The following is a 57671-nucleotide window of genomic DNA, read 5'->3' on the forward strand; positions in this document are numbered from 1 at the left end:
GGCTAAACCCGGAGTGGAAATTCTGGATAGAGCAGATGCCCCACAGTCTACCATCATCATGGGGCTGCCGGTAGTAGATCCTTCTCATCCGGATTTTATTCCACTTTCCGTGACCAATTATTTATTAGGCGGATCGTTCGCTTCCAGGATCACTTCGAATATCAGGGAAGACAAAGGCTATACCTATTCACCAAGAAGTACAGTTGACACCAGGTATGGCTCGGCCACCTGGTATGAAATGGCCGATGTGACCACTGATGTTACCGGGCCTTCTCTCAAGGAGATTTCGTACGAGATCAACAAACTGAGAAACGAGGTTCCTGAAGCTGAGGAGTTGGATGGGATCAAGAATTATAGAGCAGGGATATTTGTGCTGCAAAACTCGTCACCAGGCGGGATCATAGGTCAGCTTTCATTTCTTGACCTGTATGGACTGGATGACTCATACCTCACAGAATATGTGAAGAACGTTTATGCCGTCACTCCTGAGCAGGTGACCGAGATGACACGTAAATATCTTGACTATGAGAAAATGACTATTGTGGTGGTAGGGGACAAAAAGGTGATAGAGAAACAAATTGAAGACTATCAAAACGCTTTGGATAATTTCTGAAAGCGATTCCCTGAGAATAAGTTTTAACTCTTTGGTGTTAAAAAGGCCCTCAATCGCAGATTGAGGGCCTTTTTTTGTCAGACCTTTTCTGTTGTCACTTTTTCAAATCGTTTCAGGGCCAGGGCCGCCACATGCTCGCCTATGGCCAGTGAGGAGGTGGCTGCCGGAGAGGGTGCATTGCCCACATTGATCACTTTGTCGCTTTCCAGGATCAGAAAGTCATCGATAAGGCCGCCTTCCCGGTCGCATGCCTGGGCTCTCACACCTGATCCGCCCGGTTCCAGGTCAGATTTTTGAATTTCTGGCAGGAGCTCTTGCAGGGCTTTGGTGAAAGCTGATTTGGAATACGATCTGTAAAACTCACCCAATCCTGTTTTCCAGTATTTTGCGGCCACTTTTCTAAATCCTTTCCACCCCAGCGTGCCGGCCAACTCGCCCAGGTTGATGTCGGATTTGGTATAACCTTCTCTTCTGTAGGCCAGTACGGCATTGGGCCCCGCTTCAATTCCGCCACCGATCATGCGGGTGAAATGCACGCCTAGAAATGGAAAATTGGGATCCGGTACAGGGTAGATCAGGTTTTTCACCAGATGTTCTTTTTCCTTTTTGAGTTTGAAATACTCACCCCGGAATGGGATGATCCGATAGTTTACCGGTACACCAGTGAGCTTAGCCACTTTATCTGAAAACAGTCCTGAGCAGTTAATGACCAGTCGGGCCGTCAGGGTTTGGTGCTGAGTGATCACCTGAATGAACCCTTTATTTTCCTCAATGTCCAGCACCTTATTGTCCGGAAAGATGTCGCCACCAAAGTGCCGGATTTTTTCAGCATACTTGGCTGCTACAGCTTTATAGTCGATTATTCCTGTCTGAGGAACATGAATGCCCTGGATGCCATTGACATGTGGTTCATAGTTATTCAATTCCTCTTTGTTGAGCTTTTTCATCCCGGTGAGTCCATTTTGGATCCCACGCTCATAGAGCATATTCAGCGTGTCGATTTGCTCTTCGTTGGTGGCCACCACGATCTTACCACAGAGCTCGTATGGGATTTCTTCTTCGTCGCAAAACCTTAAGAGTTTGTGGTATCCATCCACACAGTTTTTGGCCTTCAGGCTGCCGGGCTTATAATACAGTCCTGAGTGAATCACCCCACTATTGTGTCCAGTTTGGTGGGTAGCCAGTCCTTTTTCCTTTTCCACTACGGCCACCCGCAGTTTGGGATTACTTTCTTTGATTTTGAGGGCAGACGCCAGGCCAACGATGCCTCCCCCAATTACGACTACATTATACATGCCTTTTCATACAGTTTGAACAGGCAAATATGTCGATTTTGATTTATTATGGAACTTGGGTGGGCCGATTTTATTCTACCCAATTACTACCTCATTCCATGCAAAGGATAGGGATGTGATTATTCCTCTGCTTTGAAGTTTAGCGAGATGCTATTCATACAATAGCGCTCTCCTGTGGGCTGTGGCCCATCATGAAAGACATGGCCCAGGTGTCCGCCGCATCGGGCGCATTCTACCTCAGTACGCACCATCCCAAAGGATTTGTCCATTTTGAGTACTACAGAGCCTTTGGAGTAGGGTTCGAAAAAACTGGGCCATCCTGAGCCCGAATCGAACTTGGTGTCTGATTTGAACAACGGGTTGCCACAGGCTGCACATTCATAAATTCCATCAGCTTTATTATTGAGTAGCGCACCTGTAAAGGCACGCTCTGTGCCCTTTTCTCTGAGCACATGATACTGTTCGGGTGTGAGTTTCTCACTCCAGTCCGCATCGGTTAAATCTATTTTCTCTGTTTTGCTCATTATTCAATTAGTTTTGCCTCTTATTATACTCAATAACAGTTCAAAGTGTTTTTTTTTCCGCTCATCAAGTAAGCTTATTTTTTTGCAACAAAAGGCGATGAAATCCTTTTAACACTTTTGACTTATCACAATCTATTAAAAACTAACATGAAAAAAAGACAATGGATGATCCTCGGGATCACATTGGGAGTTTTGGTATTGGCTTTTGGAATGAGCTTTTTCTTTGCCGGACAGAAGGAGGCCCCGGAAATCAAGAAACCACCTGTAGTAAAGAAATATGTCAAAACAGTCCCCGTTTCTTATGAGGACATTCAGACGCATGTAATGGCTTTTGGCAGGGTGCAAACAGCCCAATCTCTTGATTTGCTTTCAGAAGTTTCCGGAAGGATGTTTGAAGGTCAGGTAAGGCTCAAGGAGGGACAGAATTTCCGAAAAGGCTCTCTGCTTTTTTACATTGACGATAAAGAAGCCACGCTTACCCTTAAGTCTCAAAAAAGCAATTTTCTGAGGGACATTGCAGCCATATTGCCAGACATGAAGATTGACCATTCTGGTAATTTTGAGGCCTGGGAAGCTTATTTTGCTTCTATTGATATCAACAAAGACTTGCCGGAGCTACCGGAAGCCAAATCTGAAAAGGAAAAGACTTTCATGGCTACCAAAGGGATATATTCCACCTTTTATACCATCAAAAGTGCTGAGGAGCGCCTGAAGAAGTATCGCTATTATGCGCCCTTCGACGGGAGTATTTCTGAGGTGAATATGGAATCCGGTGCTTTTATTAATCCGGGAACCAAGATTGGAACCATCATCAGAACAGGCCTCCACGAGCTCAAAGTATCGGTGGAGACAAAGGACATTCCCTGGGTACAGCTCGGGACTCCTGTAGAGATTTATTCTGAAGAAACTCAGCAGAGTTGGGAAGGAGAGGTGATTCGGATGAGTGATTTTGTGAACCAAAACACCCAGTCCGTAGATGTTTTTATTTCTATAGAGCCTGGGAAACAGAAGATTTACGATGGACAGTTCATTCAATCCGCCATTCCGGCCCGGAAGGTGGAAAATGGGATGATTATCCCGCGAAGTGCCCTTTACAACTCCAATGAGGTTTTCGTGGTGGAGGATACACTGCTGAAAGTGAAGCAGGTGTTTGTGCATCGTACGATGGATGAGGATGTAATTATCAGTGGACTCGAGGTAGGTGAGGACCTGGTGGTGGAGCCACTTGTGAGTGCTCATAACAATATGGTCGTGTTTAAACTGGAACAAAAAGACATAGACCGTGAAACCGGAGCGCCTGATTCTGCCAACCCACCTGTCGGTGGAAACCTCGGATCTAACTAAAAATTGAGACTATGAGTACTATAAAAGGTCTAGTAGCCTATTTTGTTAAGTATCCTATAATGGCCAACATCCTGATTGCGCTGACCCTATTTGGTGGCGTGGTGAGCTTCCTGAATACGAAGAAATCTTTCTTTCCGACGGCCAAGGACAGGGTGATCAATATCTCCGTGACCTATCCCGGAGCTTCTCCTGAGGAGATGGAAGAGGGGGTGACCACCAAAATAGAAGAGGCGCTCAAATCTACTGCGGGGATTGATGAGATCACTTCCACTTCTTCGGAAAACAGTGCGAGCATCTCCATCCTTACTTTTGATAATTACGATATAGACGAGGTATACACAGAAGTAAAAAATGCAGTAGATGGCATTTCTTCATTTCCTGTGGGGGCCGAAAAGCCCATTGTTTACAAACAGCGCCAGCGCTCTACAGCTCAGTGGCTGGGTTTGACAGGGGATGTAAGCCTGAAAACGCTGAAGGAATATGCCGAGGGCATTGAGGATGACCTGTTGGCCACTGGCAGTATCAGTCAGATTAATGTGTCTGGTTTTCCGCCCCTCGAGATTTCTATTGAGGTGAGTGAAGAAACCCTGAGAAGGTATAACCTCACTTTTGATCAGGTAGCGAGTGCGGTCAGGCTGAACAATAGGGACATTTCGGCAGGATCTATTAAGTCGGCCAGCGAGGAGATTCTTATCCGATCCAAGGCTAAGGAAACCGAAGCTGATCAGATATCCGAGATTGTGGTGCGAAGTAATACCGATGGAAGCAAACTGCTTCTGAGGGACATAGCAACCATTAAAGAACAGTTCGCCGACCAGCCCAGCAAAGCTTTGCTCAATGGGAAACAGGCTGTTTTTCTGGAAGTAAGAAAGCTTGAAGCTGAAGACCTGACCGAAATATCGGAAGCTGTCGATGCTTATGTGAAAGAGTTTAATAAAAATAATGACGCGGTACAGTTGACTACCACGTGGGATTTCAATAACATGCTGACCCAGCGCCTGGACCTGCTAACCTCCAATGGTTTGGTAGGACTCCTCCTGGTTTTGCTTTCGCTTGGACTGTTTTTGAGTATCAGACTGTCATTCTGGGTGGCTTGGGGTATACCCTCGTCTTTCCTTGGGATGTTTATTCTCGGGTCATTTGTGGGGCTTACCGTGAATATGATTTCGCTTTTCGGAATGATCCTGGTGATCGGTATTTTGGTGGACGATGGGATTGTGATCGCTGAAAATATCTATGCCCATTTTGAGAAATCGAAGAATCCCATACAGGCAGCCGTAAGAGGAACCCTGGAGGTACTCCCTGCGGTGCTTACATCGGTGGTTACCACCATCGTGGCGTTCCTTCCCTTGCTATTCCTTACAGGAGGATTCGAATTTTTGAAGGACATGGCCTATGTGGTGATTTTCAGTTTGAGTTTCTCCCTGTTGGAGGCATTTTTTATCCTGCCAGCGCACCTTGCCAGTAAGAAGGTACTGAGTGTGAAGAAAGAAGACACCCGAAGCTATAAGATCAGAAAAGTGCTGAACAATGGCATTGACTTTATGCGATATAAGGTGTATGGAAGGATGCTGAGCTACTCCATGAAATACAGAATGGTGTCAATGGCTGTGTTGCTCGGCTTTTTGGTCGTAGTGATTGGTTTATTGGCAGGAGGCCAGATCAAGGCCACATTTTTTCCTCAGATCCCATTCAATAGCTTCAATGTGAACATCTCCTTCAAGCCAGGTGAGCGTGAGCAGAAAGTGGAGTCTTACCTGACCAGGTTCAATGAAGCCGTCTGGAAGGTCAATGACGACCTGAAAGAGGAATTTGAAACCGAGAAGGACATTATTACTTACACGTTCACTAATGTGGGCTTTTCCGGTGATGGTGAGAGCGGATCTCATGCGGGTAATGTGAACGTGATGTATGAGGAGTTGGACGAGTACGGAATTAACCAATTTGACCTGATCAATAAAATCAGGAAGGAAATTGGTCCTGTGCCCGAAGCAGAAAAATTTAGCATAGGTGGAGGTAACCGCTGGGGTAAGCCAGTTTCCATTATGCTTTTGGGTAAAAATTATACAGAACTCAAGGAGGCTAAGGACTTTTTGAAAAGTGAACTGGGCAATATATCCGACCTCAAGGAGATTCAGGATAATGTGCCTGTGGGGAGAAGAGAGATGTTGTTTGATTTGCGTCCCGAAGCTTATTTCCTGGGGTTGACGCATGATGACATCACTCGCCAAATGCGCCAGGGCTTTTTTGGTGAGGAAGTTCAGCGCTTTATGAAGGGCAATGACGAACTGCGTGTATGGGTGCGCTATCCCAATAGCGGCCGTGAAAGTATCAGCCAGCTGGAAGATCTTAAGATCAAGACAGCATCTGGCCAGGAATTTCCACTGACCCAGGTCGCCGACTATCGCATTGAGCGCGGCGTATCCGGGATCAAGCACTTTAATTCATCAAGGGCGGTGACAGTGGAGGCTGATTTGCAGGATCCTTTTGCAGAAGTACCCCCAATTATCAAGAGAATAGAGGAGACCATTGTGCCTCAGCTTAAGGCTAAGTTCCCTTCTGTGGCGATTGATTATGGCGGACAGTCCAAGGAAAGTGAACGTGCCAGAGCTGAAATAGGCTTGTTTTTCGGAGGAGCATTCTTGTTGATCTTTTTTATTCTGATGATCACTTTCAGGTCATTTTATCAAGCCCTGCTCATCGTGGTTATGATACCCTTGGGTTGGTTTGGTGCCATGTTTGGGCACGGGGTAGAGTCCTGGATCAGTGGCCGTGAGTTGCCGGTTTCGCTGCTGAGCGTGTGGGGCATGGTGGCCCTTTCCGGGGTGATTATCAATGATGCTGTGGTGTTCTTGTCAAAGTTTAACTCCCTGGTGAAAGATGATGGTTTAACGGTGTATCAGGCAGCATATGAGGCTGGTATTGCCAGGTTCAGGGCGATTATGCTGACATCCCTGACTACAGTGCTGGGTCTGTATCCATTGATCAAGGAAACCAGCTTTCAGGCTCAGTTTCTGATCCCTATGGCCATATCCGTGGCGTATGGAGTACTCATTGGCACATTCATCATTTTGTTGTTTTTCCCGGTTCTGATCCTCATTTTCAATGACGTCAGGAGAGCTCTACGCTGGTTTTGGACTGGTGAGAAACCTTCCAGGGAAGATGTGGAGCGTGTGCTATTGGACGAAAAGCGTCTGGAGGAATACAAGGAATCGGCTTAAACCTTACAATTTTTAACAAGACAATTTTGAAGTAAATGAAGTATTATACTTTACTCATTCTTTTTATAGCCGGTGGTTGGTTGGCCGAGGCCCAGGAGTCACTTTCGCTCAGTGATGCGATTGCTATCGCTCTGGAAAGGAACTATGACATCCGCATAGAGCGGAAAAATGTGATAGTGGCCGATAACAACAATAGCTGGGGAGAAGCTGGGATATTACCTTCTGTGAGTTTGGATGTCCAGAGCCAAAATAGCACACGTAATGAAAATAGGGGAGATCAGTTTTTTGGAGGTCAGACCTTCCCAGGCTTTAGGCTGAACGATCAGCGGAGCTTTTCAATGTCTCCTGCCCTCAATGTCAATTGGACTATTTTCCAGGGAAATAAAGCCATCATATCAAAAAGGCGTCTTGAACAGTTGCATTCAGAATCGATGCAAAATGCCGATGTAGTAGTATCCAATACGCTCCAAGCCATTATTCTGGCATATTACAATGCGGTATTGGAGAAGGATCGGTTGGCAGCATTTCAGACCCAGTTGGATTTGAGTAGGGACCGATATGAGTACACCAATACGAAGTACGAACTGGGAAGTGCAGTGACTTCAGATATACTACTGGAAGAAAATAACTACCTGACAGACTCTAGCAACTACATCAACCAACTACTGACCTACCACAATGCATTAAGGAGTCTGAATGTGCTGATGGTCAATGATGATATCAACGAAGAATACATACTCACCGACAGTTTGATCTTTGAAACTGAAACCTATGCGCTGGAAAGCCTGGAAGAGCAGATGTATTCTGAAAATGTTGATCTACAAAAAATTTACATCTCTCAGTCGATTTTGGAAACACAGGTAAAACAAAACCGTGCAGACCTGTATCCTACACTACGATTAAACGCGGGCTATCAATGGAATAGAAACGTAAATGACTTGACCAGTGCAGAATCCCCCGATGGCAACTATAACAATCCTGCAGAGCCATATGTGTCCAAGACCGGCACTTATTTTGCCAATTTCACATTGAGTTTCAATCTGTTTAATGGTGGCAAGGTGAACCGCGCTATCCGTAATAGTGTGGTGCAGGAGGATATCGGCAACCTTCGTGTTGATCAGTTGAAAACGGCATTGAGTCAGGACTTAAATGAGGCTTACGAACGCTACCTTATCAGAAGACAACTTTACGGTATCAGTGCAAGAAGTGCCGATGCAGCACAAACCAACCTTGATATCTCGCAGCAGAAGTTTAAAAGTGGCACCATCAATTCTTTTGATTTCCGAGTATTGCAAAATAATTATCTGACAGCTGTCACCCAAAAACTACAGGCACTTTACAACTTGATGGATTCCAAAGTAGAGTTGATGAGGCTGACCGGAGGATTGATCTCCGAGCATGCCGAGCCGACACCTGAGACTGCTCCATCAGATCAATAGGCATCGCGGATTGCTTCCAGCACCGTCTGCATCTCTGCCTTTACTGCACTTACAGGAGTGAGGTAGTTGTTGTTCATAAATGAAAAAATGAGTTTTCTGCCTGAGTTGGTGACAATGAACCCACTCAGGCAATGATTGTTGCTGAGCGTTCCGGTTTTGGCAAAAACATAAGGTGGATTTCCGGGGTACCAGTTTTTCAAAGTGCCGGAGGCTCCACCTGTGGGGAATATCATTTCTATTTCATTCCAGGACAGCTGCCCATATATCTGCGACAGGACCTCTACGAGGGATTTGGGAGTAAACAGATTGTATCTGGAAAGGCCCGAGCCGTCAACCCACTGAATGGGGGATGAGAGGTGCCATTCAGAAAGAAGGTGATTTCTGAAGGCATCCAGGTTGTTATACCCACTATACCTGGCGGCTGTAATGAGGAGTTGTTCGGCCAGGAAATTATCACTGCGCTGCATCATAAGCGTGAGTGCTGGAATCAGTGCTTCATTATACAGCGTGTTGTAACTACTCAGGGGAGTCTTGCTGAACGAGACTCCAGCGTTGGTAGTGTCTGAGAGAAGTCTTGCCAGGAGTTCATGACTATAGTCGAAAGGGATTTTCCTCTCGAATGAAGAGGTGTCATGCTCCATCCATATATTGAAGAGGTTAAATTTACGTTCACGATAGACAAGGCTTCCGGGCTTTTCACCCACAAAGAGACTGATATAGTCTTTAAAGAAAGCCGGGACCACACTTAGCGTATCCCTGTTGAAAATACGGACCTCATTGCCATAGATGGGCATCCAGGATCGCTCTGTTTGATAGCTGTATTGATAATCATCCCAGGCCCACCCGGGCCCAAAAGGAGTAAGTTCACTTTCTGGCAGGTGAATTTCCAGGGTCTTGTTTTTGAGTTTGTTAATAACTGGCTGGGTAGGGAAGTCCGTGTGGAGAAAAGTAGGATCACCCAACGGCTCCAGCCGGATGGTGTCAGCAAATCTCTGAGCTAAAAAAGAGGGGATAGAGTCTGGTAGAGATGTGAGACAGGCGAAAGTAGTGAGGATTTTAGTGTTGGAGGCGGGCGTAAAGTACAGATCCGCGTTTTTTGTTTTCAGATACTTCCCTGATAGCGGATCGTAGAGTGCAAATCCGGTGAATTCCTTCCTGAAAATTTCCGACTGTTTGAGATACGTATCTATATCTCTGGATGTGGCCAGTTTTCTCAGGGAGTTGCAGCTGGGGAGGATAAAGACTAAAACACAAAATATTGCAATATGCCAGAATGGGTGATTTTTCATGTTGTCAATAAAAATCCGCTTTTATTTAGAATTATGATGGATTTTAGCCTATTTTAGGAAGGAATAAAAGTCAACCATTATTTTTTTTGTAATATTTTTGTTTTTATTTTGGCATTGCCAATATGGACTAATTTCTAAGCCATTACCATTCACCAAATGAGCATACTCGACCTAATCACGCTATTAATATTTTTAGCCGCCGTATTTACCTTAATTAACATTACAGTTCTCAAGCTTCCCAGTACCATTGGGCTGATGGCTATTGCCCTCATGATGTCGGTGGTTATTTTACTGGCTGGTTACATATTCCCCTCGGTCACACGCGCTGCAGAGCATATTATTACTGAATTTGATTTCAAAGAGGTCTTGCTTGGTGTCATGCTGAACTTCCTGCTTTTTGCAGGGGCCTTGTCAGTGGATTTGAAGAAACTTCTGGAAGAAAGGGTGGCGGTGTTGGTACTGGCCACAGTGGGAACACTACTGTCCACTTTCATTGTAGGTACTTTGGTTTATTACATATTCCCTGTACTTGGTGTGGAGATTGACTACATCTTCTGTCTCTTGTTTGGAGCCTTGATTTCTCCTACAGATCCGATTGCCGTACTTGCTTTGATTAAGAAATTCGGGATGTCCAAAAATCTGGAAATTAAGATTGCGGGTGAATCTCTCTTTAACGATGGTGTAGGAGTGGTTATTTTCTTAACCATACTGGGAATCGCTCAGTCTACTTATGGTGGAGCTGAAGCTGCCCATGGCGCTCACGGAGCCGGTGAAATTACCGCGTCCTCTGTGGCTATCTTATTTGGTCAGGAGGTTGTAGGTGGTGTCCTGATGGGAGCCATTTTTGGTTTCCTGGGCTTTCGCTTGCTGAACTTTATTGACAATGATCACGTGGAGCTTGAAGTACTTGTTACACTTACCCTGGTGATGGTGGGAGGTCGACTGGCGGAGTTAATCCACGTATCGGGACCATTGGCCATGGTGGTGATGGGACTCTTTATTGGAAATGAGGGTAGGGATGAGAAGCTTGCCAATGCCACCGGAGAGTATGTGTTTAAGTTCTGGCACTTACTGGATGAGGCACTGAATGCTATTTTGTTTATTCTCGTAGGGCTGGAGATGATTGTGATTGCGAATACCTTCTCGCCTACCAGCTTTCTTGTAGGGGGCGCTGGTATCTTGATTGTGCTTACTGCACGATTTATCGGAGTTTCTTTGCCAATAAAAGCCATGTCTATTTTCCGTACTTTTGAACCAAAGACCATTATTATACTGACCTGGGGAGGTTTGAGGGGTGGTATTTCAGTAGCACTGGCGCTTTCTCTCGCAGAATTCACCTGGATGGAACCAGTCATTAAGGAAACCATTCTGTTTACAACGTATTGTTGTGTGGTTTTTTCTATTTTGGTTCAGGGCCTTACAATGGGATTTTTATTGAAGGATTAAAATAATAAAAACGATTACTTATGAAGATTAGCATAGCTGAGGGTTTGTATCTGATTGCCCTTGACGATGAAGAAGGACGCCTTTTGGCTGCGGCTGAAAAGACGATTGTGCCAGGACTGATTAGTGCTGCTATTCTTGAACTGCACCTTCTGAAGAAGGTGGGATTGAAAGACAACAAGATCTCGTCTGTAGAGCAGTCTGGTACAGGCAATGGCATTCTGGATGGTATTTTGCGAAAGCTCAAGACCGGATTGAATTTTCTGGATGCAGTGGAGGATCTTGCTCATCATTTTAAGGACATTCAGGAAGACCTCAATCAGCTGTTGGTGCAAAGGGGGATTCTGAGAAAAGAGGCTACGAAACTGATGTGGATACCACTTTCTGAAAGAATGGATAATGCCAATTATTCGTTTGAGCAGGATATCAGAAATAGCCTGAAAACCATCGTTTTTAAGAGTGCCAAACCTACTATCTCCTTTGTGATTCTGATGTCTCTGATTTACGACTGCCAGATTCTGGATGAGGTATTCAGAGACAAAGATGAACTGATCGATGCAGTGAAAGTTGCTAAAGATATGGTGGATTCTCCGGTACTTACTCCAGAAGTTGCTACAGCACTAAGAGAGCTGAAGAAGTATTTTGGGAATTAATCAATGAAATCAAGTGAAGTCTACTCCTGAACTGGAGTAGTACTTCTACTGCTACGGAGTTCGTTTTCCTCTAGTAGTAATAGCTCAGACTCCTCTTCATTTAGATAGTAGTTGAATAACCTTTCAAATTCCTCACTCACCCCTTCAGCTGGTCGCTTGGTGATAGCTGCATAGGTGAGTACCTGAAAATCCCTCAGCGTGCGAAAATAGGCCATCATGGTGTCCTGCTTTTCCATGAGCTTGTTGGCCCTGAAGGCCATAAAGCCAAACCCCTCATGCGGGTTGTTGTTGTCCTTTTCCAGAATGAGGTACTCTATGCCATCTACAGTTATTTTATCAAAATTGAAGACGATATCTTCGTGAATTTCTCTAGGCCTGAATGCCTCTCCTTCGTTGATGTCACGGTTTTCACAGCCATAGATGATAAGCACTGCAACGAGTGTAACGGCTAAATTTCTGTACGTTTTCATTTCTTATTCTTTGATGTCTCTCTGATATACCCTTCGTCTACTCCGAACATTTTCCTCAAAAGCTTAAAAGCTTTGCCATTCATGATGATGATGAGGTAATCTCCGGGAGCTATTTTGAGCTCACCCAATGGGTTTTTAATCAGTCTTTTGTTGCCATATTTATCCCTTTTGGTAATGCCGATGAGCACGGCATTGAAGCGTTTTTTGAGGTCGAAAAATACTTCCTGATACGCTTTACCCACGTATGGATTGGTGGGAATGATCAGAAGCTGCTTGATGTCGTAATCACCATCACCCCTGGCAAATGACATAATGGATTCACTGTAGCTGGCCACGTCCGGTTCGAACATGTAGGAAGCCAGCAATTTGGATGAAATCTCATGCTTGGAAATGGTATTGGTAACCCCAGCGCTTACAAAGGTGTTTTTGAGGTCTCCATTATCAAGGGTCACCACATAATCCAGGTTGGGGAATATCTTTTTGAGATTCAGGATGTACACTAGCTTCTCTGTGTCATTGTCCAGATTGACAAAGACAATAGAAGATTGTTCAATGTTGGTTTTTTTGAGTAGTTCCTGGCTTCCAAAATCACCGTAGAGGGTGAATATGTTTTTGGTTCCGTATAGATCTTTGATGTGATCTATGTCCTCCCGATTGTTGGTAAATATTGCTACCTGCTTCCCGACACCAATTAATTGTTCGAGAACCATTTTTCCGAACTCATTCCATCCGATGATCACAGCATGGCCTTCGAATGTCGTGCCATTGTAGCCTAGTTTTTTGTTTTCCTGAATAGTAGCCATAAGGTTAGTGAATTGACCGATTAATAATCCGTAGATACCCAAACTCAAAAAGATGAAAATATAGCCAATGGCTCGCCCGTATATTGTGGCAGGGAACAAGTCTCCATAACCCACGGTGGTGAGCGTAACAATGGAATACCACACGGCATTTTGCATATCTCTTATTGCTGACTGGTTGCTGTCCTGTTCCACATGCACCAATGCAGCCAGTAGTAGAAAATACACAATGAAGCCGGCGACAATTTTAATGGCTATGCTAAACGTCTTGTTATTTATGAGTTCCTTGAGCATGTGATGATCTTACAGACGAACCAAATATATATAAAAGGTTTCTCTTATAGTTCAATTCTTTACCGATTGATCGCTCAGAGAGGATAGTTTGGATATTATGGCCAATTTGCTGAAATATTAAGATTTGATCGAAAAAATATTGCAAACGATTGAGCTTTTGGTTAATAAGTAATCCACGAAATGTTATATTTCTGGGGAAATATTTCACTTTTCTGGGTGTGAGGTGGAAGACTACCCGGGTTTAATGGTTTGAGGTCACATGGTAGGGGCATAAATGACCAGGGATTCGGAATAGTTGAAATTATTGGTATTTCAAGAAAACTAATTGAAAATTATTTTTATTATAATGTTATATCCTTTTATTTTATGAATTGATAAAAAAATGACCATTATTGTTTAATCATTTGAATTCCACTCATCTTAATAAAATTCCTCCTATGCAAAGACACACTTATGATTATGGTGTAATTGGCAATTGTGCATATACCGCTCACATTCATACTGACACCAGCATTGCCTGGATGTGCTGGCCAAGATTTGACAGTAGTTTCATTTTTGGTAGTCTGCTGGATAAAGAAAAGGGTGGAGAGTTTTCCGTGAAGCCACTGGAGCCTGATTTTAAGACCAAGCAATATTATGTAGAGAACACCAACATACTCTGTACTGAAGTGGTGTCAGAGACTGGGAAATACCGGGTGACCGATTTTGCGCCCAGATTTTATCAGAATGATCGGTATTATCGACCGCTCATGCTGGTGAGGAAGATAGAGCGACTGGAGGGCAACCCCAGGTTGGTGGTAAAATGTGCCCCAAAGGGTAACTATGGTGAGATCAATCCACAGGCCACCATGGGGAGTAACCACATTCAGTTTTTGGGATTGGACGCCCATGTACGTTTGACCACAAACATCTCACTCAACTATGTAATGAGCGAGGAGAGCTTTGTGTTGAATGAAAATAAATACCTGGTTTTCACCTATGGGGCACCACTTGAAGGGCCACTACTTGAAACGATTGAAAATTTTCTATACAAAACAAAGAATTATTGGCGTGATTGGGTGAAGACTGCCAATATTGTGAATTTTTATCAACGAGCGGCCATTCGATCTGCCCTCATTCTTAAAATCCATCAGTATGAGGATACGGGTGCCATTATTGCAGCGGCTACTACCAGTTTGCCTGAGTCGCCCGGAAGTACCCGAAATTGGGATTATCGCTATTGCTGGATGCGGGATACCTACTATACCCTCAATGCCTTCAATAACATTGGACACTTTGAGGAATCCGAGAAGTATTTTCACTATATCCTCAATACCACAATAGAAGAGACCAACCGCTACCAACCGCTCTACGGCATTAGCGGGCAGAAAGCCCTGATCGAGAAGGAGCTTGATTTGGCAGGATATATGGGAAACCAGCCCGTTCGAATCGGTAACGATGCCTATACTCACATTCAAAATGATGTCTATGGACAGGTGTTGATCTCATTGCTTCCTCTCTATGCGGATAAGCGAATTATATTCACTGAGCGATTTGACTCATCTGAGCTGGTCAGCAAAACACTGGATATGATAGAGAAAACGTTTGACGAAACGGATGCTGGTTTGTGGGAATTCAGGAATTTGCGCCAGCATCATTGTTATACTTACCTTTTTCACTGGACGGGCAGTAGTGCAGCGCTGAAAATAGCTGATGTGATAGGAGATAAAGCCATGGGTGAAAAAGCTGCACGGTTGCAAAAGCGCTCACGGGATATGATTGAGAAATGCTACGTGCCTTCCAAGAAGGGCTATGCTCAGGCCGTAGGAGTGGAGCGCATGGATGCCAGCACCCTACAGCTCATCATGATGAACTATCTGGATGGCAACACGCAGGAGGCCAAGGATCACTTGAAGGCCCTGGAAAAGGAGCTACACGCCAAAGACGGACTTTTCTACCGGTATAAACATCAGGACGACTTTGGGGCACCAGAGACCACTTTTCTAATTTGTGCCTTCTGGTATGTAGAGGCCCTGGCATGCGTGGGCAGACTGGATGAATCCATCAGGTATTTTGAGAACATCCTCTCTTACTCCAACCACGTGGGGCTGCTCAGTGAAGACGTTAATGAAAAGGATGGAGGCATGTGGGGTAACTTCCCACAGGCATATAGCCATGTAGGTCTGCTCAATGCAGCCTCCAGAATCGCAAGAAAACTTGATAAGCCTGACTTCTTATAGCAGGCTTTTCAGGAGTTTCCTGATGTCATGAAAGTCAGTGACCCGATATTTGGCCGCTGACGAGGTAGTGCCCACCTTGATGGTGTAGGCACTATCCGGCATGACTTTGAAAGTGTCCTCGTCTGTCCAGTCATCTCCGCAGGCCATCACAAAGTCTGAAGGGTGCTTATTGAGCCACACCGTGGCAGCACGTCCTTTGTCAATTTCAGAATTTTTGATTTCCACGACTTTATTGCCTTCCAGTACTTTCAGGTTTCGGTCTACGGTAATGTATTTCAGGTGACTGGTAAGCTCTCTGGTACGGGCCTCTCCCAGGCCGGTTTCTACCTTGCGGTAATGCCAGACCAGTGAGTAGTCCTTTTTCTCTACAAAACTTCCGGGAGTACGATCCACGTAACCATCCAATACCTTCATGATAGGACCTTTCCAATTGTCATTCAGGCTGGTAAGTGTTCTGAATTTTTTCCCTTTTTCTTTGATCCAAACGCCATGCTCGGCTATGATTTCCAGATCAAACTCAGACAGCCAGTCCTCCAGGGTGTCTCTGCCTCTGCCACTGATTACGACCACCCGGTTTCTTTTGTCTGCAGTCAGTTTGGCCAGGATTGCCTTCAATCCTTTATCTGGTTTGGTTTTCAAAGGATCACTATCAAATCCTACCAATGTGCCGTCATAGTCCAGAAAGATCATTCGCTTCTTGGCGGCCTGATAACCTTTGGTGAGTCTTGAAGTGATGGTTTTGTCTAGCAGTTGGGTTTCCAGGGCCTTCTGCTCATGCTTGATGTGGTTCAGACGTTCCATGAACAGGTTCACCCAGTGGTGGATGTTGTACCTCTGCAACGATCGCTGCATGCTGATCATATTGGCCATTTGTTTTTTAACAGGCATCGTCAACGCCGTTTTGATGGCATTGACTAGTTCACCCATATCGTTTGGATTGATGAGGATGGCGTCAGAGAGTTCTTTGGAAGCTCCGGCCATTTCGCTCAGGATAAGTACCCCTTTTTTGTCCAGCTTACTGGCAATGAATTCCTTACAAACAAGGTTCATTCCATCTCTCATGGGAGTGACCATGGCCACCTCGGCCATTCGATAAAATGCAGACAGTGCATTGAGCGGGAAGGAGCGATAAAAATAGTGAATGGGGGTCCAGTTCAATCGGGAATAATTTCCATTGATCCGGCCCACAAGGAGGTCTATTTCTTCTTTGAGTTCCTTGTATTTACCTACCTGATCTCGTGAAGGTACCACGACCATGAGCAGAGATACTTTTTCTCTATAGTCGGGGTTTTGCTCCAGAAACAATTCAAAAGCTTTGAGTCGTTGTGGAATACCCTTGGAATAATCGAGCCTGTCGATAGAGAGTATGAGCTTTTGATCACCGATGGATTCTCGATATCGGGCTTCTCTTTCCAGGGTTTCCTTTGCTGCAGCAGATTCAGCGTATTTGTCATAGTCAATACCCATGGGCAAGGCATCCACCATCACTTTTCTGTTGTCCACATTGATCATTCCATTGCTATTGCCGAGCCCCGCCAATCTGTTGACTGATGAGAGAAAGTGCCGCATGTCATCGTAGGTGTGGAAGCCGAGAAAGTCTGCTCCCAGCATGCCCTCCAGTAACTCTCTGCGCCATGGCAGCAGTCTGAAAGACTCATAGGATGGAAAGGGGATGTGAAGGAAAAAACCAATGCTGGCCTTTGGAGCAAATTCTCTCAACATCTCAGGTAAAAGCAGGAGCTGATAATCGTGTACCCAAATGGTGTCTTCTGGCTCCAATACCTCGGCGATGGCACGGGCAAATTTGCGGTTTACCTTCTGATAGGCACGCCACATGTCATCATCAAAAACGATGTATTGATTGAAATAGTGAAAATTCGGCCAGAGGGTCTCGTTGCTGAAACCTTCGTAGAACTCCTCAATCTCGGTATTGGTGAGAAATACCGGTTTCATGCTCTCTGTTTTCAGCTTTTTGGTGATCTCTTTTTGATGATCAGTTTTAGAGACTGCCAGTCCGGGCCAGCCGATCCAGATGTTGTCTCCATCTTTGTATATAGACCCTAGTCCCGTGGCAAGTCCACCCTCGCTGGGCATATAGTTATACTTTCCGTTCTCCTGAGAGATTTTTACCGGTAATCTGTTTGATACGATGATCGTTTTGGCCATAATGCTTTACTTTCTCTTTTAAAGATACAATCCTTAGTTCTTTTTGTTAGAAAAGAGTGATGGGTCAATGCAAAGAATGGGCCGGGGTTTTACCCAAAGTTATTTCTTAATCTTATCTTGGTAAGTCTTCTCTTCGTATCTAAAGGGAAATCACCCTTCATCATCCAATCGTAAAAGCTAGGTTCCTTTTGTAAAACTTCTGATACGAGCTTTCCACGATGTTTTCCGAAATTGAAGGTTTCTTCGCCTTTGTCATTGTAGACCATCCTGCCGGCCAAATCCACCATTTTCTGATTGGTCAGTTCATGAAGGATGTTCATGTCATTGGTGATGGTGCCTAATTCTTTTCCAAGAAGATCCTTGACGGTCTCACCTTCATATTTATCTATCTGAGCCATCAATACCTCATAAGTAGCCTGAGTGTCAGCCAGGGCGCTATGGGCATTTTCCAGTGGTTTGCCACAGTAAAACTGATACGCAGCAGAGAGGTTTCTCTTTTCCATCAGGTGAAAAATTTTCTGAGCATCCACCAGTTTTCGGTTATCTACCTCAAAATCCACATTGGCTCTTAGAAACTCCTCCACCAGCATAGGCACATCAAACTTCAGGATATTGAAGCCAGCCAGGTCGCAGCCCTCCAGCCACGTGGCCAGGGATTTGGCCACCTGCTTGAAATTAGGTTCGTCCTTGACATCCTCGTCATATATGCCATGAATCAGGCTGGTTTCCAGGGGAATAGGGATGGTGGGGTTGATGCGTCTGCTTTTTTCTTCAACCGTGCCATCGGGCATTACTTTAAGTAACGCCATTTCCACTATTCGGTCATTGGCAATATTAGTACCTGTGGTTTCCAGGTCAAATACGACCAATGGGTTTTTTAATTTGAGCATTATGCCTTTGATTTTAGGGCTGAGTAAAACTGGTCATCGGAGACGCCAATGCGGTTAAGCAACGCTTTGGCTCCGGCGGCATGATTCGGAAAACGAACATTCTCTGTCTTGACGGTCACAGAACCTCCACTTGTCTTCAAAGAAAAACCACCTGAGACAACCTCGGCGTCCAGAGAGGTATATTCTATCTCTTTTACATCTTCACGCTCTTTTTTACCCATGAGTAAAGCCACATCGTCATCCTCAAAATAGAGGAAACAACCTGCTTTGGGTAGGTTGTCGGCCAAGGTCTCAAACTCTGCGAGGTAGCTATCGAAAGAGTCGTATGAAGATGGTATGTCTTCTTCTATTTTGTGAATCAAAAGGATATGAATGCCCAATTGATGAAAGATGGCCTTTCCATTGTGCTGGTCATCACCCCCCTTCATGATCACGATGGGGGCGTCTGTACTGGTGAACTCGGTGCCAAGGGTATAGAAATCCGCGGGTTTGTTGATATGCTTCAATACCAGTTCTACGATTTCGAAAATTTCCTCTACACCATGGTTGCCTCCAATGTATATGCGCTGTTTATTTTTAATTAGGTCTGTGTTTATCTGCATGGGTTTGTCATCTCTGAATTTCAAAAATAAACCAAAAAGGATCGGGGGCAAACTTTTAGACACATTACACCGGAACTAGATTTATCCACAGGGTAGTTTGTTGGTAAGTGGTGCAAAATCACTCGTTCCACAAAGGTGTCAATTCGCACCCTAGTACCTAAGTTTGCTAAAGGAATTCAAAACGTAACATATGGAGGGAGGGAAATCATCGGCACTAAAGGCCACAGCTAAAAACAGGAGACTTACCGTAGGGGATCTTTCCAGACAACTGGGGAAAGTACCACCTCAGGCGGTGGAAATTGAGGAAGCTGTGTTGGGTGCCCTGATGCTCGAAAGAGATGCTCTCACCAATGTAATCGAAATATTAAAGCCTGAGAGTTTTTACAAGGATGCTCACAGGATGATTTTTGAAGCGATTGTTCAGCTGTTTAACAACAGTGAGCCGGTAGATATCAAGACGGTTGTTCATCGCCTGAGAAAGAATGGGCATCTGGACATAGTAGGAGGAGCTTATTACGTGTCAGACCTCACTACCAAGGTGAACTCCGCTGCCAATATTGAATACCACGCCCGTATCATTGCAGAGCAATCGATCAAAAGGGAGTTGATTCAGATTTCCTCTGAGATTCAGCAGGATTCTTACGAGGATACCACCGACGTTTTCGATCTTTTGGACAAAGCCCAGCAGGCTCTTTTCGACGTATCTGAGTCGCATATCAGGAAGAACTATGATAAAATGAATGCCCTGATGCATCAGGCCATTCAGGAGATTGAAGATCGTAAAAATCAAAAAGATGGCCTTACGGGTATCGCCAGTGGATTTACCTCACTGGACCGGATTACTTCAGGCTGGCAGCGTTCAGATTTGGTCATTATTGCGGCAAGGCCTGGTATGGGTAAGACGGCCTTTGTGGTATCTGCACTTAGAAATGCCGCCATTGACTTCAAAACGCCAGTAGCTATTTTCTCCCTGGAGATGTCTTCTGTACAGCTGGTGCACAGGATGGTGTCAGCAGAAGCGGAGCTGGAGAGTGATAAGCTGAGAAGAGGAAACCTTCAGGCATATGAGTGGCAGCAATTGATCAGTAAGACAGGCAAGCTTTCAGAAGCGCCAATTTTCATTGATGATACTCCGGCCTTGAGTATTCTGGAGCTTCGTGCCAAGAGTAGACGACTGGTGGCTCAGCATGGAGTTTCCCTCATAGTGATTGACTACCTGCAGCTCATGACAGGGGATACTTCCAAGAGTAGTGGAGGGAATCGTGAACAGGAAATCGCCTCTATATCAAGAGCGCTGAAAGGAATAGCCAAGGAACTAAATGTACCGGTGATCGCTCTGTCTCAGTTGAGTAGGGCAGTGGAAACACGAGGTGGTGACAAGCGTCCACAACTTTCCGACCTTAGGGAATCGGGATCTATCGAGCAAGACGCGGATATGGTAATGTTCCTTTACCGCCCTGAATACTATGGTATGACTCAGGATGAGAATGGTATGCCACTGCAGGGGATTGGTGAAGTGATTATTGCAAAAAACAGACATGGCAAGCTGGAGAATGTTCAGTTGAAATTCATCGGTAAGTTCACCAAGTTTGAAGACCTGGATGCCTCCATCAGTGCGACCAACGATACCTATGGAAGTTCGTTCCCAACCACTGGCCCTTCTAATTCCGATTTTACCATTACCATACCAAGCAAGGCCAATAAAAAGGATGGTGGCGATGACGAAATGCCATTCTAAATGAAAGCAATTGTAGTCAGAGCGATTGATCAAAAGTACAATCTGGAGTTTTCAGAGGTTGCTGATCCGATTCTGAGACCAGATCATTGTCTGGTGAAAATAAAAGCAGCCGCTCTTAATAGGCGTGACTACTGGATTTCTGTGGGAAAATATCCCGGAATCAAAGATGGGGTGATTTTGGGTTCGGACGGATGTGGAGAGGTAATGGAGGGAGATCCGGCCTGGATAGGAAAGACCGTTCTGATCAATCCGAACATCAATTGGGGCGATAACCCCGAACATCAATCTGCACAATACTCCATTCTGGGGACCCCTGAAAATGGAACTTTCGCAGAATATTTAGTGATACCAACCAATCGTTTAGTGGAAAAGCCTAAACATCTGAGTGATACAGAGGCTGCCGCATTCCCACTAGCCGCGCTTACTGCTTATCGGGCAGTATTTAGAAAGGCCGGCATTCAGGGAAATCAAAAAATACTCGTGACCGGCGTAGGAGGCGGGGTGTCTCAATTTGCTTGCGCTTTTGTACTGGCTCTGGGAGCCGAGGTGTATGTGACCAGCAGTAGCGACACCAAGCTGACCAGAATGATTGAAATGGGTGCTTCCGGAGGGTTTAACTATGGTAATCCGGAATGGGTGAAAGAAGCGGGTGGAAAAGTGAATAAGTTTGATGCCATCATTGACAGTGCCGGGGGAAACGCCATCAATGACTACCTGCGGTTGATTCAGCCAGGGGGATATATTGTGGTTTATGGTAGTACTACCGGGAAAACAGAAGGACTTGATTTGTTCAGATTATTCTGGTCACAAGCCTCTATTGTGGGATCTACCATGGGCAACGACGAGGAATTCACATCCATGATTGCGTTCATCTCTCAGCATCAGATCAAACCGATTGTTGATTCCGTGCATCCATTTGCCCAGGGGATAGAGGCAATTCAACAAATGGGAACTTCCAGTCAGTTTGGAAAAGTGGTTTTAGAGATGTAATAAAAAGCGTCTGGCATGTCCAGACGCTTTTCAGGTTAGTGGTTTCAGGTGTTATGGTTTGATACCCATCACCAAAATGTCCTCAGTTTGATCTTCCTTACCTTTCCAGTTTTCAAGTTCTGTAGTAATATTCATTTTTTGATCAGCCATGGATTTTCCGGCACTTTTTTCCAGGAGTACCCTGAATTTGGTGGTGGAGTATCGCTTGCCACTTTCATTTAGCTGATTAGGAAATCCCTCTGTGCAAAGGAAGAAAGCGTCTCCCTTGGAGTAGTCTATTTTGACGCGTTCAAACTTCTTTTGTGCTTTTCCTGACATGCCAAGCGGAACATCTAATCCCTTGAATTCGGTAAGGATACTGTCAAGCTTTTTGGCGTATAGCTTCACACCTGATCCGGATCCGGAATAATAAACCCTCCGGCGAACCGTGTCGACCAAAAGCATTCCTATTTCCACACCCTTTCTCACTTCTTCGTCAGCCTTAGACTGGCCCAATGCCATGGTGAGCTTCTGATCCAGGATTTCAAGTACTTTCTCCGGTGGTAATATTTTTTTAATTCCCACAATTTCGTTGAGCTGAGAGATGGTAAGGGCAGTGATAAAGGCACTGGAAATATCCGGATCTTGAGAGGTGGCGGCTATAGCAATGCTGTATCCTTTTTCTTTGCCGTGCCAGTAAAAATCTGAGGACACCTTTCCCTTGGGTTTCAAAATGATAAATGAGTCTTCAAAAACACTGTTGATGGAGTGTTCTTCTCCCAGAAGCACATCTTGCATGTTGCCAATCATATCCATTTTCTCCTTATAGAAGGAGAGTTCCACCAGATCCACTGATGAGGTGCTTTTGTCTCTTTGCTCTTCGATGATCCCGGAAAGATACCTGACAGCCTTGAGTGTAGGAACTACGTTGCCTGAGTCATCCAGGTATTGCACTCCCTCACTTTTGATTAGGTTGATGCGGGTTTCGCGGGGTAGGTTGAGGTATTCATCTACTTTGAATAAGTTGTAAGCCCGTTCTCCAACCCTTACCGAAACCTGACTAACGGTTTGCTCGGGGAGTTGATCCAGTTCCGGTGCCTGGGTATGCGCGCCAAATATAGCGCCCTCCACTTCTTCGTTGGGGGAGAGCCTCAGGCCGATGGTCGATTTGATCAGGAGAAAGATCAGATAGGAGACTCCTACTGTGAAAACGAAACACACGATGACCCCAAAAATTTGCACCACAAGTTGTGTGCCCCTGCCGTGCATGAGGAGCTCCTCTTTCCCGAAAAGGGCTACACAGAGTGTGCCAAACACCCCTCCAAATCCATGCACCGGTATGGCGCCAACAGGATCATCCAGCTTCCATTTTTCAGAAATGATGATATACGAAATATTGTGAATAATACCGCCTAATAGTCCAATAATCAGGCTGCTGATTGGAGAAACCACATTGCAGCAAGCGGTGATAGCTACCAGTCCGGTGAGCGATCCGCCAATGATTTTTTCTATGAGATCCTGGTTCTTTTGAAAGATTTTGGCGTGCAGATAGGCACTAAAACAAGCACCCGCAGCTGCCAGATTGGTGTTGAGAATGATGAGGGGTACGGAGGTGTCAAAAGCAAGGGCACTACCGCCATTGAATCCCCACCAGCCGAGCCAAAGGATCATCACGCCCAGTACACTGTATGCATAATCAGAGGCTTTTACAGGAATGAGGGTGCCTTTGGAAGTGAATCGTCCCAGGCGTGGGCCTACCATCCAAATGCCCACCAGCCCTACCCATGCACCTACCGAGTGTACCACAGTGGAACCCGCAAAGTCCATAAATCCCAGACCAGCGAGCCAGGGCTGATTGTCCTCATTCAGGAGGTTCCCCCAGGCCCAGTGCCCGAAGATGGGGTATATCAACACCGCTGTAAATAGGGAAGCTATGAAATATGGGGCCAGGGCAGTTCTGCCTGACATGGCACCGGAAACGATGGTAAGGGCTGTGCCGGCAAAAGCCAGTTGAAAGATGAAAAACACCAATGAATAGCCTGGTTCCAGGTCATTCCCAAAGAAGAAGCTAGTGCCAATGAATCCTCCAGCGGAGGTGCCAAACATCAGGCCAAAACCAATCAGGAAGAATGCCAGGCTTCCCGCTACCCAGTCCATGAGGTTCTTAATGCCGATCCCGGAGCGATGTTCAGATTTGACCAGACCTGTCTCCAAAACCTTGAAGCCGGCCTGCATGAAGAAAACAAGTGCCGCTGAGATGAGAATCCAAAGCGTATCAGTGGTGTTAAAACTATCGGATTGATAGAGTTCTAATTGATCCATAGAGTGTGGTTGGTTGGTTGAAAATTCTATAGAAAATTAGAGAATACTTTCTTTTATTAAGAATTATGCAATAAAATGTTAATTTATTTACATTTATTATATCTTATCATATCATTCAATGAATATTTAGTAATTCAGGAGGGGGTAAAGGTTGTTGATATTGAAAATAATGAAACAATAAATTTATCATTCATTAAATGGCAGAATATAATTCTAGTATACCTTCCATATTTGATTTTATATTCTGCGTGATTATTCTTCAAATTGGAAATTCATATAAGCAGACCGCAGCTCCTTGAGGGCATGCGCCTCATTCAGTTGAGTGGCCATCTCTATACCAGTCAGATAAATTTGCTCGGCCCTTTTTCTGTCATCTAGTTCGGAAAAGAGCGCTGCTGCATGGTAGTACGTGCCAATATATTTCGAATGATTTTTTAGTAATTCTTCAAACAATTGCGCACTTTTTTCCTTATTTGTTTGAAGGTACTCAAGAGCCAGAGCATATTTTGGAAAAGGGTCATTTGGATCATCCTCCATGAATTTCTCAAGCTGTCTGATGCGATCTGTGTTCATCCTATGTAGATATTATTTACTAACTTCGAAGCCTTAATATTAACCCTAAATTTTTAAGAAAAAGAGAATGAAAATACTCGTTTGTATTACACACGTACCCGATACAACGTCTAAGATTTCTTTCACAGACAACAACACAAAGTTCGATAAGACCGGCGTGCAGTACATCATTGGCCCCTATGATGATTATGCCTTGGCCAGAGCTGTGGAGTTGAAGGAGTCTTCAGGTGGATCCATCACTGTGTTAAATGTGGGAGAGGCTGAAACAGAGCCTACCTTGCGTAAGGCACTAGCCATAGGCGCTGATGATGCCATCAGGATCAATACTTTTCCCAGAGATGCTTTTTTTGTGGCCAAAGAGATCGCTAAGGCGGCCCAGCAAGGTGAGTACGATCTTATACTAATGGGACGTGAGTCGATAGACTTCAACGGAGGTCAGGTACATAGCATGGTGGGTGAGCTGATGGGGCTACCCTCAGTGTCTCCGGTGATGGTACTGGATATAGACGGTAATACAGCTAAGATTCAGCGAGAAATAGAAGGAGGTAAGGAATATATGGAGCTGGACCTGCCTTTCGTAGCAGGGTGCCAGGAGCCCATAGCCGAATGGAAAATCCCCAATATGCGAGGCATTATGTCGGCCCGTTCAAAACCTTTGAATGTGGTGGAGCCCTCTACGGATGATACTGCTACCGAGGTAGAGGTGTTTGAACTACCACCAGCAAAGAGCGGGGTGAAACTCATTGATCCGGATCATCTGGACGAGTTGGTTAATCTATTGAAGAACGAAGCAAAAGTATTGTAAAGATGTCAGCATTAGTATTTGTAGAAATAGAAGAAGGAGTTGCAAAGAAATCCTCATTGGAGGCAGTGAGTTATGCAGCCCAGGTGGATGGATCTGCGGTGGCTATCGTGTTTGGTGGATTGACTGATGAAGAAGCCTCAAAAATAGGTGCAGCGGGCGCTACCAAAATATTGAATGCCAGCGATGAGAAGTTGGCCACGCCGAACATCATGGCGTATGCTTCAGCCATAGCAGAAGCAATGGAAAAGGAAAGCAGCTCTCTTTTGGTATTGGCCAAGTCATCTCTTGGCGATCCTGTGTCGGCGCGGGTGGCGATCAAAACCGGAGCGTCATTAGCCACCAATGTGGTGGATCTTCCTGATACAAATGGTGGGTTCAAGGTGAAGTGTAGTATTTACACCGGAAAGGCCTTTGCTATGACTAGCCTGAGTGGAGATAAAAAAATATTGGGTCTTAAGAAGAATGCCATTGCTATAAAAGAGGATGGAGGATCTGCCACTGTGGAGTCCTTTTCGCCTTCTTTGAATGACGCGGATTTTAAGGTGAAGGTGACAAGCAGAGAGAAGGCTACAGGTGAAATATTACTACCAGAGGCTGATCTGGTGGTGTCTGGTGGTCGAGGCTTGAAAGGCCCTGAGAATTGGGGGATGATTGAGGAGTTGGCCAAAACCATAGGCGCTGCTACAGGCTGTAGTAAACCTGTTTCAGATATGGATTGGCGACCGCACCACGAACATGTGGGCCAGACAGGTGTAAAGGTGAGCCCATCTCTTTATATTGCTGTTGGAATTTCCGGAGCCATTCAGCATTTGGCAGGTGTCAATTCCTCCAAGTATATATTGGTGATCAACAAAGATGGCGAGGCACCTTTCTTCAAAGCCGCTGATTACGGTGTGGTGGGAGATGCATTCGAAGTAATACCAAAACTAACAGAAGCGATCAAGGCACAGCAAGGTTAATGGCAGATAAAATCAAATTAGAAATACTAGGACTCTCGTCGAGTCAATCACAATCTGGATCATTCGCATTGGTATTGGGAGAGGTAGGCGGAAACCGTCGCCTCCCCATTATTATAGGGATGTTTGAAGCTCAGGCGATTGCCATCGAAATAGAGGAAATCACTCCCAACAGGCCCATGACGCATGACTTATTTAAGTCTTTCGCATTCAATCTGGGGTATGATATCAAAGAGATTTATATCTCCGACCTGAAGGAAGGGGTCTTTTTCGCTAAAATCATCTGTGAGTCCGGAGGTAATCAATTTGAAATAGATGCCCGGCCATCCGATGCCATCGCGATAGGGCTCAGGTTTAAAGTAGATATCTACACCCATGAGTCTATTCTTACAGAGGCGGGTATAGTGCTTACCGATGAAGAGGAAGAAATCACTGAGGTGAAGCGGAAGTCGACGGGGTCTGGCAAGCCCGAACCGGTTTCCAAAAAGCTGGAGGACTTGCCCTCCGATCAACTCCACAGCATGCTGGACGAGGCCCTGGCTCAGGAAGATTATGAGCGCGCAGCCAAAATTCGGGACGAAATCAATAAACGAAACTAACTCACCACAGGATTTTGATGGATGTACTAAGGGCTGCATTTGGGCTGATGTTTTTGGTAGGTGTGGCCTATCTCTTTTCGCTTAAGCGAAAATCTGTTGACTGGAGGTTGGTGCTTACAGGTATCACGTTGCAAATAGTATTTGGTCTACTGATTACACAGATAGATTTTGTTAGACAGGCCTTTAATTGGATTAGCCGTCAGTTTGTGGTGTTGCTGGGCTTCTCCGGAGACGGGGCATCCTTTCTGTTTGGCAGCCTGATGGACACAGAAAGCCTTGGTTTTATTTTCGCACTACAGGTGCTTCCCACGGTTATTTTCTTCTCTACTGTAACTTCTGGTCTTTATTACCTTGGAGTACTGCAGTGGATTGTGAAGGGTATTGCCTGGATTATGACCCGGACGATGAAGCTATCAGGTGCGGAATCTCTTTCGGCAGCTGCTAACATTTTTCTAGGACAAACCGAAGCACCATTGCTGGTTCGGCCGTTTGTACCCAAAATGACCAATTCGGAACTGATGTGTCTGATGACCGGTGGTATGGCTACCATTGCCGGTGGTGTACTGGCGGGCTACGTGGCTTTTTTAGGTGGTGGCGACCCTGTTGCTCAGGAACGTTTTGCAGCTTACCTACTCAGTGCTTCTATTATGAATGCACCCGCGGCCATTGTGATGTCAAAGATCATGCTGCCAGAACTTAACAGAGATCAAATTAATACGGATCTGACAGTGTCCTCGGATACCATGGGGGTAAATCTGGTGGATGCGCTGGCCAGAGGAGCAGCTGAGGGTCTGAAGCTGGCCCTGAATATTGGTGCCATGTTGTTGGCCTTTATAGCCCTGATCGCAGCGATCAATTACATTCTGATGGCACTTGGGGATGTTACAGGCTTAAATGCGGTGATTGTTTCCAGTACCGATGGTAGTTTTGATGGTTTCTCCCTGGAGTATATTCTCGGTCAGTTTTTCAGAATTTTCGCCTTTGTGATAGGAGTGGACTGGAACGAGTCTCTGCAAGTGGGTAGTCTTTTGGGGCAGAAAGTGGTAGTCAATGAATTTGTGGCCTATCTGGGACTGTCAGAATTTGTGGCCGCTGGTGCACTCAATGAAAAATCCATTGTGATAGCCACCTATGCGCTTTGTGGATTTGCTAATTTCAGTTCTATAGCCATTCAGATTGGGGGCATTGGCGGAATGGCTCCAACCCAGCAAGGGAATATTTCGAAGTTGGGACTAAGGGCATTATTTGCGGCCACCCTTGCTACGATGATGACCGCCTCCATTGCCGGAGCACTAATGGTCTAGCTATCTATTTTCTTGAGCAGTGAGTTCATCATGAGCCCTGCGGCTGCCGGATTGGTAGCCAACGGGATGTCATGAACATCGCATATCCTCATGAGCATTTGTACATCAGGTTCGTGGGGATGTTTACCCATTGGATCCCGAAAGAAAATGACCATGTCCAGCCTTTTTTCAGCTGCCTCAGCAGCGATCTGAGCATCACCACCTAATGGACCTGATAAATAGCGATGTACTTTGAGGCCGGCTTTTTCTACATGTGATCCTGTGGTGCCTGTGGAGACCAATTCTACCTTTTCTAACCAGTCTTTGTATTTCAGGAGGAAGGCTACCATTTCGGCTTTTTTGCCATCGTGGGCGATAATTGCGATTTTCATGGGGGCAAAATAAAAAATGGCAGCCAATTAATTGACTGCCATCCAGGATTAAATCATTTTCATTTTATGCCTCCACTTTCATGGGGTACTTTTTATTAGGCTGAGGTTCTCCTTCCAGGATCTCCTTGCTGGCATATTCCCTGAACTTGTCAAAGTTCCTGTTGAATTTTAATGCCAGCTCATTGGCCTTTTTGTAGAAAGCTTCGTCATTTTTCCAGGTTTCACGAGGGCTGAGAATCTCATTTGGTACATTGGGGCATGTCAGGGGCATCTCTGCACCAAAAATAGAGTGCGTTCTGTACCCCACATTTTCCAATACCCCTGAAAGGGCTGCGGAAATCATGGCACGTGTGTATTTTAATTTGATTCTGGAGCCTACACCATAAGGACCACCAGTCCATCCCGTATTGATGAGCCAAACCTTTACTTCGTTTTCTTCCATTTTCTTGCCCAACATTTCAGCATAAGCAGTAGGATGCAGCGGCATGAAAGGAGCGCCAAAGCATGCGGAGAATACAGGTACCGGTTCTGTGATACCCGCTTCGGTACCTGCCACCTTGGAGGTGTATCCGGAAATGAAGTGGTACATCGCCTGACCTTTGGATAGCCTTTGAATAGGAGGGATCACACCATAGGCATCGCAGGTCAGGAAGAATATGTTCTTAGGCAAGCCCCCAACGGATGGCTTGGCGATGTTTTTGATGCTTTCGATGGGGTAAGAGACACGGGTGTTTTCTGTTACCTCAGTGTTGCTATAATCCACCGTGCGTGTATTGGGGATGAACCTTGTGTTTTCTAAAATGGCACCATAGTGGATGGCATTAAAGATGTCTGGTTCATTCTCTTCGCTCAGGTTGATCACCTTAGCATAGCATCCACCCTCGAAATTGAATATGTTGTTGTTAGTCCATCCGTGCTCATCGTCTCCAATCAATAGTCGATCAGGGTCAGCTGAAAGCGTAGTTTTTCCCGTGCCCGAAAGTCCAAAATAAATGGCCGTATCATGTTTTTCAACCCCCATGTTGGCAGAGCAGTGCATTGGCAACACATGATCTTCGGTAGGTAAAAGGAAATTGAGAACGGAGAATATGCCTTTTTTGATTTCTCCTGAATAAGCGGTACCACCAATCAGGATGATGCGCTTGGTCATATTGATAATGGCGAAGTTACCCTGTCTGACGCCATCAGTTTTTGGATCCGCCTCAAACTCGGGGCAGCAGATTACCGTGAAATTGGGATCAAAATCCTGGAGCTTGTAGTCCGGGGGAGTGATGAACATGTTGTAGCAGAACAGGTTGTGCCAAGCCAGTGTGTTAATGACCCTTAGCTTGAGTCTGTGTGTTTTATCTGCCCCGGCATAGGCATCGCGCACATAGACTGCTTTGTCCTCAAGAAACTTCAGCATCTTGGCATGGATCTTATCAAAGTTCTCAGGACTCACGGGCCTGTTGATGTCCCCCCACCATACTTTGTCCTGGGTCTTGGCATCTTCTACGATAAAGCGATCCTGTGGTGATCTGCCGGTGTACTTGCCGGTATCACACATCAGGGCGCCAGTATCGGTAAGGTGCCCTTCACCATTTCTGACAGAATCTTCTATTAGCTCTGCGGCATTGAGGTTCCAGAATGCTTCTTTCACCTTGAGAATCCCGGCGGCCTCCAGTCCTACTTTCTGAGATTTTAGTCCTTTTTCTTTCATTGTTTCGGGGGTTTAGCCTTTGATTAACAAGTCAAAGGTCAATATTCGAGTTGTTTATAAGTCTGATATTAGTCAGTATGTGAGGTGTGTTTTATTATTGCAATCGTTTGCAAGGCAAATTTAAGCCGGATGTGTCAAAAAGAGAAACTTTAGTGACGATATGGTTTAGGAAGTTTTGAAATGCCCTGGTCTAGATATATTTCATTATTATTGTTGGTTGCGCGAAGTGCGTATTTAAATAAAACATTAACCTATTTTATTTTTGATCGATGAGTTCTGAAAGTACGTTTTTTGGCCACCCCAGGGGACTAGCCACCCTATTTTTTACGGAAATGTGGGAAAGGTTTAGCTACTATGGTATGCGGGCCATTCTTATTCTTTTTATGACCACAGAAACTGCACAGCAGGGACTTGGACTGGACGTGGAGACTTCAGCAGCCGTGTATGGTTTGTATACTGCCGCTGTTTATCTCCTGTCTCTGCCGGGCGGATGGCTTGCGGATAATGTCTTTGGACAGCAAAAATCTATTTGGTACGGAGGTATTCTGATCATGGTAGGTCACCTGATTCTGGCCATTCCGGGTTCGCAGGAGATTTTCTTTATTGGCTTAGGTTTTGTGGCCATGGGCACGGGTTTTCTGAAACCAAACATCAGCTCCATTGTGGGAGATCTTTATGGAGATGATAAGGGAGCTAAGCGGGATGCTGGTTTTTCTATTTTCTATATGGGGATCAACTTGGGTTCGCTTCTGGGACAGACTGTAGTGAGCTTTTTGGGAGAAAAGGTGGACTGGCACATGGGTTTTGGAGCAGCAGCTGTAGGGATGTTTCTTGGCCTGATTCAGTATAAGCTTACCCTTGGAACGCTCAAGGGCATAGGCATGAAGCCCGCAAAAAGGGTTAAACTTCCCGGCGAGAAAAGCAGTTCCACTTTTACCTATGCACTGGCTGCAGGTGCCATACTGCTCATATTCACCATGCAATATTTGGGCATGGTGGATGTGACCACCGCACGTGGGATTGCCGAGAGTGTTGGGGTGTTGATCGTAGTGGTAACCCTGGCCTATTTTGCCAATATTTTTATCTCCGGTGGGCTGGACATGGCAGAGCGCAAACAGGTTTTTGTGATTTTTCTGCTTTTCATTGGTGCATCGGTCTTTTGGGCTGGTTTTGAACAGGCAGGCTCCAGCCTTAATCTGTTTGCAAGGGATTATACGGATCGGATGATTTTTGGCTATGAACTGCCAGCAGGTATTCTTCAGAATTTCAATCCGTTCTTTATCATTGTTCTGTCACCGGTTTTTGGAGCCATCTGGATTCGCCTGGCTGCCAAACAAATGAACCCCAGTACACCTATCAAGTTTGGTTTCGGATTGATCATGATGGCTGTAGGCTTTTTGGTGATGTATTTCGCGGCTGTGATCGTAGTGCAGGGTACCAAAGCGGGAATGGGCTGGTTGATCGTGACTTATCTTTTTCATACTACTGGTGAGCTGACCTTGAGTCCGGTAGGTTTGAGTGCTACTACCAAGCTGGCTCCTCGAAAATATTATAGCCAGATGATGGGTATCTGGTTTGTGGCTACAGCATTGGGCAACCTGATAGCAGGGCTCTTTGCAGGTGGTTTTGATCCTAATGATGCCTCTCAGGTACCTGGTCTGTTCATGTCAGTGGTGCTCCTGGGAGTGGGTAGTGGTATCATGTTCCTGATCTTCTCCGGATTTATGAGAAGATGGATGGGGAATGTGAGGTAAGGGTCTTATTCTGTACTAAAAAGCCGCTCGCAGCTATGCTGCGAGCGGCTTTTTTATTTTGAAAACTTCACGCCTAAAGAAATCTCTAGTCCTTCGAGGAGTATGGCGGTATCTTCTAAATCCAGAGCTTTGGTTTGGATGCCCGTGGAGCCGGAGCCGCCCGTGTAATCGCCCGATAGCTGAGAGGATGCCGCGCCCTTCAGGTACTGAGATTCGGCGGTGAGTGACAAGTTGTTATTTATTTTAAACTCAAATTCGATACCAGCCATCCATCCCAGTCCCAGTTTTTCTTCCAGTTTGAAATCAGTATTGAGGACATCCCAACCTTCGTAATCTCTGAACGCACGGTCCATATTGCCTTCATTGATTCTTGTATTGATATTCCACCAGGCAAACCCTCCACCAAGAAGCTTGATTTGTACCGGACCCAAGGGAATCTTAAAGAAGAGTTCCATGGGCACGAGCAGGGCATAATGTGGCCCTGTGAGCGGTTTATTGTATTCAAATGGGAGTTTTTCCATGGCAAGGCCAGGGATGCTGTAGAGCGTGGCTCCGGTCTCTATCCCGAGCTTGTTGCCCAGACCAATGCCCCTCACACTAAACGGACTGACAGGCGCTGAGAGATAACCGTTTTTCGGTATGAGATAAGAGAAGGAAACGCCTTGTGCAAATGAGATATAACTTAAGAAAAGGCACAGTGCCAGGATGAATAGTCGCTTCATGAGAAATAGAGGTTATCCCGTGAAGTTAATGTTTCTTCAGTACTGGCCTAAAAAGCAAGGATCAAAAAAAAAGCCCGATTGCTCGGGCCTTTTTGTTCTTTAAGGGAAATGGGATTACATCATGCCACCCATTCCGCCCATGCCACCTGGCATTCCGCCTGGCATTCCACCACCGGCAGACTCTTCTTCCGGGTGGTCAGCTACCACACACTCAGTAGTCAATAGGAGGGCAGCGATAGACGCAGCATTCTCCAGTGCCAAACGAGTTACTTTGGTAGGGTCTATGATACCAGCTTTGAACATGTTTACATATTCACCAGTAGCAGCATTGAAACCGTAATCGTCTTTGCCTTCTTTTACAGCATTCACGACCACAGAAGCCTCTCCACCAGCGTTGTTCACGATGGTTCTAAGCGGCGACTGGATGGCATTGTATATGATTTTCACACCAGTGGTCTGGTCGATATTCTCCAATTCAAGACCTTCGATGGCTTTAAGCGCTCTGATGAGAGCTACACCACCTCCAGCTACGATACCTTCCTGTACGGCGGCTCTGGTAGCGTGAAGTGCGTCATCTACACGGTCTTTTTTCTCCTTCATTTCTACTTCAGTAGCAGCTCCAATGTAGAGGATGGCTACACCACCAGAAAGCTTAGCAAGTCTTTCCTGTAGTTTTTCTTTGTCGTAATCAGAAGTAGTGTTTTCGATTTGAGACTTGATCTGATTCACTCTTGCAGTGATATCTTCTTTTTTACCAGCACCATTTACAATGATGGTATTGTCTTTATCGATGCTGATTTTCTCTGCAGTACCGAGGTAATCCAAAGTAGCATTTTCCAGTTTGTAACCTCTTTCTTCTGAGATCAAAGTACCACCTGTCAATACCGCGATATCCTCAAGCATTGCTTTTCTTCTGTCACCAAAGCCCGGAGCTTTTACAGCAGCGATTTTCAGTGAGCCACGGATTTTGTTGACTACCAAAGTAGCAAGGGCTTCGCCTTCCACGTCTTCAGCTATGATCAACAATGGTCTTCCTGTCTGAGCAGTAGCTTCGAGGATAGGAAGGAGTTCCTTCATGCTGGAAACTTTCTTATCGTAGATAAGAATGTATGGATTTTCCAACTCAGCTTCCATCTTCTCGGTGTTGGTCACAAAGTAAGGAGAAAGGTAACCTCTGTCAAACTGCATACCTTCTACAGTTTTTACTTCAGTCTCAGTTCCTTTGGCCTCTTCTACAGTGATCACGCCATCCTTACCCACTTTTTCCATCGCGTCAGCGATCATCTTACCAATCTCAGCATCGTTGTTAGCAGATACTGAAGCTACCTGAGAAATCTCCTCTGAAGTGCTGATGTCTTTAGACTGAGCTCTTAGGTTTTCGATTACCTTGGCTACGGCTTTGTCAATACCTCTTTTGAGGTCCATTGGGTTAGCGCCAGCAGCTACGTTTTTGATACCATGTCCAAATATAGCCTGAGTCAATACCGTGGCAGTAGTAGTACCATCACCAGCATCATCTGCGGTTTTAGAAGCTACTTCTTTTACCAATTGAGCACCCATGTTTTCGATAGGGTTTTTCAACTCAATTTCTTTAGCCACTGATACACCATCTTTAGTGACTGTAGGTGCGCCAAATTTTTTGTCAAGAATTACATTTCGTCCCTTGGGCCCAAGGGTTACTTTTACTGCATCGGCAAGGATGTCAACACCTCTCTTGATGCTATCTCTCGCTTCTGTGTTGAAGAAAATATCTTTAGCCATAATTGTATATGATTTGAATTTTTAGATTGTGATAAAATGAATTTTATTATACGATACCGTAGATATCGCTTTCTTTCATGATCAAATACTCTTTACCGTCAATGGAGATCTCCGTACCAGAGTATTTACCATACAAAACCTGGTCTCCTACTTTTACATTGATAGGCTCGTCTTTCTTACCAGTACCAATCGCTACGATTTCACCTCTCTGAGGCTTCTCTTTTGCCGTGTCAGGAATGATGATCCCTGATGCAGTTTTTTCTTCTGCGGCCGCTGGTTCTACAAGAACCCTATCGGCTAGTGGTTTGAAATTAACTTTTGACATGTGTGTGAATTTTATGGTTTAGTCAATTAATGAAAAATATTGATAATAGGGCAATTAGCATTTTACATGCCAACCCTAAAAATGGGGAAATATGGATCATTTTGGCAGAAAAATACTGACAAAATATCAGGGTAAATTTTTCCATGTCAGGGTGCCTGTCAGTTTGCCATTTAGAATTTTCATGTTTAAATTCTTCTGAAGAAAAATTGAAGGTATATGGGAAACTTAAATCATGATTGGCTGACAGAAGGAATGATCGATTATGAGTATAAAAAGTACGTTCTGTTGGCTTATTTAAAGGACATCAAGCACCATTTTGATTCTGCGGAGCTGTTTCCGTTTTTATCGGATCTTATTATGCACTATAAGAATCTTTTGAATGTGAAATCAAACAAAGAGCTTATCTACGAGCATTTTCCTAAGTCCATCTCTCGTGCAGACTTCAAGAAGCTGAAGTTTACTTATCACAGGATGATACAGGATGATGAGATGATGCAGGAAATCGAGGATATCATTGGCTTTGCATTGCCAAAACTGGAAGGGAGCATCAATGAGGGCAAGGAGCTGTACGACCTGGTGGAGGATAATCTGGAGGTGAGTGCTGTAGGGCTTACCCCGATTTATGCCAAAGAGGGCTATGTGCTGGTGAATCAGGACGCGAAACGAGATGTGTCTGTCTTTCGGTATCAGATTTCGGTGTTCGAAAACGCGGATGAGAAATACCGCGGGATCAGCACCACTTTTCTGACCAATGACTTTAGGGATATTTCGAGAACATACGAACAGATCAAAATGGATCTGGTGCGCAGGTTCAAGGAATTACCTAACCCGGCGACTTTTTTGGTAGTGAGCAAACTGAAATTTCCGCTGCCACAGACCATACTGCCTGTGGCGAAGAGAATGCTCGTTAGAAAGATTGAGGAAATTTAATTAACAGAATCTTCTTCAAGACCCAGGTCTCCAGAAGGCTGCTCAATGGACTGAATGTTCTGAGTTGGCAATACAGACTCCTGGGCACTTTCTATGTTAGGAGAAGTGAGGGTCTGGGTGTCATCCTCCACGAAAAAATTGGTGGTAAGTGTGAGAATGAGCATGGCGATGGCCAGGCCCCAGGTAAGTTTTTCAAGGATGTCACCTGTTTTTTTAACACCCATAATCTGCTGTGTGCCAGCACCTCCAAATTGGCTGGAAAGTCCGCCTCCTTTAGGGTTTTGGGCCAAAACAACGAGAATCAATAAAAATGCTACAAGGATGATAATGCTAATGATAAGGGCGTACATTCTAACTCTATTGGTTTATTTTCTTGATAATGTCCGCAAAGTAAGTTGTTTTTTCAGGAAATCGCACTATGAGGGCCTCATATATTTGAATGGCTCGATCCTTTTTACCTTGCGCTAAATAGATTTCTGCGAGATACTCGGAGGCAATCTCAGGGTGCAACTCTGTGCTGGTGCCGGAAAGGTCTACCTGCGCATTGGCAGCTGCTTTACTGGCTGGCGAAATGGATGGGTTGCTCTTAATGAAGTTGGTTATGATATCATCCTGGTTGACCCTTTTGGGCTCACCTTTGTCGTCTTTTTTATTCCCCTCTTCTGACTTCTTCTTGTCCTTTTTCTGCGCCTTCTTTTTCGGCGTGTCTGCAGACTTCTTCTTACTCTCGGGCTTTTGCTTAGTAGTTGTTGGTTTAGTTTTCCCAGCAGCTTTGGTGGCTTTGGCAGGTTCCTTTGCTACTTTTTTGGACTCAGCTTTCGTCTTTTTGGGTTCCAGGGGTTCATTCTCTTCTGTAATTCGTGAAACCCTGGCCGAGCGTGATTCAGAGGGTTTTCTTACTATTTCGCGAGGCTTTTCTTGTTCCGGATCTGCTTCACCATCGGTTTTAGGTGCTGCTGGCTCATCACTCTCAGGAACTTTTGCCTCTTCAGGAGCTTCTGCTTCGTTCTCTACCTCTGCTTTTGGTTCTTTTGGAGGGATGGTCTCAATGGGCGTTTCCTTCGCTACAGGTGCATCTTCAGGGGTTTCCTCCCTTGTTTCCGATTCCTCAGAGGTCTTTTGAGTGGCCTTTTTAACTGCATTGTCAACGGCTTCTTCCTCTGCCAGTTCATTTTCTATTTTGTTGAACTTGGCCCTGTTGATTTTCAGTTCCTCCAAATCCCGATAGAGTTCATCTATGATGTGATCTAAATCTGAAGGTTTGCCAGTCTCCGGCATTGGGGGCTCTGGAGCAGGGGTTTCATCCTGGATGATTGGTTTGGGTTGAGGTTTTGGCTTGGGCGCCTCTTCCTGCGTGATTTGTTTACTCTGAGCAGTGGTGATCCTGTTGGTTTTGATGGTGTCGGTAAGGTCGCGCTCTCTGTCTGCTTCGTGTGACTCATGTACCGTCAGTGGACTCAGGAAGATTAACTCATCGTTGATATATCGTTTGAGTAATGCCCGATCTGTGGCGTATACAGCAGCAGAAGAGATGTTTGCACCGGCGCTTTTAGACTTCAGAATTTTACTGCCCTTTGCCAGTAGTGTCCTTGCCCCCTGAAAGTACGGATAGTCATTTACGAGTGCCTCCAACTGTACCAAAGATTCCCTGTCCAGGTCGGAAGGCGTCCTCAAATACTCAACGAATTTCTGTTTGTTCACAGGAATTTATGTTTCGGTGAAAATCTAAATTAAGAAAAATTACCAATTTGCCACAGAGGCATTGAATATATCGAGGATTATTTGGTCAAATATCTCCTCCACAAGGGCCTGTTCTTCGGATGAAATATCCTGAGAATTGTCAAAATCTTTGAAAAATGAGAATTTTCGTTCAAAATCAAACTCGTCATCCTGCGTATTGATATAACTGGCGAAGACGGTGATGGTGATTCTCGACATGCTTGAAAAGTCGGCCTGATCGTTGTTTCCGGAAGCTGTGGCTGATACCGGAGTTACCGTGTAATCGGCTATATAGCCATCTATTTGCAGATCCCCATTGTCGTCTACCAGTGACAAACTGGTATTCTGCTGGTAGTAATCTTTGATCTTTTCAGTGAAAAGCACACTCATGTTGGAAGGACCAAGAGTGGCGTTGTTAAAAAAGGTCTGGATGGAGATGGTTTTTACGGTGGGGGAGATGGAGGCTCCCGTGAAGCTATAGACGCCACAACCCGAAAGAATGCCCAGAGCACCAAGCAGGACACTAAATACTGTCAATCTCATATTGCTTGATTTTTCTGTAAAGTGTTCTCTCTGAAATCCCCAGGTCTTTGGCTGCATACTTTCTCTTGTTGTTGTTTTTCTTCAATGCCATAATGATCATTTCTTTCTCTTTCTTTTCAAGAGAAAGAGAATCGCCATCGTCGGTTTCATGAGTGATGTCTTCTATTTCATAATCATCCTCCACAATCCGGTCCCGATTACCTTGCTCCCGGGAGGACTCCAGCATGATTGGCTTTATGGGCGGGTTGTCGTAGTCTTCATCACGTTCAGGCCTGTTATATGGCTCCACATCATTAAACAAACGTTCATGCTGGGACAAAATTTCACTGCGAGAGCCGTCTTCAGACAAAATTTCATGTATGAGTGATTTCATCTCAGACATGTCTTTTTTCATATCAAAAAGTACTTTGTAGAGGAGATCACGCTCTGAGAAGTTTTCTGAATTCTCCGTTTTTCCGATAAGTGCTGGGAGGTAGGAGGTGGTTTTGGGTAGATATTTCAGCAGGGTGTCAGAATCAATTTCACGCTCCATTTCTAACACACTCATCTGCTCCACGAGATTTTTAAGCTGGCGTATATTGCCTGGAAATCGAAATTTCAGCAGCATTTCTTGTGCCCCTTCAGTGAGGTAAGCAGGTTTCGTACGGTAGGTCTCTGAAAAATCGGAAGCAAACTTTCTGAAAAGTAACAGTACGTCCTCGCCGCGTTCTCTGAGGGCAGGCACCTGGATAGGTACTGTATTGAGGCGGTAGTAGAGGTCCTCTCTGAACTTATTCTGCTCAATGGCAGCGTTAAGGTCCACATTGGTGGCAGCAATCACTCGCACGTCTGTCTTCAAAACCTTAGACGAACCTACTTTGATAAACTCACCATTTTCCAATACTCTGAGTAACCTGGCCTGGGTACTTACCGGGAGTTCACCTATTTCATCCAGGAAGATGGTACCGCCATTGGTCACTTCGAAATATCCTTTTCTGGATTCGTGGGCGCCTGTAAAGGCTCCTTTTTCATGACCAAAAAGTTCAGAGTCAATGGTACCTTCAGGAATCGCCCCACAGTTAATGGCAATAAATTGACCGTGCTTCCGATGAGAAAGACTGTGAATGATCTTAGAAAAAGATTCTTTACCTGCACCACTTTCACCAGAGATCAATACACTCATGTCTGTAGGCGCCACTTGCATGGCTATCCTTATGGCATTGTTGAGCTTGGGTGAGTTACCAATGATCTCAAAACGCTGCTTGACAGCTTGTACTTCCGAACTTATTTTGTAATCCATTATGCTATAACCTCCCCGAATAGTGTGGCTGCAGTGCAGTCAAACACCTTCACCTGAACGTATTCGCCCTTCTTGGCTCCGTTATTTTTGAAAATCACGACTTTATTGGCGGTATTTCTGCCTTGAAGATCTTCATTGGACCTTTTGCTAAACCCTTCAACCAGAATGGTGAATGTTTTCCCGATATCCCGCTGATTTCTCGTCAGAGAGAGTGCACGCTGAGTGTCAATGACTTCCTGAAGTCTTCTCTTCTTGACTTCCAATGGGATGTCATCCTCGTATTTTTTGGCCGCCAGTGTCCCCGGTCGCTCAGAGTAGAAAAACATGTATGAGAAATCATACTGCACGTATTCCATGAGCGAAAGTGAGTCTTGGTGCTCAGCCTCCGTTTCGGTGCAAAATCCGGTGATCATATCAGAGCTGATTCCACAATCTTCTCCAAGAATCTCACGAATGGCATCTACGCGATTGATGTACCACTCGCGATTATAGGTTCTGTTCATAAGTTCCAGTACCCGTGAGTTGCCGCTCTGAGCCGGTAAGTGAATGTACTTACAAATATTCTCTTGTCTCTTCATGGTATGAAGTACCTCATCCGTGATGTCCTTGGGGTGCGACGTAGAAAATCTCACCCTCAGGTCAGGATGTACTTGTGCCACCATTTCCAGCAAATTGGCAAAATTGACGATTTGATGTGGCTCCTGTTTCTCCAGTCTTGCTTTGTTGTTTTCTTCCGGAGACCATTTATATGAGTCCACATTTTGACCGAGGAGGGTCACCTCTCGGTATCCTTTACTAAAAAGATCCTGCGCTTCGTTAATAATCGATTGTGGGTCTCTTGAGCGCTCGCGTCCTCTGGTGAAGGGGACTACACAAAAGGAACACATGTTGTCACATCCACGCATGATTGAGATAAAAGCAGTAACCCCATTGGAGTTGAGCCTTACGGGAGAAATATCTGCATAGGTTTCTTCTCGAGAAAGGAAGGTGTTTACTCCTTTTTGGCCTTCCTCGGCCTGCCTTACGAGATTAGGGAGATCTCTGTAAGCATCCGGCCCCACGACCAGGTCAACAATTTTCTCTTCTTCCAGCAGATTGCTTTTGAGACGCTCGGCCATACACCCCAGCACACCTATGGTGATTTCGGGCCGCTCCAACTTGATCTTGTTGAATTGTCTAAGTCTTTTCCTGATCGTTTGCTCCGCTTTTTCGCGAATGGAGCAGGTGTTCAGGAGGATCACATCGGCAGCTTCAAATGAAGCGGTGGTATCAAATCCCTCTTTTTGAAGTATGGATGTAACTATCTCGCTATCAGAAAAATTCATCTGACAGCCGTAACTTTCTATGTAAAGTTTTTTGGCAGCTTGATTGTTGCTTTCTTTTGAAACTTTTACCTCACAGTGCTCTTCCTGCACATCATTTCTCTGGTCCAAAATCTCAAGGTCCTCTATCAACTGAGTCATAGTGGGTCAATTATTTAAAGGGCAAAGATAAGTAGCAAACTTAAGACAATGACATCTTGTCAGTATTTCTGAAGCCGAAATTTATCTTACCACTTCCAGATTCAGTCCCACGTTCACTGTGTTGTAAATGAACCGATCCTTGGCTTTGTCTATCACACTGGCCTCATTACTGTAAGAGAGATTCCAATCTGTCCGATCGATATTGAATTTGGCCACCGCCCGGATATATTCTGGCTTGAAGCTTATTTCAGCCGGGAAGGTGATACTTTTTGTGGTGCCCCGGAGGGTCAGATTTCCGGTGATCATATGTGAGGGATTGGCCACCATGAATGAGCTCAGAGTGGCAGGTGTGTACTCAGATTCGAATTCTTTGGCATCCTCTGGCAATGCGGTTGAGTCAAATGGGGTTACCTCCACGATCTCAAAGGAAGCAGTCGGGAAGCTGTCAGCTTCAAAAAAATCTTCTGACATCAGGTGATCTTTGAGTTTCTTGCTTTTTTCAGCATCCTTCATGAGATCCATTACCTGTAGTCTTTGGATATCCATTTCGAATTTTCCGCCTACGATTTCACCAGTGAGTACAGCGAGCTGACCGGCATTGAAAGGAATGATCCCGTTATGCTGACCTTTGGGTTTGCTCCCGATCCACGTGACCACAGAGGAAGCAGTATCAATATCCATCCAGGTGGCTTTTTCGGATATAGACAGAACGTCTTGTTCTGCGCCAGCCTCCAGGTTTTTCTCAGTAGGTGCGGTACACGAAGACATTAATGTCAGGGCAAATAAATAAATCATAAGTTTCATTGAAGAGGCATTCATATTCTTGATTTCATTTTTTGTTTTAAAACATTACCTTAACAGCCGACAAGTTAGGAAGTTTTAAAAAAGAGGTGGTTTATGGCTTTGATAAAATCCGTGCGTGGGTATACCCCGGAGATTGGCAAGGAATGTTGGCTCGCTGAAAATGCGACCATTGTGGGTGAGGTGACCATGGGAGCCCAATGTACAGTCTGGTTCAATGCGGTCATTAGGGGAGATGTTAACTATATCAAAATTGGGGATCGTACCAATATTCAGGATAACGTAACAATTCATGGTACTTTTGAAAAGGCACCGACCAATATCGGGAGTGACGTATCCATTGGGCACAATGCCATCGTGCATGGATGTACTGTGCAGGATCAGGTGCTTATCGGTATGGGCGCGATGGTGATGGATGGAGCTGTGATTAAGACAGGAGCCATCGTGGCAGCCGGAGCGGTGGTGTTGGAAGGAACAATTGTTGAAGAAAACAGTATATATGCCGGAGTACCTGCCAGAAAGGTGAAGGATGTGGAAGGTAAAAACAGGGAAATGCTTTTGCGCATTGCCGGTAATTATATCAAATATGCAAACTGGTTCAAAAATGAATAAGATAGGTAAACCCAAACCTGAGGAATATGCTAATTTCTATCGAGGATATATAGAGTTGGTAGGAGAGAAAGATGTGATAGAATATCTGTCCAATCAGTCAGATTCGTTCTCCGGATATCTTGAAAAGATACCAAAAGAGAAAGTGGACTTTGCTTATGATGAAGGGAAGTGGACAGTGGCTCAGGTTTTAGGTCACATAATAGATGTGGAAAGAGTTATGTCTTACAGGATTCTTCGGTTTTCCAGGCAGGATAAGACACCTATTCCCGGCTTTGACCAAAATACTTATGTGGAAAATTCGTTTTTCGGAGCGCGTAGCATCAAATCCCTGAGTGCGGAGTTGCTGGGACTCAGGACAGCAAATATAGAATTGATCAAATCATTGACCGAAGAGCAGACAAAATACACTGGTCAATCCAATGAAGTGATTCTCTCGGTGAGAGCTTTGGTGTATATTCTCGGTGGGCATCTGGCCCATCATTGGAATATTCTCAAGGAGCGATATAAGGTGTAATCTTAAGTGGTGTTTAAAAATCAAATAGAAAATCTATGAATTTTATTGTCCGATTACTTTTATCGGCCCTGGCCGTTATCATCGTTTCGTATTTACTTCCCGGTGTTTACGTAGAGGGGTTTTTAGCAGCGGTTATATTGGCCCTTGTGCTGTCTCTACTCAATCTTACCATCAAGCCAATTCTCATTTTATTGACGATTCCCTTGACAGTGTTCACGCTAGGGTTATTTCTGCTGGTGATCAATGCTTTAATTATTTTAATGGCCGATGCTATTATTCCGGGCTTTGAAGTAGCGGGCTTTTGGTGGGCACTGCTTTTTAGTCTATTGCTTTCATTGACCAATGCGCTGCTTACCGATATTAGTGGAACAAAAAGGAATAACTAATCTTTCGCTAGAAATAAACCGGGCACTGGGGATCCTTCTTGTAATTCCTCAGTTTGATTCTGTAGTTCACCAAAATTTCATGTGACCCACTGGTTTCCGTGGTAATCTCACTGGTGGTGGCATCGTAGGCATATCCTACACGGAAATTTTCATTAAGAATTAACTGACCGATGAAGGTGATATCGTTGGAGTTTCTGTAGCTAATTCCGGCATAGGCAATATTGTCAAAAATAACCATTGCCGTGATGTCATAGGCAAACCTGTTTTGTTCTTGTCCTCTTAAAAGTATAGAAGGAGAAAGTTTGATTGATTCTGACAGGGGTAGGATCACCCCTCCGGTGGCATAATAATACCTGCTTTCTCTTGAGTCTGCGGCTACTGCGTCACTTTCATCTACTACCAGTGTTCTGTTTTCCAGGATATAAGGAACAGAAAGTCCCACGTACATATGCGGATTTGCAAAATAAAGGCCAGTGCCAAAATTAGGAGTAAAACGGTTTACAGTACCGGAGAGTAGCTGATCATCCTCATCAAAGACAGAGAGCTTGTTGAAATCAGAGGCTCGGCTGTCAAAGCCTCCCTGTAAGCCCATTGCTAAAATCCCGAAACTCATTTTTATTTTGTAGGCATAACTCCCATACACAGAGACACTTTCTGTAATACCTACCTGATCCCGGGTAGCTTGCAGCCCCACACCAATCCTGTTGGAATTAAAAGAGGAGTGGGCTGTGAGTGCCTGATAGACCGGAGCACCTTCCACGTTGATCCACTGCTCTCTGTGCACGGCAATAACTGAGAAAACATTGAGACTGCCCGCGTAAGCAGGGTTGATCAGAAGCCCGTTGAAAGGGTAAGTAGAGGTGAGGGCCCGCATCTGTGCGGATGCGATGACCCCACTCAATATGAACAAAATGCCTGCTATGTATTTTTTCATGCTCATGGTTGTAAATTAACGAACTAACTCCAAATATCCATTCACCACTTCAGTTCCATCGCCTTTATCAATGAAGTAGAAGTAGGTTCCCACTGGCAGTTTCAATGCGTTTCTGCCCACGTTACTTGTACCATCAAATCTCCTGTCTATGTTGTTGTATCCCTTGGTTTCGTAGACCAATGAACCATCCCTGTTGTAAATACTTACCCGGTTATTAGGGAAGTAGTCAATACAATCAATGATCATAAAGTCATTCTTTCCATCACCATTGGATGAGATACCGTTGTAAATTTTCAGAGCAGCGGTAATCTCAAATTCACGTGTATAGTCACATCCATTATCAGACCTGAACCAAACACTCCAGAGTCCGGGCTCAGCTCCGATCAGTTTCACATCGCTTGAGACCGAAATACCATCAGGGTTAATCCAGGAGATGGTATCGATCTCATGGAATACCTCGAAATAGATGTCGGCAGTTCCGTTGAACTGATTGGCTGCACCATCTTCTGTTCTCAGACAAATGGATCCTGTTGTGAACACCTCAAATTCAGGAGCTTCAATTCCATTCAGGATTTCCACGGGAACTCTTGCAGATACACACCCGGTAGAGATTTTGATGGCTTCTACCAGATAGGTTGTTGTATCCAAGGTAGACACATCACTGCCTGTGAATACCGGAGTACTGAGGTTACCCTGTTCGTACCAGTTGAAGGTATAGCCTTCAGTGTTTCCATTCACCCTGGCCAATGCACGTCCATCAGGGAGGATGCAGTTGGTTCGGTCAGATATCTTCACCACAGTAGGAAGACCAACTGTTTCTGTTGCATCCATGATGTTGAACTGCTGATACCCTATACATCCGGTGATTTTGTCAATGGCCACCGTGGTAAATACTCCAATATTCAGTGAATCGACACTCTGCTTATTGCTGACAAATGGAGTGAATCCGGTGGTATCAGAGATTGCCCCTTCATACCAGTGGAAAGTGTACCTGAATAATTCACCTTCTGTGAAACCTATGGTTGCTCTGCCATTTGGCAAAGTAGGGTAGCAGATGGTGACATCATTGATCACGTCTACTCTAAACTCCGGAGTATCTCGGAGGTCTTTGACAGTCACGGCTTGAGGCACAGAGGTACAGAAAGCGTCAGTTCCATCTACCACATAGATGGTGTAAGTGCCGGCCTCAAGTCCTGAGTACACCGTTCCAATCCAGTCAGCTTGTGTAGGATCAGGAGTACCAGCGGTTTGATCACCAATGAACCAATAGAACTGATAATCAGATGCTGATTTACCATCAGGGATGTTATTCACCTTGGCTGCCAGCCTACCATCAGGATTCACACAGTTTGAATTACCCTCAGAAGTAACTGATAGTTTCAACGGATCCGGGTAGTCATCAATCATCACGTAGTTTTCAGAGACCGAACATCCTGTCGCCAACTCTGTGATAGTTACAGTGTAAGTATCTGCTGTTAAGCTATCGGCCGTCGCATTGTTAGCTTCTACCACCACACCGGAAGAGTTGGTCCACTCAAAGGTGTATAGCGTGTTATCCTGAGAGCCATTTGCACTTACAGTAAGTGATCCGTTTGGATTGTCAGGGTCACAATTGGTTTGAAGAGAGAAATCTTCAAGCGTAATACCTGGTCTTGTAGTTTTATCAGTAATGTCAATCTGATAGATACCTGTACTACATCCGGTAATATTACTCATGGCTATCACATAATATTCATCGGGCACCACATCAAATCCGGTATCATTGAATGAAAGGATAGGACTAGGGCCACTGTAGATCAGCGAATCATTTGGATTCCCAAGTGTAGGATCACCATTATAGAAATAGTAAGTATAGTCCGTCAGGTTGCCAATATTGATCATCGTCACTTCAAAGAATGCATTGGAAGGTGAGCATGCGGTCATGCTTACAGAGTCTATGGCCACAATCCTTAGTTCCTCAGGTACGTTTGTTAGTGTGAAGTACGCATTGGAAAGACAACCAACATTTACGTTCATAACTTCTACTTCGAATTTACCCTGGTACTGTCCGCTGAGTGTGTCATTGGATGACAAGCTTCCGGTAATTCTGGCATTAGTTCCAGGGTCCACTTCATACCAGTTAAAAGTATAAGAAGAATCAATGTGAATCGGATCGTTGGCCTTATCAGGTATCGCCAAAAGCATGCCGTTTGGAGTAGTACCTGTTTCTGAGCAGGTAGAGTCAGCTTCTACCTGAATGATTTGAATCTCAGGGTAGAAAGGATTGTCCTCGATTACAAACTGTACTTTTTCAGAATCGCAATTCGAATCATTTTTCCTTATGGCGGCAAAGTAAGTACCTGCACCTAAGCTATCAAGTTTCATCGCAGTGGCTGGATTACCATCGGCAATTGGCGTCACTCCATCTGATGCAAACAATAGCAGCGTGTAATCACTTACCATAGTTAATGAATCTGCGCTGCTACCCATGCTGAGGTCAGTTCCCTGATACCTTATCTGCGTAATGACGAAAGAACCATTTCCAACTGTGAAACAAGTCAGGTTTTTGTTCACTTCATAAGAAATGATGATCGGGTAATCGGGATCATTTTGCACTTCTATGGTTTGCGTAGACACACATCCTGTGTTATTGTTAGTGATTTCTACAGTATAGAAATCATCCGGTAGGTTCTGAACGAGTTCAGTACTATCGGACTCTCCAAGAACTGCACTCACTTCGTTGCCGGCGCTCGCTGAAGTGCCCACGTACCACTGATAGTCATAGTTTCCTGCAGAAGGAGCAATTCCATCAATTTGTCTTATCTCGATCAGTCCCTGAGCAATGCCGCCACCATCACAGTTGGCATTAGGGATCATCACCAAAGAGTCAATTTCAGGAAGTCTGCTTCTATCCAGAATGATCAGGTCAATAGACCCGTTGGAGCAGCCTGTCACTCTATGAGTGGCCAGGAACGTAATGGTGTCAGGCAACAGGTTTGAAAGGCTGATGGAAGCCGGAGCATTCAATACCTGAGAGACCCCAGCCTGACCTATACTTGAAGTAATTGTCCAGTCATAATCAGCAACCAGTCCTGCAGCGCCCTGATAGGTGATGTCGTTATCATCTATAGTAACTGCACCATTTCCAGCACCACAAAGCGTATTGTGAGTGACTTGAGCATCTGGAATATTGATGGTAGGGAAGCTTAGGTTATCAAGTACCTCATAGGTGAAGTTGACAGAACAACCTCCAACACCGTCAGTAATCACTGCGGTATAGTTTCCTGCGGAGAGGCCACTCAGGGTAAAGGTGTTAGCTGATGAAGACGCGGTTCCTTCTGCTGGGGTTACAGCAGGAGAGGTAGGCAAGCTTCCATTTCTCCAGTCCACAGTATATGCATTGGCCACCCCACCGGTTTCTAGGGTGATTTCTATAGAACCAACACCAGTAGAAGTACAGCTGGTATTGGGCTCAATGGTAGTCACAGAAGCTTCAGGGTAAGCTATGTTTTCCTGCACCTGGAATGGGAAGCTGTTGGACTCACAGTCGTAAAGCTGATGTGTTGCACTGATGAAGTAATTACCTTCACTCAGTCCTTGCAGATCGGCATCAGTGGTCACAGCCGTTATCAGCTGTTGGTTCGAATTTAGCAACTGTAGATCATAGGTACCGATCAGGTTGGCAACTCCTCCATCCACGGCTTCTCCAGAGACTGAAATAGGGCCATCCTGAGTAGTCAATGTAATACTGTTGATTACTACTTCACCATTCGCAGTACAGTTCGTCTGACTACTTGGTGTCAAGGTCATACTGATGGCAAATGTGGAGTCTTGCAAAACGGATTTAGCAATTACATTATTACAGTTGGCATTAGGGTTGGTTGTGTCAGTCACCCTTGCAAAATACCTGGCCGTTGCCAACCCACTAATAGTAGATGTAGGCGGGGTAGTGCCGGAAATGGTAATGGAAGGAGTGAAGCCAGCTCCAGATGGAACTCCATCGGTCAATAGTACCGCACTTCCAGGGTTAGAAACTGTACCCAGGTACCAGTCTATGGTATAATTGGCATCCATATCAGCTCCGGTAATTGAAAGCGTCAACTGTCCGTCAGCATTGGCCACATCGCAGGAAGAGTTCAATCGATCCAGCGCTATACTCAAACTAGGCTGCTCGGTATCATAATCTATGATTACACTTCTTAGTGGCGTGGTACAACCTGTTACAGCATCATTGGCTGACACGAAGTAGGTTCCAGGTGACAGATCCGCTGAAGTACTTGCCCCTGTAAATGTGGATGCACTTGGAGTGACTCCATCACTTTCGAATAAGGTGAAGGTGTAACCTGCTGTTCCAACTAAAGCTCCATTCAAGGTCACGTTATTGACAACTACTTGTCCATTGTGTGGACTACAATCGGTAATAGGAATACCCACAATTTGATTCGCGGCGATTTTAATCACATCAGGGTTATCTTCAACCTCCACTACAATCATGTCTGTACATCCTGTTCCTTCTGATGCGGTAGCCTGAGCTGTTACCACGATGGTGTAGAATCCAGCGTTCAGGTTGGTAGCTGAGAAATTGCCCACTCCACTGAGATCAGCCCTGAATGTGCCCGCAGTACCAGTTCCTTCATACCAGCTAAAGTCATAATCTGCTTCATCAGTATCAGGTGCCAGGATGGCCAGTGTGACTGAAGCATTCCCACCGGTACAGTATGTATCCTCAGTCACCACAGGAGTATCGAACGTAGGTTCGATGCCATCCTGCCCAACAGTGACGTTAACAACCTGCGAGCGGCAGAGATCGTCCACCAGGTTCTCTACATAAACGGTGTAGGTACCGGGTAACACATTCGATACACTGTCATTCGCTGAATTCACAGTGAATTGATTCGCTCCAGCATTAAGTCCGGCCCAGGTAAAGGCATAATCCCCTCCACTTACACTTAGGTCAACAGCGATTCCGTCCTTGAAGATTCTCGCCAGTTTGATAGTTCCATTTGCATTGTTATTATCACAATTGGTGTCATCAGTGGTGATAATATCGGCAAGTTTGATCTGGTAGACCGGATTGTCTTCCTTGAGTGTGTAAGATGCTGAAGACTTACATCCGTTATACGGATCGTTGGCATCATAAGCCACGACAGTGTATTGCCCTGAAGGTAGTCCAGTTACCAGAGAAGAGTCCGCTTTTGTGGCGACATCCACATCGACGGTACCACCAAGAGAAGATACCCTTGTACCCGTAGCCACAGTAGTGTCTGTTCCTACCCACCATTCGAAGATGTATTCAGCGGTATTTACCGCACCCACCCCTGTGATTCTTACTTCGAGTTCACCATCTCCGGTATCGGCAGTAGGGTCACAGAAGGTATCGTCAGATAGAGTAACCAGCTCGATGAGCGGATTCTCAGTATCATCAGCAATGGTTACAGAGACTGTGGCTGAAGAACAGGCATTACCATTCAGTGAAGTGTTGGTAACGAATACGGTATAGGTACCCGCACCGACCGTACCAATACTATCTCCCACGGCATTGACGGTTTCCAGTGTACCATCCCCGGCGGTGGTGTTACCAGACCAGGTGAAGGTATAATCGGCTCCATTGGTGGCCAGATCCACAGCGACTCCATCGACATAGATTTCTCTGATGGCAATGTATCCGTTGGTAGTTCCTGTACAGTTGTCATTGTCTTTGGTGACAATATCGGCGAGTTTGATCTGATAGACCGGATTGTCTTCCTTGAGCGTGTAAGTAGCGACAGACTTACATCCATTGTACGGATCGTTGGCATCGTAAGCCACGACAGTGTACTGCCCAGAAGGTAGTCCTTCGATGGCTGAAGAGTCAGCGGTGGTCACATCGATGGTTCCCCCGAAGTTGGCAGCGTTTGTAATCTCCATAGCGGCGATGGTCGTATCTGTACCTGCCCACCATCTGAATAAGTATTCCGTCACATCGACACCAGGAGTTCCTGTGATTTTCACTTCGAGTTCACCATCTCCGGTATCGGCAGTAGGGTCACAGAAGGTATCGTCAGATAGAGTAACCAGCTCGATGAGCGGATTCTCAGTATCATCAGCAATGGTGACGGAAATAGAATCACTTTCACAAAGCGTGATGTTATTGCTGATAGTGAATTTATAAGTTCCGGAAGGAAGTGCATAGACACTATCTGAAGCTACTGCACCGGTTGTTCCAATAGTTCCAGCAGCGGCTACATAAGCTGGCCAGTTAATGGTATAATTACCATTAATGACAGTAGGAACACCATCTTCTCTAACCGTATTGATCGTAATGTACCCATTAGGTGTTCCGGCGCAGTTATTATTGTCACCCTTCACAACATCACCATCGGCTTTGCTTACTGAAATGACTTTGGTGTCCTCCAATAGATTGAAGGTGCTGCTTACAAAACACAAGCTATCTGGCTTGGACCGATCAATAACCGCCAGGGTATAGAGACCACCGTCCACGTTTTCAAGTGTCGCAGAATAGGTTCCACCCGACACAATATTGACAGTGCCAGTGATATTGTTGATGGTTCCTCCTGTCACTACGGCTCCCGTAGTGTCAGAGCCAACAAACCACTTGTAGTAGAAATCTCCATCGGTAGCAGTTACGTTTTCAATGGTAAAGTCAATCTGCCCTAACCCATTATTATCTGTTCCGTCACATGAGTTGTCGATGGTATTTAAGGTGACCGTTACTTCGGGTAGGGTAGTGATGCTATCAATCTCTACCTGAACGGGATCAGTAATACAACCAGTCGTCAGGTGCCTTGCCTGAACATAATAAATGCCAGGATTTTGCATGTTGATTGTGGTATCACTGCTGAAATCTTTGATGGTATCAGCAGGAATGGTTCCCGGGTAATTAGCAAGGAACAAATACTCATATTGGTTCACATTACCAGTGAGCATGGAATCACTGCTTACAGCGATGATTCCTTGATTTGAAGGAGAACAATCAGTGAGATCTACCCAATGAACATTAAACAAGTTGTGATCTTCTGGAGCATCCTGAATGGTAAGTGTCAGCGTATCAGCAGTACAGCCATTGTTTCCAACCAAACTTGATATCGTTTCTATGACTACCGTATAATCTCCAGGGGCTAAAGTGTCTCCGGCATCACTGAATAATGACTCATAAGGACCAGGGTCTGTTACATTATCCGTATGATGAAGGCCCCCTGACACATCACTGCCAATAAACCAATGAAAATCAAATGCAATGGTCGTAGAGTCCGGAGCGGCATCTTTTCTTACTCGTACATACACATTTCCATTATAACTTCCGGCAAAATCAGGATCACAAACAGTATTGTTTTTCACTCCAGTTGAATCTATAACCGGGTCAAAAGCTTTTTGATACACTGAATCCGTTGCGGCGAGTGTCCAGCATTCATTACCACCTGAAAGGGCCGGATCTTGTTGAGCAATAGCCGTATAGGCACCGGAAGGGAGGAATGAAAATTCCGCAACAGTGGCTCCATTAATGATAGGGACAGTACTATCCAGAACATTATTATCACCATCATATATGATCCCATCATCAGAATCATAGTAATAAGGGAACCTCAATACATCACCTTCAGAATTGATCACATTATATGGCGCATGTCGATCTGCAGGAACCCCGTCACCCGCATACAAATAGACAATATAGGTTCCTATGTCATCCACTTCACCTGTGGTACCATTACCTTCTTCACTTATGTTTATTCCGCCTGTCAGCGATCCACTTGGCCCAGTGATATTGACGCCATCCACAAAGGTTGGTCCTGAAATCATTGAAGCCTGGAAGCTATTGGCTGTAGTATCATTTAGAATGGCCACTGATCCACCTTGCTGCAGTGTATCCAGGAGTGTAAAGGATCCAGTTGAGGTAGTGTAGGTAATTCGGATATTGTCTGCCAAAGAAACAAATGCTTGTCCATCGTCAGGACAACTTCTCACGTGTTTGATAGTAAGTGTTGTAGTGGCCTGAATCCCGTTAAATGGTAAGTAATAGGTCTCCTGATACCGACAGCCTGTGGTTTGACTAATGGCAACTACGGTATAAAGTCCGGTCACTATATTATCCAGAGTGGCTGTTGTAGCTGTTGACGATGTGTCAATAACAGCCGTTGAAGAAGGGTCATTTACCAACCCGTCTCCGTCTACCAGTACCAACGAAGAATCAGGATCGTTGGTGAGATTTGTGTAGTCATACGATCCTTCATACCAGAAATATGAATAAGTATCTCCACCAATACCAAAATCAGCTCTGATTCTTCCACCTATTCCATCACAACCATCTGGTAACTCTTCGTAAGTGATGTCTATTGTAGGTCCGATCCCTGAAACGGCATCAATAATCTCAATGCTTTTCGCGGAACTTGTACAACCCAGAGAACTTGAAACAATTAAAGTGTACCAATCTGCATCGCGATTGATCAACGTATCTGAAGTTTCACCTGGGAGAATACTTCCCGCATTGGCAGTTTGACCCTGATACCACTGGTAGGTCGTATCTGCAATGTCCGAATAACCTCTCGGCACTCCATTGGTAAAGTTAACTGTGAGTGCATCAATTGAGGCACTACCGTTTCCAAGATTACAACGCGTCTGATCTGTTTGATCAAGTGTGAAGGAGAAGCTTGGAATTGACTCTACAATGGTTACCTGATCTGTACTGTAGCAACTGGTGGCATCATCAATAATCTTAACTCTATATAAGCCAGACGGTAAGTTACTTATAGTGTCACCTGCTGCATTGGAGGTTACAGTAGTGTAGCCTGCCAGTCCTGTAGGCACCCCATCATTCACAATCATATTGGACGGACTAATGCTCGCTCCTTTGAACCACTGGTAAGTATAGGTGCTACTTCCTCCGATTTGTTCAGCTCCGATTTTACCAATTGGAGCGCTTACATTGCAAGAAAACTGATCTTGGATCACACCAGCATCAGCCGTAAAAGATTCGGTATCCTGAGCGACAGGGATAGTCAGTTTGACAGATGTACACCCTGTATTAAGATCAATGATTTCAACGGTATAATTACCCGGATCCACATTGATTAGGTGTAGTGAATCAGTCAGGTCAACGGAAGCATTATATGCACCCACTCCACGAAGCGTTCCCATGTTGTTTCCATTGGAGATGAGTTTCGCAGAATTAACTGTAGAACCATAATACCACTTCACCTGAAAATCGCCATCAGCCGGAATAAGCTCCGAACCTATAAGTTGAATCTCACCATTTGGATAGGTAAGTGCATCAATACATACTGTAACATCCACCGTATCAACTGCGGCATCTGTTGCTGGAACTTGTGGAGTAGCCGCAGAATCAGCCAGGTTGAATTGAAGTAGATCACTACAGCCGTTCAATCTATTCTCTAAAAGGAGGGTGTAGGTGCCTCCAATGATGCTATCCAAATAAATGAAGTTGGCATCCGAAAGGGTATCCGCATTGGCAATCAAAGCATCGTTTGGCAATAGGTTTCCGGTAGTATCCGTTCCTAAATACCAGGCGTAAGTATAGTCAGAAGGAGCTCCTGTTGGATCAATCGCCAAGAGTCCATTATACCTACCTGAGCTTGTTAGTGAGACATCACAAACTGTATTCTTATCTGAATTGGCAACATCTTTTACTGCTGTTGGTAAATCAAAGCTTTCATCCACAAAGAATGATACAGGTGTTGATGTACAACCTGATGTTGAGTCAGCGACGAAGACGGTGTATTGTCCGGTAGCAAGTCCTGTGACGAGTGCCGTAGAGTCATGCCCAGCCACCTGCGTACCGGTGGTATCAGATCCAGCATACCAGAGGAAGTATTTACCTGCGAGGTTAGTGCTGCCATCTACTTCCAGTATTTCGATGGAACCATTGTCGGCATTACAAGCGGTGACGTCCGAGACGATGTAGTCGACCCCTGGCGTTGTGTTGTCAATGACCGGGTTGGCTGCCGGCGTACTGAGGATATCAAACTCGAGTGTATCCCGACAAGCGTTGGCGGTGTTTTGCATCACGAGGGTATAAGTACCTCCGGGGATGTTTCTGATGAGCGTATCACCTGTTTCGATGACAGCATTGGGGAGCTGGGTAAGCAGTGCATCTCCAGCATTGGTAGAAGCCCCAAAGAACCATGTGAAGGTGTAGTCAGCGGCCACACCAGCATCTGGAGTTACCTCGATGGCCCCATTGTAAGAGTCACCGGTAGTGACGTAGGTGGTATCACACACGGTATTGTTGGCAGTGTTCGATCCAGCCCCGATGGGGTTGAGGGTAGCAGAAGGAAGCACAATGGCGTCACCAATATTGATATTGTGTCCACTGAATTCACAATTGGTACTTGGATTGACCGGGATAATACTGTATCCTCCCTCTGAGAGATTAGTAATGCTGTCAGAGGTATAGGTATTGACGAAATCTCCGTCTCCATCATATACGTCAAATTCATAATCACCAACATTGCCGGGGATACCATCTTCAGTGAGCGAATTGATCTTATAACTACCATTACTCAAAGTACCACAATCTGTTACTCCATAGGCCGTACCTGATAACACAACAACAGGCTTATTGACCAGCAGATTTACTTCATCAGTGGCATAACAAGAGCCATCAGGATCTTGGAGGTCAGTCACTTTAACGGTATAAATTCCCGCAGCACGTCCATTGAGAACCGGGTTGAGGGTGTCTACCCCGTTGAGTTCGGTTCCATCGGCTCCCACACCGGAACCAGAGTAGAATTTAAAGGAATAATCACCACCATCATCGTTATTAACTACAGCGGTAATGATTCCGTCCGGTGTGCCTCCTGAGCATGCCGACGGTTGTTGGGTAATGGTCAATTCTGCATCAATTGCCGTAAGTTCATCTTCTACCGTGAAAGTCTCTGTATCCGATACACAACCTGTAGAACTATTGGTAACTGTCAATGTATAATCTCCTGGTCCAACACCGCATATAAATGGAACATTTCCCCCAACAGGGTTACCAAGATTATCCGTCCAGGCGAAATCATATTCACCAAGGACTGGCTCAAGGAAAACAGCCTGGTTGTTATATGACCCTCCTGTTGAAGATGTAAATCCACCGATTACCTTAGACTCGCCACCAAAAATATCATTGATAACATCACCTGTATAGATAAATCGCAATGAACCTTCCACCCAAAGTTCGAACACCTGATCAGATCCCGATTGTGTAACGAGGATTGAAACATCGAGGGTATCTCCATCTTCCACATTGGTTTTGGAAGCGTGAATCTGAGGTAAGCTTCCCATGCTTACACCTAATGCCGTTGTTGTAATATCACCGTTGAAGAAAAGATTAGTGTGGTCATAGCTAGGGTCACTTGATCCATTGTCCCAAGTGTCGAATTCAATAGAAACGGCTGGTTGAATTTTGGTAAAAGAGCCACCTCCCAGGACCTGACCAACTCCCAGGTCGCCTCCTACACGACCCCTGGCATCATATCCCCTTGGATCACGGTGCATCGTAAAAGCAATTCCATCAGCTCCATTCGCATCTCTACTTCCCAGAAGTATTCTAAAATCTAACCTCAAGGGCTCAGCCAGGTCAATCGAATCTCCTAACCAGATTCTTCCAAATTGATTATTGGTTTCTGTGGTGAGCTGAAAACCATTGGCACCTACTTCAGTGGCGTTGTCCAGCACTGAGGTGTTACATGAAGAGATATTCTGAAAGATTTCATCATTAGCTCTTCCATTGACCACAGCATTGTTCAGGTCGATTGCTGCAACAATGGAGCCATTAGGAGAGTCAGAACAGGTCGTATTATTTCTTACTTCACTTTCATTGAGAACAATGATCGGTTGGGCGGGTATATCTTTGATTTCAAAGCTAAACTCGCTCACACAGCCATTACCAAGGTTGGTCATCTCCAGTGTGTATTTTTTACCGGTAGGGGAGCCCTCCAGATAATAGGCACTTGCCTCATTAATTACATCGTCGCTGGTGGTAGTGTTGGTTACCTGCGTACCAGCTGTACCGACACCTTCATACCATAAAAATTCGTAATCCGATACTACTCCGGTGACCGGTGAAACCACAATTTCACCATCATAATTGCCCGCCACGGCCACATCACAAACGGTATTATTGGAAATGCTAATAGTGTCAATCTGAGGATTGGCTGGTGAGTACGCTACCACACCTTGAATCGGATCAGAAGAACATCCGTTGGGGCCAACAGCTACCACCGTGTAAGTCATATTGGTAATATTGGAAATGCTGGAGGTAGACTCACCTGATGGAGTGCTTCCATTGCTGGTGCCATCTATGGTAATGTTCTGTCCGCCTGTTCCACTTCCTTCATACCAAGTGAAGGTATAACCGCTGGCATCCGGGTCAACCACTGCACTTCCGTTGAAAGATACATTGACAGAAACTCCTCCTGTAGGGCCCGTGGTTCCAGTAGGATCACAAGTAGTATTGGGAGTGAGTGTATTGACTGTCAACACTGGTTTGATAGGGGTCTGGCTCAAGGTGATATTAGCCGTAGAAGTTACACAACCGGTCTCTGTATCGGTCACCACCACGTAGTAGGTAGCACTTGGAAGGTTAGTAGCGGTGCTTTGATCTCCATCATTGGCCACATCGACTTCATTTCCAGGTGCAACAGATCCTAAATACCACTGAAATGAATAGTCAGGCTCGACATAAGTAATTCCTGGATTGTCGGGATCCTGCACATAGGCTTCAATGGATCCTCCTCCGGCTGTCGCATTACATCCGGTAGCAGGAGTAACCTCAGAAGTTACCACATTCGGGTAAGCGGGATCATCAATGATGGTTTTGGTTTGAGGAGCCGTTTCACAACCGGTGGTCTTGCTTTTTGCCACCACGGTATATTTCCCCCCTGCGAGTCCGTTGAGGACATCGGAAACAGTATCAGCTACGATCAACGGGTCACTGGTGGTCTCTCCGGCATAAAAGGTATAAGTATAATCTCCATCAGTTCCACCAGGCATGTTCACGTTTAAAAAGCCAGAGTTTGACGAACAATAAACGTTATCTATGGCAGTAATAGAGCTGATAGTTGGCGTAGTGGAGACGTCAGAAATGATCACATCTTTGTAAAAGTCACAGAGAATATCATCGTTGGTGACCAGGATTCTATAAGTCCCATCAGTTAAATCAGTGTAGGTAAATCCAGTGTTCCCATTTGCCACTGTGGTGGTACCCAAAGAACTACCCGGATCTAATGTCGCACCATCGAATAACTCAAACGTGTAGGAGGACGGCTCAGAGTTATCCGAATATGCCTGAACAAAAATTTGTCCTGTTCCGGTAGCATTACATCCTGAGTCATCTGTAATGGTGGTGATGATG

At 45.1% G+C, this 57671-nt stretch carries 41 protein-coding genes (2 of these 41 cut by a window edge); 18 read left to right on the forward strand and 23 right to left on the reverse strand.

Features of this window, described 5'->3' with window-relative positions:
* Positions 1–613 carry the 3' portion of a M16 family metallopeptidase gene (locus tag RIH33_RS15630; protein WP_406653259.1) on the forward strand. It extends 770 nt beyond the left edge of the window, so only the last 613 of its 1383 coding nucleotides appear in the window; its start codon lies off the left edge, out of view; it ends in the stop codon at positions 611–613.
* Between the two features lie 77 nt (positions 614–690).
* On the opposite strand, the gene lhgO is transcribed toward RIH33_RS15630, so the two are convergent.
* Positions 691–1908, reverse strand: coding sequence for an L-2-hydroxyglutarate oxidase (gene lhgO, locus RIH33_RS15635; protein WP_406653261.1), 1218 nt, complete (start codon positions 1906–1908; stop codon positions 691–693).
* A 119-nt stretch (positions 1909–2027) separates the two neighbouring features.
* Positions 2028–2432, reverse strand: coding sequence for a peptide-methionine (R)-S-oxide reductase MsrB (msrB, locus tag RIH33_RS15640; protein WP_406653262.1), 405 nt, complete (start codon positions 2430–2432; stop codon positions 2028–2030).
* Between the two features lie 147 nt (positions 2433–2579).
* Between msrB and RIH33_RS15645 the strand changes: the two genes are divergently transcribed.
* From RIH33_RS15645 to RIH33_RS15655, 3 genes are read left to right on the forward strand one after another with little or no spacing between them, the layout of a single operon-like run.
* A complete protein-coding gene (locus RIH33_RS15645) occupies positions 2580–3776 on the forward strand; it encodes an efflux RND transporter periplasmic adaptor subunit (RefSeq protein ID WP_406653263.1) in 1197 nt (398 codons plus the stop codon).
* Between the two features lie 11 nt (positions 3777–3787).
* Complete coding sequence (locus tag RIH33_RS15650) at positions 3788–6997, forward strand: efflux RND transporter permease subunit (protein WP_406653264.1); 3210 nt, start codon at positions 3788–3790, stop codon at positions 6995–6997.
* Positions 6998–7032: 35 nt separating this feature from the next.
* The gene (locus RIH33_RS15655; RefSeq protein WP_406653266.1) at positions 7033–8436 is read left to right on the forward strand and encodes a TolC family protein; all 1404 of its coding nucleotides are present in this window, start codon (positions 7033–7035) and stop codon (positions 8434–8436) included.
* On the opposite strand, the gene RIH33_RS15660 is transcribed toward RIH33_RS15655, so the two are convergent.
* Positions 8430–9725, reverse strand: a complete 1296-nt coding sequence (locus tag RIH33_RS15660; RefSeq protein ID WP_406653268.1) for a D-alanyl-D-alanine carboxypeptidase — start codon at positions 9723–9725, stop codon at positions 8430–8432. The two genes, RIH33_RS15655 and RIH33_RS15660, sit on opposite strands and share 7 nt — an antisense overlap.
* A gap of 156 nt (positions 9726–9881) precedes the next feature.
* Between RIH33_RS15660 and RIH33_RS15665 the strand changes: the two genes are divergently transcribed.
* Positions 9882–11171, forward strand: a complete 1290-nt coding sequence (locus RIH33_RS15665; RefSeq protein WP_406653269.1) for a cation:proton antiporter — start codon at positions 9882–9884, stop codon at positions 11169–11171.
* 20 nt (positions 11172–11191) lie between these two features.
* Entirely contained in the window at positions 11192–11821 is a 630-nt protein-coding gene (locus RIH33_RS15670; RefSeq protein WP_406653270.1) for a GPP34 family phosphoprotein, read from the forward strand.
* 20 nt (positions 11822–11841) lie between these two features.
* Here RIH33_RS15670 and RIH33_RS15675 read toward each other — a convergent pair whose 3' ends face one another.
* Both RIH33_RS15675 and RIH33_RS15680 read right to left on the reverse strand, forming a co-directional pair.
* A complete protein-coding gene (locus RIH33_RS15675) occupies positions 11842–12291 on the reverse strand; it encodes a hypothetical protein (protein WP_406653271.1) in 450 nt (149 codons plus the stop codon).
* Entirely contained in the window at positions 12288–13385 is a 1098-nt protein-coding gene (locus tag RIH33_RS15680; RefSeq protein ID WP_406653272.1) for a potassium channel family protein, read from the reverse strand. Before RIH33_RS15680 ends, RIH33_RS15675 begins: the two co-directional genes overlap by 4 nt.
* A gap of 437 nt (positions 13386–13822) precedes the next feature.
* Between RIH33_RS15680 and RIH33_RS15685 the strand changes: the two genes are divergently transcribed.
* Positions 13823–15604 (forward strand): glycoside hydrolase family 15 protein, encoded by a 1782-nt coding sequence (locus RIH33_RS15685; RefSeq protein WP_406653273.1) that lies wholly within the window; start codon positions 13823–13825, stop codon positions 15602–15604.
* Here the strand turns inward: RIH33_RS15685 and RIH33_RS15690 are convergent.
* From RIH33_RS15690 to RIH33_RS15700, 3 genes are all read right to left on the reverse strand, one after another.
* Positions 15599–17770 carry a bifunctional alpha,alpha-trehalose-phosphate synthase (UDP-forming)/trehalose-phosphatase gene (locus tag RIH33_RS15690; RefSeq protein WP_406653274.1) on the reverse strand — a complete coding sequence of 724 codons (2172 nt, stop codon included), beginning with the start codon at positions 17768–17770 and terminating at the stop codon, positions 15599–15601. The two genes, RIH33_RS15685 and RIH33_RS15690, sit on opposite strands and share 6 nt — an antisense overlap.
* 89 nt (positions 17771–17859) lie before the next feature.
* On the reverse strand, positions 17860–18663 hold the full coding sequence (locus RIH33_RS15695) for an exonuclease domain-containing protein (RefSeq protein ID WP_406653306.1): 804 nt from the start codon (positions 18661–18663) through the stop codon (positions 17860–17862).
* The gene (locus RIH33_RS15700) at positions 18660–19262 is read right to left on the reverse strand and encodes a hypothetical protein (protein ID WP_406653275.1); all 603 of its coding nucleotides are present in this window, start codon (positions 19260–19262) and stop codon (positions 18660–18662) included. The genes RIH33_RS15695 and RIH33_RS15700 overlap by 4 nt, the downstream gene beginning before the upstream one ends.
* A gap of 190 nt (positions 19263–19452) precedes the next feature.
* On the opposite strand from RIH33_RS15700, the gene dnaB reads away from it, so the two are divergent.
* Together dnaB and RIH33_RS15710 are read left to right on the forward strand one after the other, a co-directional pair.
* Positions 19453–21000, forward strand: a complete 1548-nt coding sequence (gene dnaB / locus RIH33_RS15705; RefSeq protein WP_406653276.1) for a replicative DNA helicase — start codon at positions 19453–19455, stop codon at positions 20998–21000.
* Positions 21001–21990 carry an NAD(P)-dependent alcohol dehydrogenase gene (locus tag RIH33_RS15710; protein ID WP_406653277.1) on the forward strand — a complete coding sequence of 330 codons (990 nt, stop codon included), beginning with the start codon at positions 21001–21003 and terminating at the stop codon, positions 21988–21990.
* Between the two features lie 51 nt (positions 21991–22041).
* Here the strand turns inward: RIH33_RS15710 and amt are convergent, their stop codons facing one another.
* A complete protein-coding gene (gene amt, locus RIH33_RS15715) occupies positions 22042–24291 on the reverse strand; it encodes an ammonium transporter (RefSeq protein ID WP_406653279.1) in 2250 nt (749 codons plus the stop codon).
* Positions 24292–24543: 252 nt separating this feature from the next.
* Positions 24544–24864 carry a tetratricopeptide repeat protein gene (locus RIH33_RS15720; RefSeq protein WP_406653280.1) on the reverse strand — a complete coding sequence of 107 codons (321 nt, stop codon included), beginning with the start codon at positions 24862–24864 and terminating at the stop codon, positions 24544–24546.
* Positions 24865–24931: 67 nt separating this feature from the next.
* Here RIH33_RS15720 and RIH33_RS15725 point away from each other — a divergent pair, with 67 nt between their 5' ends.
* The 4 genes from RIH33_RS15725 to RIH33_RS15740 are packed head-to-tail and all read left to right on the forward strand — an operon-like array spanning position 24932 to position 28528.
* Positions 24932–25669, forward strand: a complete 738-nt coding sequence (locus RIH33_RS15725; RefSeq protein WP_406653281.1) for an electron transfer flavoprotein subunit beta/FixA family protein — start codon at positions 24932–24934, stop codon at positions 25667–25669.
* 2 nt (positions 25670–25671) lie between these two features.
* The gene (locus RIH33_RS15730) at positions 25672–26628 is read left to right on the forward strand and encodes an electron transfer flavoprotein subunit alpha/FixB family protein (protein ID WP_406653282.1); all 957 of its coding nucleotides are present in this window, start codon (positions 25672–25674) and stop codon (positions 26626–26628) included.
* Positions 26628–27224, forward strand: a complete 597-nt coding sequence (locus RIH33_RS15735) for a bifunctional nuclease domain-containing protein (protein ID WP_406653283.1) — start codon at positions 26628–26630, stop codon at positions 27222–27224. The genes RIH33_RS15730 and RIH33_RS15735 overlap by 1 nt, the downstream gene beginning before the upstream one ends.
* A gap of 17 nt (positions 27225–27241) precedes the next feature.
* Positions 27242–28528 (forward strand): NupC/NupG family nucleoside CNT transporter, encoded by a 1287-nt coding sequence (locus RIH33_RS15740; protein ID WP_406653285.1) that lies wholly within the window; start codon positions 27242–27244, stop codon positions 28526–28528.
* On the opposite strand, the gene RIH33_RS15745 is transcribed toward RIH33_RS15740, so the two are convergent.
* Together RIH33_RS15745 and pckA are read right to left on the reverse strand one after the other, a co-directional pair.
* On the reverse strand, positions 28525–28899 hold the full coding sequence (locus RIH33_RS15745; protein WP_406653286.1) for a methylglyoxal synthase: 375 nt from the start codon (positions 28897–28899) through the stop codon (positions 28525–28527). The genes RIH33_RS15740 and RIH33_RS15745 overlap by 4 nt on opposite strands.
* Before the next feature lie 64 nt (positions 28900–28963).
* On the reverse strand, positions 28964–30598 hold the full coding sequence (pckA, locus tag RIH33_RS15750; protein ID WP_406653287.1) for a phosphoenolpyruvate carboxykinase (ATP): 1635 nt from the start codon (positions 30596–30598) through the stop codon (positions 28964–28966).
* A gap of 269 nt (positions 30599–30867) precedes the next feature.
* On the opposite strand from pckA, the gene RIH33_RS15755 reads away from it, so the two are divergent.
* A complete protein-coding gene (locus tag RIH33_RS15755) occupies positions 30868–32352 on the forward strand; it encodes a peptide MFS transporter (RefSeq protein WP_406653288.1) in 1485 nt (494 codons plus the stop codon).
* Between the two features lie 53 nt (positions 32353–32405).
* Here RIH33_RS15755 and RIH33_RS15760 read toward each other — a convergent pair whose 3' ends face one another.
* The 3 genes from RIH33_RS15760 to groES all read right to left on the reverse strand — a co-directional run bounded on the left by RIH33_RS15760 (position 32406) and on the right by groES (position 35160).
* Entirely contained in the window at positions 32406–33074 is a 669-nt protein-coding gene (locus tag RIH33_RS15760; protein WP_406653289.1) for a hypothetical protein, read from the reverse strand.
* Positions 33075–33188: 114 nt separating this feature from the next.
* Positions 33189–34835: a chaperonin GroEL gene (gene groL / locus RIH33_RS15765; RefSeq protein ID WP_406653290.1), complete on the reverse strand. Its 1647-nt coding sequence runs from the start codon at positions 34833–34835 to the stop codon at positions 33189–33191.
* Between the two features lie 46 nt (positions 34836–34881).
* Positions 34882–35160, reverse strand: coding sequence for a co-chaperone GroES (groES, locus tag RIH33_RS15770; RefSeq protein WP_159580389.1), 279 nt, complete (start codon positions 35158–35160; stop codon positions 34882–34884).
* 216 nt (positions 35161–35376) lie between these two features.
* Here groES and RIH33_RS15775 point away from each other — a divergent pair, with 216 nt between their 5' ends.
* Positions 35377–36090, forward strand: coding sequence for a hypothetical protein (locus RIH33_RS15775; RefSeq protein WP_406653291.1), 714 nt, complete (start codon positions 35377–35379; stop codon positions 36088–36090).
* On the opposite strand, the gene secG is transcribed toward RIH33_RS15775, so the two are convergent.
* The 6 genes from secG to RIH33_RS15805 form a co-directional block, all read right to left on the reverse strand.
* On the reverse strand, positions 36087–36440 hold the full coding sequence (gene secG, locus RIH33_RS15780) for a preprotein translocase subunit SecG (RefSeq protein ID WP_406653292.1): 354 nt from the start codon (positions 36438–36440) through the stop codon (positions 36087–36089). The two genes, RIH33_RS15775 and secG, sit on opposite strands and share 4 nt — an antisense overlap.
* A gap of 7 nt (positions 36441–36447) precedes the next feature.
* Positions 36448–37791, reverse strand: coding sequence for a hypothetical protein (locus tag RIH33_RS15785; RefSeq protein ID WP_406653294.1), 1344 nt, complete (start codon positions 37789–37791; stop codon positions 36448–36450).
* Positions 37792–37830: 39 nt separating this feature from the next.
* The gene (gene lptE, locus RIH33_RS15790) at positions 37831–38352 is read right to left on the reverse strand and encodes an LPS assembly lipoprotein LptE (RefSeq protein ID WP_406653296.1); all 522 of its coding nucleotides are present in this window, start codon (positions 38350–38352) and stop codon (positions 37831–37833) included.
* Complete coding sequence (locus RIH33_RS15795) at positions 38333–39631, reverse strand: sigma-54 interaction domain-containing protein (protein WP_406653297.1); 1299 nt, start codon at positions 39629–39631, stop codon at positions 38333–38335. Before RIH33_RS15795 ends, lptE begins: the two co-directional genes overlap by 20 nt.
* Positions 39631–41094, reverse strand: coding sequence for a tRNA (N6-isopentenyl adenosine(37)-C2)-methylthiotransferase MiaB (miaB, locus tag RIH33_RS15800; RefSeq protein WP_406653298.1), 1464 nt, complete (start codon positions 41092–41094; stop codon positions 39631–39633). Before miaB ends, RIH33_RS15795 begins: the two co-directional genes overlap by 1 nt.
* An 81-nt stretch (positions 41095–41175) precedes the next feature.
* Entirely contained in the window at positions 41176–41889 is a 714-nt protein-coding gene (locus tag RIH33_RS15805) for a YceI family protein (RefSeq protein ID WP_406653299.1), read from the reverse strand.
* Between the two features lie 102 nt (positions 41890–41991).
* Here RIH33_RS15805 and RIH33_RS15810 point away from each other — a divergent pair, with 102 nt between their 5' ends.
* Genes RIH33_RS15810 through RIH33_RS15820 form a run of 3 tightly spaced genes read left to right on the forward strand, consistent with a single transcriptional unit; the run spans position 41992 to position 43407 of the window.
* Positions 41992–42507 carry a gamma carbonic anhydrase family protein gene (locus RIH33_RS15810; protein ID WP_406653300.1) on the forward strand — a complete coding sequence of 172 codons (516 nt, stop codon included), beginning with the start codon at positions 41992–41994 and terminating at the stop codon, positions 42505–42507.
* On the forward strand, positions 42500–43021 hold the full coding sequence (locus RIH33_RS15815; protein ID WP_406653301.1) for a DinB family protein: 522 nt from the start codon (positions 42500–42502) through the stop codon (positions 43019–43021). The genes RIH33_RS15810 and RIH33_RS15815 overlap by 8 nt, the downstream gene beginning before the upstream one ends.
* 35 nt (positions 43022–43056) lie before the next feature.
* Complete coding sequence (locus tag RIH33_RS15820) at positions 43057–43407, forward strand: phage holin family protein (RefSeq protein ID WP_406653303.1); 351 nt, start codon at positions 43057–43059, stop codon at positions 43405–43407.
* A 7-nt stretch (positions 43408–43414) separates the two neighbouring features.
* On the opposite strand, the gene RIH33_RS15825 is transcribed toward RIH33_RS15820, so the two are convergent.
* Together RIH33_RS15825 and RIH33_RS15830 are read right to left on the reverse strand one after the other, a co-directional pair.
* A complete protein-coding gene (locus tag RIH33_RS15825) occupies positions 43415–44341 on the reverse strand; it encodes a type IX secretion system membrane protein PorP/SprF (protein WP_406653304.1) in 927 nt (308 codons plus the stop codon).
* Between the two features lie 15 nt (positions 44342–44356).
* A protein-coding gene (locus RIH33_RS15830; RefSeq protein ID WP_406658718.1) for a lectin-like domain-containing protein crosses the window boundary here: on the reverse strand, positions 44357–57671 show its 3' portion. The gene runs 4730 nt beyond the window's last position; 13315 of the gene's 18045 nt are visible here — the last part of the coding sequence; the start codon falls outside the window, past its right edge; its stop codon occupies positions 44357–44359.

This window comes from Marinoscillum sp. (assembly GCF_040222955.1).
GTDB lineage: Bacteria > Bacteroidota > Bacteroidia > Cytophagales > Cyclobacteriaceae > Marinoscillum.

What these genes read in the sequence shown, in the direction of transcription:
- lhgO (WP_406653261.1), bottom strand. Translation starts at nt 1,908, where the DNA reads ATGTATAATGTAGTCGTAATTGGGGGAGGCATCGTTGGCCTGGCGTCT.
- msrB (WP_406653262.1), bottom strand. Translation starts at nt 2,432, where the DNA reads ATGAGCAAAACAGAGAAAATAGATTTAACCGATGCGGACTGGAGTGAG.
- RIH33_RS15645 (WP_406653263.1), top strand. Translation starts at nt 2,580, where the DNA reads ATGAAAAAAAGACAATGGATGATCCTCGGGATCACATTGGGAGTTTTG.
- RIH33_RS15650 (WP_406653264.1), top strand. Translation starts at nt 3,788, where the DNA reads ATGAGTACTATAAAAGGTCTAGTAGCCTATTTTGTTAAGTATCCTATA.
- RIH33_RS15655 (WP_406653266.1), top strand. Translation starts at nt 7,033, where the DNA reads ATGAAGTATTATACTTTACTCATTCTTTTTATAGCCGGTGGTTGGTTG.
- RIH33_RS15660 (WP_406653268.1), bottom strand. Translation starts at nt 9,725, where the DNA reads ATGAAAAATCACCCATTCTGGCATATTGCAATATTTTGTGTTTTAGTC.
- RIH33_RS15665 (WP_406653269.1), top strand. Translation starts at nt 9,882, where the DNA reads ATGAGCATACTCGACCTAATCACGCTATTAATATTTTTAGCCGCCGTA.
- RIH33_RS15670 (WP_406653270.1), top strand. Translation starts at nt 11,192, where the DNA reads ATGAAGATTAGCATAGCTGAGGGTTTGTATCTGATTGCCCTTGACGAT.
- RIH33_RS15675 (WP_406653271.1), bottom strand. Translation starts at nt 12,291, where the DNA reads ATGAAAACGTACAGAAATTTAGCCGTTACACTCGTTGCAGTGCTTATC.
- RIH33_RS15680 (WP_406653272.1), bottom strand. Translation starts at nt 13,385, where the DNA reads ATGCTCAAGGAACTCATAAATAACAAGACGTTTAGCATAGCCATTAAA.
- RIH33_RS15685 (WP_406653273.1), top strand. Translation starts at nt 13,823, where the DNA reads ATGCAAAGACACACTTATGATTATGGTGTAATTGGCAATTGTGCATAT.
- RIH33_RS15690 (WP_406653274.1), bottom strand. Translation starts at nt 17,770, where the DNA reads ATGGCCAAAACGATCATCGTATCAAACAGATTACCGGTAAAAATCTCT.
- RIH33_RS15700 (WP_406653275.1), bottom strand. Translation starts at nt 19,262, where the DNA reads ATGCAGATAAACACAGACCTAATTAAAAATAAACAGCGCATATACATT.
- dnaB (WP_406653276.1), top strand. Translation starts at nt 19,453, where the DNA reads ATGGAGGGAGGGAAATCATCGGCACTAAAGGCCACAGCTAAAAACAGG.
- RIH33_RS15710 (WP_406653277.1), top strand. Translation starts at nt 21,001, where the DNA reads ATGAAAGCAATTGTAGTCAGAGCGATTGATCAAAAGTACAATCTGGAG.
- amt (WP_406653279.1), bottom strand. Translation starts at nt 24,291, where the DNA reads ATGGATCAATTAGAACTCTATCAATCCGATAGTTTTAACACCACTGAT.
- RIH33_RS15720 (WP_406653280.1), bottom strand. Translation starts at nt 24,864, where the DNA reads ATGAACACAGATCGCATCAGACAGCTTGAGAAATTCATGGAGGATGAT.
- RIH33_RS15725 (WP_406653281.1), top strand. Translation starts at nt 24,932, where the DNA reads ATGAAAATACTCGTTTGTATTACACACGTACCCGATACAACGTCTAAG.
- RIH33_RS15730 (WP_406653282.1), top strand. Translation starts at nt 25,672, where the DNA reads ATGTCAGCATTAGTATTTGTAGAAATAGAAGAAGGAGTTGCAAAGAAA.
- RIH33_RS15735 (WP_406653283.1), top strand. Translation starts at nt 26,628, where the DNA reads ATGGCAGATAAAATCAAATTAGAAATACTAGGACTCTCGTCGAGTCAA.
- RIH33_RS15740 (WP_406653285.1), top strand. Translation starts at nt 27,242, where the DNA reads ATGGATGTACTAAGGGCTGCATTTGGGCTGATGTTTTTGGTAGGTGTG.
- RIH33_RS15745 (WP_406653286.1), bottom strand. Translation starts at nt 28,899, where the DNA reads ATGAAAATCGCAATTATCGCCCACGATGGCAAAAAAGCCGAAATGGTA.
- pckA (WP_406653287.1), bottom strand. Translation starts at nt 30,598, where the DNA reads ATGAAAGAAAAAGGACTAAAATCTCAGAAAGTAGGACTGGAGGCCGCC.
- RIH33_RS15755 (WP_406653288.1), top strand. Translation starts at nt 30,868, where the DNA reads ATGAGTTCTGAAAGTACGTTTTTTGGCCACCCCAGGGGACTAGCCACC.
- RIH33_RS15760 (WP_406653289.1), bottom strand. Translation starts at nt 33,074, where the DNA reads ATGAAGCGACTATTCATCCTGGCACTGTGCCTTTTCTTAAGTTATATC.
- groL (WP_406653290.1), bottom strand. Translation starts at nt 34,835, where the DNA reads ATGGCTAAAGATATTTTCTTCAACACAGAAGCGAGAGATAGCATCAAG.
- groES (WP_159580389.1), bottom strand. Translation starts at nt 35,160, where the DNA reads ATGTCAAAAGTTAATTTCAAACCACTAGCCGATAGGGTTCTTGTAGAA.
- RIH33_RS15775 (WP_406653291.1), top strand. Translation starts at nt 35,377, where the DNA reads ATGGGAAACTTAAATCATGATTGGCTGACAGAAGGAATGATCGATTAT.
- secG (WP_406653292.1), bottom strand. Translation starts at nt 36,440, where the DNA reads ATGTACGCCCTTATCATTAGCATTATCATCCTTGTAGCATTTTTATTG.
- lptE (WP_406653296.1), bottom strand. Translation starts at nt 38,352, where the DNA reads ATGAGATTGACAGTATTTAGTGTCCTGCTTGGTGCTCTGGGCATTCTT.
- RIH33_RS15795 (WP_406653297.1), bottom strand. Translation starts at nt 39,631, where the DNA reads ATGGATTACAAAATAAGTTCGGAAGTACAAGCTGTCAAGCAGCGTTTT.
- miaB (WP_406653298.1), bottom strand. Translation starts at nt 41,094, where the DNA reads ATGACTCAGTTGATAGAGGACCTTGAGATTTTGGACCAGAGAAATGAT.
- RIH33_RS15805 (WP_406653299.1), bottom strand. Translation starts at nt 41,889, where the DNA reads ATGATTTATTTATTTGCCCTGACATTAATGTCTTCGTGTACCGCACCT.
- RIH33_RS15810 (WP_406653300.1), top strand. Translation starts at nt 41,992, where the DNA reads ATGGCTTTGATAAAATCCGTGCGTGGGTATACCCCGGAGATTGGCAAG.
- RIH33_RS15815 (WP_406653301.1), top strand. Translation starts at nt 42,500, where the DNA reads ATGAATAAGATAGGTAAACCCAAACCTGAGGAATATGCTAATTTCTAT.
- RIH33_RS15820 (WP_406653303.1), top strand. Translation starts at nt 43,057, where the DNA reads ATGAATTTTATTGTCCGATTACTTTTATCGGCCCTGGCCGTTATCATC.
- RIH33_RS15825 (WP_406653304.1), bottom strand. Translation starts at nt 44,341, where the DNA reads ATGAAAAAATACATAGCAGGCATTTTGTTCATATTGAGTGGGGTCATC.